The organism is Streptomyces sp. NPDC111744, from assembly GCF_055634995.1.
The window spans coordinates 1-53,859 of record NZ_JBVKCG010000023.1 but is presented as its reverse complement, the minus strand read 5'-3'; the positions used below and the strand labels follow the sequence as shown (position 1 = coordinate 53,859).

The window sequence follows — 53,859 nt, the reverse complement described above, 5'->3', positions numbered from 1 at the left end:
TGGGACGGGATACAAGCCCCTGCGCGGCCCGCTGTCAATACTTTGTTAAGACATCATTTCACACGCAGGTCCGAATGTAAGTACAAACCATTGACAGCTCCACCTGCCCCGATCTACACCTGAGAGGCATCCCGCCCCACCCTGGGAGCCTCGCGATCCCTACCCGCTCCCGCCTGGCGTACCCCTGTACACCACCCCGTCCCGAATGAGGTCCCCATGAGCCAGCCGACCACCCGCCTGACCGTCGCCCAGGCGCTGGTGCGGTTCCTCTCCGCCCAGTACACCGAGCGCGACGGCGTCCGGCACCGGCTGATCGCCGGCACCTGGGGCATCTTCGGCCACGGCAACGTGGCCGGGATCGGCCAGGCGCTGCTGGAGTACGGCGACGTCATGCCGTACCACCAGGGCCGCAACGAGCAGGCGATGGTGCACGCGGCCGTCGGTCACGCCCGCCAGCTGGACCGGCTCTCCGCGCAGGCGGTGACCACGTCCATCGGCCCGGGCGCCACCAACCTGGTGACCGGCGCCGCCCTCGCCACCATCAACCGGCTGCCGGTGCTGCTGCTCCCCGGCGACTACTTCGCGAGCCACGCGCCCGACCCGCTGCTGCAACAACTGGAGCACCCGGTCGAGTTCGACGTCTCCGTCAACGACACGCTGCGCCCGGTCTCCCGCTACTTCGACCGGATCACCCGCCCCGAGGCCCTGATCCCGTCCGCGCTGAACGCCATGCGGGTGCTCGCCGACCCGGCCGAGACCGGCGCGGTCACCCTCGCCCTTCCGCAGGACGTCCAGGCGGAGGCGTACGACTGGCCCGAGGAGTTCTTCGCCGAGCGCGTCTGGCGGGTCCGCCGGCCGGCCCCGGACCCGGTCGAGCTGGCGGACGCCGTGACCGCCGTACGGGCCGCTCGGCGCCCCCTGATCGTGGCGGGCGGCGGCATCCACCACAGCCGCGCCGAGGACGCCCTGAGGGCCCTTGTGGAGGCCACCGGCATCCCCGTCGCCTCCACCCAGGCCGGCAAGGGCTCGCTGCGCCACGACCACCCGGCCGACCTGGGCGGTATCGGCCACACCGGGACCGCCGTCGCCGACGACCTGGCCCGCACCGCGGACCTGGTCATCGGCGTCGGCACCCGGTACACGGACTTCACGACGGCCTCCGGCACCCTCTTCCAGAACCCGGACGTCCGCTTCCTCAACCTGAACATCACCGGCTTCGACGCCCACAAGCTGGCCGCCCGCACCCTCGTCTGCGACGCGCTGGCGGGCCTTGGCGCCCTCACCCATGCCCTCGCCGGGCATCGCGTGGCCGCGGCCTACGAGGCGGAGTACCGGGCCGGCAAGGAGCGTTGGGAGGCCGTCGTCGAGGCCGCCTACCGCGCGGACGACGAGGACGCCGTGCCGACCCAGACGCAGGTGCTCGGCGCCCTGGACGCCGCCGTCGGGGATGACGACGTTGTCATCAACGCGGCCGGCTCGCTCCCGGGCGACCTGCACAAGCTCTGGCGGGCCCGCTCGCCGCGCCAATACCACCTGGAGTACGGCTACTCCTGCATGGGCTACGAGATCCCGGCCGGCATCGGCGTCCAGCAGGCCGCCCCGGACAGGGTCGTCTGGTCGCTGGTCGGCGACGGCACCTATCTGATGAATCCGACCGAGATCGTCACCGCCGTCCAGGAGGGCCTGCCCGTCAACGTGGTCCTGATCCAGAACCACGGGTACGCCTCCATCGGCGGCCTCTCCGAGTCGGTCGGCGGCGAGCGGTTCGGCACCGCCTACCGCTACCGCCTGGCCGACCGCACCTTCGGCGGCGCCCCGCTCCCGGTCGACCTCGCCGCCAACGCGGCCAGCCTCGGCATGGAGGTGCTGCGCGCCAAGACGGTGCGGGAGCTGCGCGAGGCCCTCGCGGCGGCCCGGGCGAGCGACCGGCCGACGTGCGTGTACGTCGAGACGGACCCGGCGCCCACCGCTCCCCCGGCCGAGGCCTGGTGGGACGTGCCCGTCGCCGAGACCGCCGCCCGCGAGGCCGCCGTACGGGCCCGCGAGGACTACGACCGGCAGCGCGCCGAGCGCCGTCGGCACCTGTGACCCCACGAACCCCGGAAGGAGGTGTCCCGGTGGCCCGAACCGGTGATTCCGCCCGCACCGCGACCGTCTCGGCACTCGACTCCCTGGACTTCGCGCTGGACCGCGGCAGTCCGGTGCCGCTGTACTACCAGCTCGCCCAGCAGCTGGAGGGAGCCATAGAGCACGGCGCCCTCGCCCCGGGGAACCTCCTGGGCAACGAGGTCGACCTCTCGGTGCGGCTGGGCCTGTCCCGGCCCACGGTCCGGCAGGCGATCCAGTCCCTCGTCGACAAGGGGCTGTTGGTGCGCCGCCGGGGCGTGGGCACCCAGGTGGTGCACAGCCAGGTGAAGCGGCCGCTGGAGCTGAGCAGCCTCTACGACGACCTGGAGTCGGCCGGGCAGGGCCCGACCACCCGGGTGCTGCGCAACGAGCGGATCCCGGCGACCGGCGAGGTGGCCGCCGCGCTCGGCATCGCGGAGGGCGCGGAGGTGGTCGTCCTGGAGCGGCTGCGCTGTACGCACGGCCAGCCGGTGGCGTTCCTCTGCAACTACCTGCCCGCCACCCTGCTCGAACTGGCCACGGAACGCCTGGAGTCGACCGGCCTGTACCGGATGATGCGCACGGCGGGCATCACCCTGCACAGCGCTCACCAGACGGTGGGCGCCCGCAGCGCGACCGCAGAGGAGGCCGCCCGCCTCGACGAGAAGGAGGGCGCCGCCCTGCTCACCATGCGGCGCACGGCCTACGACGACACCGGGCGGCCGGTGGAGTACGGCAGCCACGTCTACCGGGCCTCCCGGTACGCCTTCGACTTCCAGCTGCTCGTACGGCCGTAGGACAGGCGTGGAACGCTGTGCGGCGGTACGGCCGCGGCCGGTTTAACCGCTGGTCCTGCCACGGGAAACCAACATGCCCGCACACGAGCCCCCACGGAGTTCGCCCCCTGGGGGCTCCGTCGTACGGCTCCGTTCAACAAACCGGCAGGCGACCATGTCGATTACGTTTCGGGCAAGAGACGGGTGAGAGAGCCGCAGGCTATTGACGCATGACGGGACAAGCGGCTGTTATTGCGCCCACGATGTTCGGCCGAGTTGGTTTCTGATCGGTTTCGGGACCTTTCGAAGATCAACTCTTCCCCTTGCCGAACCCTGTTCCTCAGGAGCCGCCATGCGCATCTCCCCGTCCGGTCTTCACGTGCCGGGTCCGAGCCGCCGTAACGTCCTGCGCGGTGCCGGTTCGGCCGCCCTCCTCGCCGGTGCCGGCATACCCCTGCTGTCCGCCTGCGGCGGCAGCGGGTCCTCCTCCGACCCGAAGACGGTCACCCTTGGCTCCAACGGCTCGGACGCCGTGCCGAAGAAGGCCTACGCGGAGATGTACGCGACCTTCAAGAAGCAGTCGGGCATCACGGTCAATGTCAACACGAAGGATCACAACACCTTCCAGGAGCAGATCAACTCCTACCTCCAGGGCACGCCGGACGACGTGTTCAACTGGTTCGCCGGGTACCGGATGCAGTTCTTCGCGAAGAAGGGCCTCGCCACCCCGCTCGACGAGGTCTGGGACAAGATCGGCGACAACTTCCCCGACGCCATGAAGAAGCTCAGCAAGGGGGAGGACGGCAAGTACTACTTCGTGCCGCTGGACACCTACCCCTGGGCGATCTTCTACCGCAAGAGCGTCTTCCAGCAGCACGGCTACAAGGTCCCCACCACCTGGGACGACTTCGTGGCGCTGTGCAAGCAGATGAAGAAGGACGGCCTGGTCCCGATCGCGTTCGGCGACAAGGACGCCTGGCCGGCGATGGGCACCTTCGACCAGCTCAACTTCCGCATCAACGGCTACGACTTCCACGTCGACCTGATGGGTGGCAAGGCCGCCTGGACCGACGCCAAGGTCAAGACCGTCTTCGACCACTGGTCCGAGATCCTCCCCTACCACCAGGACGGCTTCATGGGCCGCACCTGGCAGGACGCCGCGCAGTCCCTGGTCTCCAAGAAGGCCGGCATGTATCTCCTGGGCTCGTTCGTGGCCCAGCAGTTCACCAACAAGGCCGACCTGGACGACCTCGACTTCTTCGCCTTCCCGGAGATCAACTCCGCGTACGGCCAGGACACCGTCGAGGCGCCCACCGACGGCTACATGGTCAGCAAGGCCCCAAAGAACAAGACCGGCGCCTTCAAGCTGATGGAGTACCTCGGCACCCCCGCGGCGGAGCAGATCTACCTCAAGGCCGACTCCAGTGTGGTCGCCGCCTCCTCCAAGGCGGACACTTCGTCGTACTCCGCCCTGCAGAAGAAGGCGTACGACATGATCAGCAGCGCCAAGAGCCTCACCCAGTTCATGGACCGCGACTCCCGGCCGGACTTCACCTCCACGGTGATGCAGCCCGCCCTGCAGAAGTTCCTGCAGAATCCGAAGGGCGTCGACAGTCTGCTCTCGTCGATCGAGCGCCAGAAGAAGACCATCTTCGCGTCCGAGTGAGCCTGCTGAGTGATGACTGACACCACCACGAAGTCCCAGGAGGCGGCCGCCGTGCCGCCTCCTGGGCGCGCGTCCGAAAAGAAGCGGGTCCGGCAGGGGCACAAGCGCCTGCTGACCCGCCGCGACCGGATCACGCTCGCCTTCATGGCCGGCGTGCCGACGATCCTCCATGTCCTCCTCGTCTGGGTGACCGCACTCGCCTCGATCCTGCTGGCCTTCACCACCTGGGACGGCATCGGCTTCGACTCCATCAAATGGGTCGGGTTCGACAACTTCCAGCAACTCTTCAGCGACAACCCGCAGTTCTGGCCCGCCGTCCAGCACAACGTCATCTGGTTCGTCGTCCTCATCCTGATCCCGACGCCGTTCGGCCTGTTCCTGGCCGTGCAGTTGGACAAGAGGATCCGGTTCACCCGGGTCTACCAGACGGCGTTCTTCCTGCCGGTCGTCATCTCCATGGCGTGCATCGGGTTCGTCTGGCAGCTGATCTACAACCCGGACACGGGCCTGATCAACAGCATCATCGGCGCCAACAAGCCGGGCCACTACATCGACTGGATCGGCGACCCGAAGCTCAATCTGTGGGCGGTGCTGATCGCCGCGTCCTGGCGGCACGCCGGCTACATGATGATCCTGTACCTGGCCGGCCTGAAGAGCGTCGACCCGTCGCTGCGCGAGGCCTCGGCCCTCGACGGCGCCAACGAGTGGCAGACGTTCAAGAACGTCATCTTCCCGACCCTGCGGCCGACCAACACGGTCGTCCTGGTCGTCACCATCATCGAGGCGCTGCGCGCCTTCGACCTGGTCTTCGTCTTCAACAAGGGCGCCCAGGGCACCGAGTTGCTCTCCATCCTGGTGACCAACAACATCATCGGCGAGTCCAGCCGCATCGGTTACGGCTCGGCGATCGCGGTGGTCCTGCTGGTCATCTCGCTGATCGTGATCATCCCGTATCTGATCGCGACCTTCCGGAAGGAGCGGCGCGCATGAGCACCGTGAGCGCGCTGGCCAAGCAGCGCACCCCGATCCGTCCGGCCCGCGTCCTGCTGCACGTGTTCCTCGCCCTCACGGCGCTGGCGTGGCTCGCCCCGCTGCTGTGGGCGATCTTCTCGGCGCTGCGCCCGTACAGCGAGACCAGCGACCGCGGTTACGTGTCCTGGCCGCACACGCTGAACTTCGACAACTTCAAGAACGCGTTCACGCAGTCGGACATGACCCACTACTTCATGAACACAGTGATCATCGCGGTCCCGGCCGTGCTGATCACGCTGTTCCTGTCGTCGATGGTCGCGTTCTACGTCAGCCGCTTCGACTTCCGGCTCAACCTGGCGCTGCTGCTGGTGTTCACGGCGGGCAACCTGCTGCCGCAGCAGGTCATCATCACCCCGCTGTACCGGATGTACCTGCTGACGAACCTGCCGGGCATCACCGCGAGCGGCAAGCTGTACGACTCGGCGCTCGGCCTGGTGCTGATCCATGTGGCGTTCCAGTCCGGGTTCTGCGCGTTCGTGCTCAGCAACTACATGCGGTCGCTGCCGCACGAGCTGACCGAGGCCGCGCTGGTGGACGGCGCGTCGGTGTGGCGGCTGTACTGGCAGATCACGCTGCCGCTGTGCCGGCCGGCGATGGCGGCCCTGGCGACCCTGTTGTCGATCTGGATCTACAACGACTTCTTCTGGGCGCTGGTGCTGATCTCGACCGGAGAGAACATGCCGATCACCTCGGCGCTGAACAACCTCTCCGGCCAGTACTTCACCGACCCGAACCTGGTCGCCGCCGGTTCCCTGCTCACCGCGATCCCGACGCTGGTCGTGTACTTCGCGCTCCAGAAGCAGTTCGTCAGCGGTCTGACCCTGGGCTCCGCCAAGGGCTGATCCGGCCCCCTCTGAAAGAGAACCCCGTGCACAACCCGTTCACCCCGGTCGCCTCCTTGCCCGTGGACACGCGCACCGCCCGTGTCCACGAGGAGGGCTGGCAGTCCTGGTCACCGAGCGGCTCCTACGCTCTCGGCGCCGCCCCGCACCGCCCGAGGAACGACAACTGGGCGACCGTGTGTTACCGCCCCGGCCGCAGTGTGCCCGCCGGGGCCTTCCAGGGCGAGGGCCTGCTGGCGCTCGACCCGGGCGACGGCTCCCCGGTCCGCGTCTGGGCGGCGACGAACCCGCTGCACGAGGTGCCGTCGGTCCGGCTGACCGTCACGGGCGGCGCCGCCGAGATCGAGGCGGACGGCACGGTCAAGGAGTGGACCGGCGCGGACATCCAGTCCGCGCTGGCCGGGTGGGCGGACTCCCTGGCCCTGCCGGCCCCCCGCCCGGCACCCACCGTCTGGTGCTCCTGGTACGAGTACTTCACGGCCGTCACCGAGGACGACATCCACGAGAACCTGCGGGCGATGGACACCCTCGACCTGCCGATCGACGTGGTGCAGATCGACGACGGCTACCAGAGCGCCCTGGGCGACTGGCTGAACCTCTCCGGCCGCTTCCGCTGCCGGCGGGGCATCGCGGACGCCATCCGCGCCCGCGGCCGCCGGGCGGGCATCTGGACGGCGCCCTTCCTGGTCGACCCGGCGAGCGCCCTCGCCGAGACGTACCCGGACTGGCTGGTCCGCGACCCCGACGGCAACCCGCTGCACGCGGGCCGCAACTGGGGCCACGACCTGTACGTCCTGGACACCACCCACCCAGCCGCCGCGGCCTACCTCACCGACGTCTTCGCGACGCTGCGCGCCGAGGGATACGACTACTTCAAGGTCGACTTCCTCTACGCGGGCGCGATGGACGGCGTACGGCACTCGGGCGCGGACCCGCTCACGGCGTACCGCCTCGGGATCGCCCTGATCCGCGAGGCGATCGGCGCGGACGCCTATCTGCTGGGCTGCGGGGCGCCGATCCTGCCCTCCATCGGCCTGTTCGACGCCATGCGGGTCAGCCCCGACACGGCCCCGCACCGCCGCCCCGAGGCCGATGACTACAGCCAGCCGGGCCAGGACCCGGCCGAGTTCACCGGCGTCGGCCGCCAGTGGCAGCACGGCCGGCTCTGGATCAACGACCCCGACTGTCTGATGGCCCGCCCCGCCGTGGAGACCCGCGCCCGCTGGGCGGCCCATGTGGAGGCCGTCGGCGGCCTGGTCGCCTCCAGCGACCGGCTGCTCTCCCTCGACCCGTGGGGCGTGGACACGACCCGCCGCCTTCTCACCGGAGCAACCGGAGTCCACCGATGACCGACCGCACCCTCTCCGTCCCGGGCATCGCCTACGGCGGCGACTACAACCCCGAGCAGTGGCCCGAGGAGGTGTGGGCCGAGGACGTCCGTCTGATGCGCGAGGCAGGCGTCAACATGGTGAGCGTCGGAATCTTCTCGTGGGCGTTGATGGAGCCGTCCGAGGGTGTCCACGACTTCTCACGGATGGACAGGATCCTCGACCTCCTCCACGAGAACGGCATCGCCGCCGACCTCGCCACCCCGACGGCCGCTCCCCCGGCCTGGTTCTTCCGCGCCCACCCCGAGGCGCTCCCGGTGGACCACGACGGCCGCACCCTGTCGTACGGCAGCCGGCAGACGTTCTGCCCGAGCAGCCCCGCCTACCGCGAGGCCGCGCTCAGGATCGCGGGCGCCATCGCCGGACGGTACGCGAGCCACCCGGCCGTGAAGATGTGGCACGTCCACAACGAGTACGGCTGCCACAACGCGGCCTGCTACTGCGACACCAGCGCGGAGTCCTTCCGCCGCTGGCTGCGCGCGAAGTACGCCGACGACCTGGCCGCCCTCAACGCCGCCTGGGGCACCACCTTCTGGAGCCAGTGGTACTACGACTGGGACGAGATCCTGCCGCCCCGCGCGACCGGTGCCGTACCCAACCCGACGCACCAGCTGGACTGGCGCCGGTTCTGCTCGGACGAGCTGCTGTCGCTGTACAGGGCGGAGCGTGACGTGCTCCGGGAGGCGGCCCCGTCGATCCCCGCCACCACCAACTTCATGGTGATGCACAACTTCGACGCCCTCGACTACTGGCGCTGGGCACCGGAGCTGGACGTGGTGGCCAACGACCACTATCTGATGTCCACGGACCCGGAGTCGGAGATCGACATCGCGCTCAGCGGTGACGTGATGCGGTCGCTTGCGGGCGGCCCCTGGCTGCTGATGGAGCACTCGACGGGTGCGGTGAACTGGCAGCCCGTCAACCGGGCGAAGGCTCCTGGTGAATTGCGCCGCAACGCGCTCGCGCATGTGGCGCACGGCGCGGACGGCATCTGCTACTTCCAGTGGCGGGCGGCGAAGGCGGGCGCCGAGCAGTGGCACTCGGCGATGCTGCCCCATGCCGGGACCGACAGCCAGATCTGGCGGGACGTGGTCCGACTGGGCGCGGATCTGCGGGCGTTGGCGGAGGTGCGGGGCAGCACCGGCACCGCCGAGGTGGCCGTGGTCTGGGACTGGGACGCCCGCTGGGCGGTGGAGTTCCCCTCCCAGCCGAGCGGCGAACTGCGCTACCTGGACGTCGTCCGCGCCTGGTACGAGCCGCTGTGGCGGGCGGGGGTGGCCGTGGACTTCGTCCGCCCGGACGCCGATCTGTCGGCCTACCGGGTGGTCCTGGCGCCGAGCCTGTACCTGGTGGACGACGCGGGCGCGGCCAGCCTGACGTCCTTCGCCGAGGCAGGCGGCACCCTCGCCGTCGGCTTCCACAGCGGCATGGTGGACGAGAACAGCCATGTCCGGCTGGGTGGTTACCCGGGCGCGTTCCGCGACGTGCTGGGCGTCCGCACGGACGAGCTGTTCCCGCTGCTGCCGGATGAGCGGGTGCGGCTGAGCGGGGGCGGCACGGGCTCGCTCTGGTCGGAGCGGGTGCGGCCGGAGGGCGCCGAGGTGGTCATGTCGTACGCCGACGGCCCGCTGTCGGGTGTCCCCGCGGTGACACGGCACGCGTACGGCACGGGCAGCGCCTGGTACCTGGCGACCCTGCCCGACGCGGAGACCCTCGCGGGGCTGCTCGACCGGATCGGTACGGAAGCGGGCGTGGCCGCGGGCCGCACCGCACCGGCGGGCGTGGAGGTCACCCTGCGGCGCGGTACGGACGCGGACTACGTGTTCGTGATCGACCACGCCGGACAGGGCGCCGAGGTCGCGGTGGCGGCGGGATCGGTGGAGCTGCTGTCCGGGAAGCCGGCCGACGGCACGGTCACCGTGGCCCCGGGCGAGATCGCCGTCGTACGGGAGCCGCGCGGTCAGTGAGCCGCGTCCAGGCGGGCCCGCTGGTCGGGGGTCAGCTCCAGGTCCACGGCGGCGAGGTTCTCCTCCAGCTGGGCCACCGACGACACCCTGGCCAGCGGGACGACCGGCAGCGGCCCGGCCAGCAGCCAGGCGTGGGGGAGTCTTCAGCTTGAAGTGCGCTTCAGGTCAAGGGCCTCGAGCGCATCAGCGCTGTGCCGCGAACGGGCCGTCCAGTGCCGCCCACTGGAGCAGCATGATCGTCTTGGCGTCGGCGATCTCGCCGGTGCGGATCATCTGCAGGGCCTGGCGGAAGGGGAGTTCGAGGATCTCGATGTCCTCGCCCTCCTCGTCCAGGCCGCCGCCCTCGTGGGTGCGGGTGGAGGGGGTGTAGGCGGCCGCGTAGAAGGAGATCCGTTCGGTGACCGAGCCGGGGCTCATGTAGACGTCGAAGACGTGCTGGACGTCGCCGACCGTGTGGCCGGTCTCCTCGACGACCTCGCGGCGGACCGCGTGTTCCGGGTGCTCGTCCTCGGCGTCCAGGAGGCCCGCCGGGGTCTCGATCAGCATGCCGTCGGGGTGGCCGTTGACGTACACCGGGAAGCGGAACTGGCGGGTGAGCAGGACGGTTTCGCGCTCGGCGTCGTAGAGGAGGAGCGTGGCGCCGTTGCCGCGGTCGTGGGTCTCGCGTTCCTCGGTGCGCCAGGTGCCGTCGGCGTGCTGGTAGTCGAAGGTGGTGGCCCGCTCGACGTACCAGTGGCTGGACAGCAGTTTCACCTCCCGGACCCTCACGCGCGGGTTGCCGGTCACGTCCAGGCCGGTACGGTCGAGTCCGGTGCGGCCCCGGCGGTCGGGGGTGTCGACTCCGGCGGTCATCGGGCACCGGCCGGGCGGACGGGGGCGTTCAGGTCACTCATGATCACCTGTCTACCACCCGCCCGTGTCCGGCAGGCGTCCCGCTAGTGCACTTCGGCCCGCGCCGGGCCCTCGTCGAGGAAGCCGCCCGACTGGTGCTGCCACAGCTTGGCGTAGGCGCCCTCGGCGGCCAGCAGTTCGTGGTGCGTGCCCTGCTCGACGATCCGGCCGCGGTCCAGGACCACGAGCCGGTCCATGGAGGCGACCGTGCTCAGCCGGTGCGCCACCACCAGTGCCGTACGCCCCTCCATGAGCCGCCACAGCGCCTCCTGGACCAGCATCTCGCTCTCGGAGTCCAGCGCGCTGGTCGCCTCGTCCAGGAGCAGGATCGGGGCGTCCCGCAGAATCGCCCGGGCCAGGGCGACCCGCTGGCGCTGGCCGCCGGAGAGCTTGACGCCACGCTCGCCGACCATCGTGTCGAAGCCGTCCGGCAGCGCGTCGGCGAACTCCGTGACGTGGGCCGCCTCGGCGGCGAGCCTGATCTCGGCGTCGGTGGCGTCGGGCCGGGCGAAGGCGATGTTGTCCCTCAGGGTGCGGTGGAACATCGCCGGGTCCTGCGGTACGTAGGCGATCTGGCTGCGCAGGTCGGCCTGGCGCAGCCGGCTGATGTCCTGGCCGCCGATCGTGATCCGTCCGGCGTCGATGTCGGTCATCCGCAGCAGCAGCCGGGTGAGCGTGGTCTTGCCGCCGCCCGACCGGCCGACGAAACCGAACTTCGAGCCGCTGGGGACGTCCAGCTCAAGCCCTTCGAAAAGCGGTTTGGCACCCGCGTGGGTGAAGGAGACCTTCTCGAAGCGGACGTCGGCGGCCCGGGGCGCGAGCGGTTCCGGGGTCACCGGATCGAGCACGGTCGGCGGCTCCAGGAGCAGTTCGGTGAACTGGGCCGCCTCCGTCATGGAGCTCTCCATGCGCCGGTAGATCTGGTTGAACTCGAACATGATCCGGGTGGCGTTGGTGTAGTAGGTGAAGGCGACCACGACGGCCTCCACGCTGTGCCCGCCGCCGGCCAGCGCCACCGCGAGCAGCAGACCCAGCGCGTTGGTCGCGACGGACATCGGCGCGACGAAGGTGTCGATGCGCAGGTTGCCGTAGTCCCAGGAGCGCAGGGTGCGCCGCCGCGATTCGGCGACCCGGGACCGGTGTTCGGCGGCCTCCCGCTCCTCGGCGGCGAACGCCCGGACCGTGTCCATGTTCATCAGGCTGTCGGCGACATGCCCCGACACCCGGGCGATCGCCTCCTCCCGCTGGTCGACCAGCCGCTGCCGGCGGCGGATCAGCGGCAGCACGCACACCGCCGTCACCGCGATCATCGCAAGGAGCGCGACGACGAGAAGCGGCTGGTAGCGCCACAGCACCACCGACCCGAACGCCAGCGGCACGAAGCTGCCCACGATGTTGAAGGTGAGCGTGTCGCCGAACTCCTCGAAGCGGGTGGCGAAGCTCAGCACCCGCTTGGTGAGCGAGCCCGCGAAGTTGTCGTGGAAGAACGCTGCGTCCTTCGCGAACAGTTCGTTCATGCCGATGACGTACAGCTGCTCGATACCGAGGGCGTCCAGGCGGTTCAGGGCGTGCAGACCGATCCGCCAGAGCGTCTCCGCCAGCAGCAGGACACCGGCGAAAGCGAGGACGTACGGCAGTGTGGTGCCGAGGCTCAGGCCGTGGCCGTCGGCGATCCGGCCGACCAGCTTGGCCACGACCAGCGGTGCCAGGTAGTTGATTCCGATGTTGCCGAGCGCCGGCAGCAGCATCGCGGGCAGCGTGAGCCACTTGAGTCGGGCCAGTTCCCGTCCGTAGAAGCGGAGTGCGAGCAGGACGGCGCCCTTGCGCGGACCGTTCGCAGGTAAATCGACAGAGGATGTCATCTCAACCCTGTGTAGTCGTCGCACGGCGTGCCGAGTCGGCCGCCGCATCTCCGCGGCGGCCTGGAATCGGCAGGTCAGGAAAGGGAAGTGTGCCGTGACGACGGTCACTGAGTCCACGTGTTTTCCGGACGGCGGCTACTGTGCGAACACGCGGTCGATCCGGTCCTCGCACCGCTCCCGGTCCGCGTCCGGCAGGCCGAGGAGTCGCTCGGTCTCCGCCGTGTCGGGCAGGGGCCCGTGATCCCCCGTCACCTTGAGCGCGGAGACCGCGGTGATGTGGCCGAGCCGCAGGGCACGGACCGTCGTCTCGCCGCGCAGCAGCCCGGCCAGGAAGCCCGCCGCGAACGCATCGCCCGCTCGCACGGGTTCCACCACCGTCGTACGCAGCGCGGGCACCGTGCGGACGCTGTTCGCGGTGACGGCCGTGACGGCCCGGGCGCCGCCGACGCCGACGGCGGTCGCCCCGGCGGCCAGGTGGGCCCGGGCGGCGGGGACGTCGACGCCACCCACCGGGACGAGCACGGCGTCGGGGAACGGGCCGCGCAACGCCTTCAGGTAGGCCGCTCCCCCGGCCTCGGCGGCGGGGAAGAGCTTCAGCGCGGCCGCGCCCCGGGCTTGCGCGGCGATGACGTCGGTGGGGGTCAGCACGCCCGCCAGGACCGGCATGCCGAGTTGCAGCGCGGTGTCGGCGCCGGCGCCCAGGCCGGGGGTGACCACGAAGGCGGCGCCCGCGCGGTGGGCGGCCCGGGCGTCGGCGGCGGTCAGCACGGTGCCGGCTCCCAGCGGCCGGTCGGGTCCCAGCTCCTTGCGGGCCCGGGCGAGGACGGTGGGCGCGTCACCCTCGTCGCCGCGCTCGGCACCGACCGTCTGGACGGGGCCCCGCTGCTGCCCGGCCGCCCCGACCGGCTTCGGCTGCGGGGACTGGACCCGGCGGCGCGCTACCGGGACAGGGCGACGGGAACGACGTACAGCGGAGCCCATCTGCTCCACTACGGCCTGCCGTTCGCCGGGAGCGCCGATCAGAAACCACTGCGCAGGCGGCAACGCCGTAGCCGCCGCGGCCAACCACTTGCACCGCTCCACCCGCTCGGCCGCCGGCAGACTCAGCGCCGCGCTGCGTCCGGTACACGATCGCCCAGCTCACCGAGGACTCCGTCCGCGCCGGGAGGAGTCGCGGGGCGCCGCACGCTGACGGCCGGAACCGGGAGCCGCCGGTCGTGCGGCGCTCAGATCGCCGCGCGAACGGCCCGCTCGAAGCCCTCGACGTGGCTGCGGGCGAGCCGTGCCGCCCGGTCGGGGTCACCGGCGACGATCGCCTCGATCAACGGTCCGTGCTCGTCGACATGGCCCGCCATGTCGGACAGCCGGTCCACGAACAGGCACCAGATACGGGTGGCCAGGTTGTCGTGGCGGACAAGGGTGTCCTCCAGGTACGGGTTGCGCGTGGCCGCGTAGACGGCGCGGTGGACCTGGAGGTCCAGGCGCATCAACTCGGCGGCGTCGCGCCCGCCGGAGTCCACGCTCTCCAGCTCCCGCCGCAGAGCGGTCAGCCTCGCCCGGTCCGTGGCCGTGGCGCGCCGCGCGGCCTGGGCGGCGGCCAGCGGCTCCAGCTCCAGGCGCACCTCGGAGATATGGGCCAGGTCGGTGATGTTGACGTCGGTGGCGAAGGTGCCGCGCCGGGGATAGGTCGTGATCAGGCGCTCGTACTGGAGTCGCTTGAGCGCCTCGCGCACCGGGGTCCGTCCGACGCCGAGGGACTGCGCCAGCTGCTCCTCGTTGATCGGCGCGCCCGGGCGGATGTCGAGCATGACGAGCTGGTCGCGGATGGCGCGATAGGCGCGCTCGGCGAGGGACAGCTCCTCGTCCCCGGGCTCCCCGCCCCTGGACTCCCGGCCTCCGGGATCGGCCGCCGCCTGCTGCATGGATGCCCCCTTGACCTGTCCGGCGAGCTCCCATACCTTACCGCACAGGCTGATATATCAGTTGCTCATTAGTCGCTCATTAACTGGCTCCCAGGATGGTGCACAGATGGCAACGACCCCGTCGACCACCACGCTCGCCTCCTCCCTCTCCCTCCCGCTCGGCGAACTCGACCCCGACGTCGCCGCCGCGATCGCCGCCGAGCTGCACCGTCAGCAGTCCACCCTCGAGATGATCGCCTCGGAGAACTTCGCCCCGGCCGCCGTCATGGAGGCCCAGGGCTCGGTGCTGACCAACAAGTACGCCGAGGGCTACCCGGGCCGCCGCTACTACGGCGGCTGCGAACACGTCGACGTCATCGAGCGGTTGGCCATCGCCCGGGTGAAGGAACTGTTCGGCGCCGAGGCCGCGAACGTGCAGCCCCACTCGGGCGCCCAGGCCAACGCGGCCGCGATGTTCGCGCTGCTCGACCCCGGGGACACGATCCTCGGCCTCGATCTGGCGCACGGCGGTCACCTGACCCACGGCATGCGCCTCAACTACTCCGGCAAGCTGTACGACGTCGTGCCGTACCACGTGCGCGGGTCCGACCTGCGCATCGACATGGACGAGGTCGAACAACTCGCCCTCACGCACCGGCCAAGGATGATCGTCGCCGGCTGGTCGGCGTACCCGAGGCAGCTGGACTTCGCGGCCTTCCGGCGGATCGCCGACGCCGTGGGCGCGTATCTGATGGTGGACATGGCGCACTTCGCCGGGCTGGTCGCCGCGGGCCTGCACCCGAACCCCGTGCCGTACGCCGACGTCGTCACGACCACCACCCACAAGACCCTGGGCGGCCCGCGCGGCGGTGTGATCCTCAGCCGTGCCGACCTGGCCAAGAAGATCAACTCCGCGGTGTTCCCGGGCCAGCAGGGCGGCCCGCTGGAGCATGTCATCGCGGCGAAGGCGGTGGCCTTCAAGGTGGCTGCGGGCGAGGAGTTCAGGGAGCGCCAGCGGCGCACCCTGGAGGGCGCGCGCGTCCTCGCCGGACGGCTGCTGGCCGACGACGTCGCCGAGGCCGGGATCACCGTGCTGACCGGCGGCACCGAAGTCCACCTGGTCCTCGTCGACCTGCGCGACTCCGCGCTCGACGGGCGCCAGGCCGAGGACCGGCTGCACCGCATCGGCATCACCGTCAACCGCAACGCGGTGCCCTTCGACCCACGTCCGCCGATGGTGTCCTCGGGGCTGCGGATCGGCACCCCGGCCCTGGCCACCCGGGGCTTCGGGGCGACGGAGTTCCGGGAGGTCGCCGACATCATCGCCGAGGCCCTCAAGGGCGAACAGCCCGACGCCGAACTGCGCGCCCGGGTCCAGAAGCTCGCCGACGCCTTCCCCCTCTACGTCCAGGGGGCTGCGGCATGACCGCCGAACCGCTGCCCGAACACCCGGACTTCCTGTGGCGCACGCCCGAGCCGAAGCGCTCGTACGACGTCGTCATCGTCGGCGCGGGCGGCCATGGCCTGGCCACCGCCTACTACCTCGCCAAGAACCACGGCATCACCGATGTGGCCGTCCTGGAGAAGGGCTGGCTGGCCGGCGGCAACATGGCGCGCAACACCACGATCATCCGCTCCAACTACCTGTGGGACGAGAGCGCGGCGATCTACGAGTACGCACTCAAGCTGTGGGAGGGGCTCCCCGAGGAACTGGACTACGACTTCCTGTTCAGCCAGCGCGGCGTCCTCAACCTCGCGCACACCCTCCAGGACGTCCGCGAGGGCGTGCGCCGCGTCAACGCCAACCGCCTCAACGGGGTCGACGCCCAGTGGCTCGAACCGGACGAGATCGCCGAGGTCTGCCCCATCCTCAACGTCTCGCCGCACACCCGTTATCCGGTCCTCGGCGGCACCTTCCAGCCCCGGGCCGGCATCGCCAAGCACGACCACGTCGCCTGGGCGCTGGCCCGCCGCGCCGACGAGCTGGGCGTCGACCTGATCCAGGGTTGCGAGGTCACCGGTTTCCTCCAGGACGGCGACCGGGTCGTGGGCGTCGAGACCAGCCGCGGCCGCATCCTCGCCGGGCGGGTCGGCCTCGCGTCCGCCGGGCACAGCAGTGTGCTGGCCGAGCGGGCCGGCTTCCGGTTGCCCGTGCAGTCCCACCCGCTCCAGGCCCTCGTCTCCGAACTGCACGAGCCGGTGCACCCGACCGTCGTCATGTCGAACCACGTGCACGTCTATGTCTCCCAGGCCCACAAGGGCGAGCTGGTGATGGGTGCCGGCGTCGACTCGTACAACGGGTACGGGCAGCGCGGCTCCTTCCACGTGATCGAGCAGCAGATGGCCGCCGCCGTCGAGCTGTTCCCGATCTTCGCCCGTGCGCATGTGCTGCGGACCTGGGGCGGCATCGTCGACGTCACCCCGGACGCCTCCCCGATCATCGGCACCACCCCCGTCGGGAACCTCTACGTCAACTGCGGCTGGGGCACCGGCGGGTTCAAGGCCACCCCGGCCGCCGGCTGGACCTTCGCGCACACCATCGCCACCGGCGAACCGCACCCGCTGAACGCCCCCTTCGCCCTCGAACGCTTCACGACGGGCGCGTTGATCGACGAACACGGCGCAGCAGCCGTGGCCCACTGAGGAGGACGTCGTGCTGCTGATCAGCTGCCCGTGGTGCGGTCCCCGTGACGAGACCGAGTACCGCTACGGCGGACAGGCCCATGTCCCCTACCCCGGTTCCCCCGCCGACCTCACCGACCAGCAGTGGGCCGAGTACGTCTTCTACCGCGCCAACCCCAAGGGGCCCTTCGCCGAACGGTGGATGCACAGCACCGGCTGCCGCCGCTGGTTCAACGTCCTGCGCGACACCGTCACTTACGAGGTGCTCGCCGCCTACCGGCTCGACGAGCCCCGACCCGAACTGCCCCAGGCCGGAGGGAACGACCGATGACCGACCAGCGATTCCGGCTGCCGCAAGGGGGCCGTATCGACCGTGGCCGCGTGCTGCGGTTCACCGTCGACGGAAGGGAGTTGACCGGGCATCCCGGAGACACCGTCGCCTCGGCGATGCTGGCCAACGGTCTCGTCGAGGTGGCCCCGTCGATCTACCGAGGTCGCCCGCGCGGCATCGTCTCCGCGGGGGTCGAGGAGCCCAACGCCCTTTTGCAGGTGGACGGTTCATGCTCGGAGGGCATGCTGCCGGCCACGACGGTCGAGCTGTACGACGGCCTGTCCGCCACCACGCTGTCCGGGATGGGCCGGCTCGACCCGACGCCCGACTCGGCCGTCTACGACAAGAAGTACGTGCACACGGACGTGCTGGTCGTCGGTGCCGGCCCTGCCGGGCTCGCGGCCGCCGCCGCTGCGGCCGGCTCCGGCGCCCGGGTGATCCTCGTCGACGACCAGCCCGAGCCGGGCGGTTCGCTGTTCTCAGGGGGTGCTGAGGTGCGCGCGGCACTCGGCGCCTCCCCCGAGGCCGTCGTACTCCGGCGCACCACGGTGTTCGGCTCCTACGACGACAACTACCTGCTCGCCCTCCAGCGCCGCACCGACCACCTCGGACCCGATGCCCCCGAAGGTGTCTCCCGCCAGCGGCTGTGGCACATCCGGGCCCGCCAGGTGGTCCTGGCGACCGGTGCCCATGAGCGTCCGCTGGTCTTCGCCGGCAACGACCGGCCCGGGGTGATGCTCGCCGGGGCCGTACGCACGTACCTCACCCGGTATGCGGTGGTGCCGGGTTCACGGGTCGTCGTGAGCACCACCAACGACAGCGCCTATGACACGGTCGCCGATCTGTACGCGGCCGGGACCGACATCGCCGCCGTCGTGGACGCACGCCCCGAGCTGTCCCCGCGGGCCGCCGAGGTCGCCGTGGCCACTGGTGTGCGGGTGCTCACGGGCAGCGCGGTGGTCTCCACCGCGGGCGAGCGACGGCTCACCGGCGTCACCGTCCAGGCCCTCGACGCGAACGGTCGGCTCAGCGGCGCCGCCGAGTCGTTCGACTGTGAGCTGCTCGCCGTCTCGGGCGGCTGGAGCCCGGTGGTGCATCTGCACAGCCAACGCCAGGGCCGGCTGCGCTGGGACGAGGACCTGGTCGCCTTCGTACCCGACGGCACGGTACGGGACCAGCAGGTCGTCGGTGCGGCCCGGGGGACGTACGACCTCGACGGCTGTGTGGCCGAAGGGACACGGGCCGGTGCGCGGGCCGCGACGGACGCCGGATTCCCGGTGCCCGTTCCCCCGTTGCCCCCTGCCCAGGACCCGGGCCCCACGCGCGCACTGTGGGTGGTCCCCGCGTCCGACGGCGAACCCGGCAGCTGGGACAGCCACTTCGTCGACCTCCAGCGCGATGTCACCGTCGCCGACGTCTGGCGCTCCACCGGCGCCGGCATGCGCGGAGTCGAGCACGTCAAGCGCTACACCTCGCTCGGCACGGCGAACGACCAGGGCAAGACCTCCGGCGTCAACGCCATCGGTGTGATCGCGGAGGCGCTGGACGGTTCCCTGGGGGAGATCGGCACCACGGCCTACCGGGCGCCGTACACACCAGTGGCGTTCGCCGCCCTGGCCGGACGGGAGCGCGGCGAGCTGTTCGACCCGGAGCGCACGACGTCCGTCCACGGCTGGCACGTGGCGAACGGGGCGGTGTTCGAGGACGTGGGGCAGTGGAAGCGTCCCCGGTACTACCCGCGGCCCGGCGAGGACATGGACACGGCCGTGGCCCGCGAGTGCCGTGCCGCGCGTGAGGGGGTGGCGTTCATGGACGCCTCCACCCTCGGCAAGATCGAGATCCGGGGCGCGGACGCGGGTGAGTTCCTCGACCGCGTCTATACGAACGCCTTCAAGAAGCTGAAGCCCGGCACGGCCCGCTACGGCGTGATGTGCAAGCCCGACGGCATGATCTTCGACGACGGTGTGACGCTGCGCCTCGACGAGAACCGTTACTTCATGACCACCACGACCGGCGGTGCGGCCGGTGTCCTGGACTGGCTGGAGGAGTGGCTGCAGACCGAGTGGCCCGAACTCGACGTCCACTGCACCTCGGTGACCGAGCAGTGGGCGACGATCGCGGTCGTCGGCCCCCGGTCCCGCGAGGTCGTCGCCCATCTCGCCCCCGACGTCGACCTGTCGAACGAGGCCTTCCCGTTCATGGCCTTCCGCGAGACCACCCTGGCGTCCGGCGTTCCGGCCCGTATCTGCCGGATCTCCTTCTCCGGCGAACTCGCCTACGAGATCAACGTCTCCGCCTGGTACGGGCTCGCGGTCTGGGAGGAGGTGTACGCGGTGGGCCGGCCGTACGGCATCACCCCGTACGGCACCGAGACCATGCACGTGCTGCGCGCCGAGAAGGGCTACGTCATCGTCGGCCAGGACACGGACGGCACGGTCACCCCGCAGGACGCCGGCATGTCCTGGGTGGTCTCGAAGCAGAAGGACTTCATCGGCAAGCGGTCCTATTCCCGCACCGACACCTCCCGTACCGACCGCAAGCAACTGGTCGGCCTGCTGCCGAGCGACCGCACGACCCGGCTGCCCGAGGGCACCCAGCTCGTCGCGGCGGACACCTCTCTGGAGACGGTGCCCGTCCCGATGCTCGGCCATGTCACCTCCAGCTACCACAGCCCGGCCCTCGGCCGCCCCTTCGCCCTCGCTCTCGTCGCCGACGGGCGGGCGAGGATCGGCGAGACCCTGCTCGCCCCGGTGGGCGAGGACCTGGTGCCCGTCGAGGTGACCGACTTCGTCCTCTACGACCCCGAAGGGACCAAGCGAGATGGCTGAGTGGACCGGCTCCGGCCCGGTGGCGCTGCGCACCAGCCCCCTGGCGCACCTGGAGGAACGGATGCGCGCCGCCACCGTCACCGGCGCTCGGGGCGTCGCGCTGACCGAGTGGCCCTTCCTCACCATGGTGAACCTGCGCGTCGACCCCGCTTCCGAAGCGGCCGACCGCATCGCGAAGACCCTGGGGGCACCCCTTCCGCGGCAGTGCGGCCACACCACCGCGTCCGGCCCTCACACGGTCGTCTGGCTCGGCCCCGACGAATGGCTCGTGCTGTCCCGGGCCGATTCCACCACTGTGGCCGCTGAGTTGCGGGAGGCACTCGGAGCGGACCCGGGCTCGGTCGTGGACGTCTCGGCGAACCGCACCACCCTGGAGCTGACCGGACCGTCCGCCCGACAGGTGCTGGAGAAGGGCTGCCCGCTCGATCTGCACCCCCGGGCCTTCGGCCCCGGCCGGGCGGCGTCGACCACGGTGGGCCCGGTCGCGGTCCTGCTCTGGCAGGTCGACGACGAGCCGACGTACCGGCTCTTCCCACGGTCCTCGTTCGCCGACTACCTGGCGCGCTGGCTGATCGACGCGATGAGCGAGTACCGCGGCCGGGAGGTGCCGTGAGGATGAGCGGCATGCTGCACGGCGAACCCGGAGGCGATCCACACAGACGAAGGGCCCCCACAGGCTCTCGCCTGCGAAGACCCTTCGCACCGTCGGGACGACAGGATTTGAACCTGCGACCCCTTGACCCCCAGTCAAGTGCGCTACCAAGCTGCGCCACGTCCCGGTGCGCTCACTCGCGGTGACCCGCGTGATCACGCGGACGTTACTTTACCCCACGTCCCCGGGCGCGCCGAAAGAGGGCGTGGGGAGGGCGTGGGGCGGGGGGACAATCGATCGTATGGGCCGTATGGGAAACGCCGGGGCAGGGGCACGGGACCGGGACACCGAGGGGCGGGCGCGCAGCGCACGGCCGCGGGACGGGCTGGGGCGGCCGCTGCCGTACGGCGCGCCGGGCGTCGAGCGGCAGGCCGAGGGGGTCGTACGGACTCCGGACGAGACCGTCGCCGAGGCGCAGGCGCTGCTGGACGCCGGTAAGCCCTTCCATGCGCACGAGGTGTTCGAGGACGCCTGGAAGTCCGGGCCCGAGGAGGAGCGGACGCTGTGGCGGGGGCTGGCCCAGCTGGCCGTGGGGCTCACGCACGCGGCTCGCGGGAACGTGGCCGGCGGGGCGCGGCTGCTGCGGCGCGGCGCGGGCGCGGTCGGGGAGTGGGCGGCCGGCAGCGGGGTCCGGCGGCCGTACGGGATGGAGCTCGACGGGCTCGCCGAGTGGGCGCGGGAGCTGGCCGGGCGGGTGGAGAGCGGTGCCGGGAGCGTCGAGGCGGGGGACGAAGCACCCCGGCTGCGCGGCACCCGGTAGCACCGGGGTGACCCGCGCTGTCAGTGGCATGCGGCAGACTCGGGGGCGTGCGAAAGATTCATGTCATCGGTATCGGCGCGGGCGACCCCGACCAGCTCACCCTCCAGGCGGTCCGGGCGCTGAAGAGCACGGACGTGTTCTTCCTTCTCGACAAGGGCGAGGTCAAGAGCGACCTCACCCAGCTGCGCCGGGACATGCTCGACACGCACATACCGGACGGCGGCTACCGCCTGGTCGAGGCGCGGGACCCGGACCGGGACCGGGCCGCGAGCGGCGGGGCGTACTCACCGGCCGTCGGGGACTGGCGCAGCGCCCGCGCGGACATCTACGAGCGGCTGATCCGCGAGGAACTCGGCGCGGAGCAGACCGGCGCCTTCCTGGTGTGGGGCGATCCCTCCTTGTACGACAGCACGCTGGCGATCCTGGAGGAGGTGCTGGTCCGCGGCGCGGTGGCGTTCGAGTACGACGTGGTGCCCGGGATCAGCAGTGTGTCGGCGCTGGTGGCCCGGCATCGCACGGGGCTGAACCGGGTGGCCCGGCCGGTGCAGATCACCACCGGACGGCGGCTCACCGAAGGTCTTCCGGACGGTGTGGACGACGTGGTGGTGATGCTGGACGCGCACCAGGCCTTCCGCCAGTACGCGGACCAGGACATCGACATCTACTGGGGCGCCTATATCGGCACCCCCGACGAGATCCTGGTCTCCGGCCCGATCGCCGAGGCCGGCCCGCGAATCGAGCGGCTGCGGGCCGAGGCACGGGAGCGCAAGGGCTGGATCATGGACACATATCTGCTGCGCCGCCACCCGGAGGTTCCGAAGGAGGGCTGAGCGGTACCGGGTGGGCCACTCCGGCATGCGACGGCAGCCCACCAGTGTGAAGGTGACATCGTCGGTGACCGGTGAGCCCGCACTGCCCGACGCCTCCCGGCCGCCCGTGCCGGACGCCCTCCGGCCAAGCGGACACGCGCCTCGGCGCCCGCAGCCGGGCAACGTGCCGTCGGCCGACCCCAGGCCCCGACCGCCGCGGTCAGGCTCGGTGCGGCTTCGGCCCGCGGGGCTCGGTCGTCACGCGGGGCCGAGCCCCAGCCGCTCCAGTACACCCGCCACGTCGGGTACCGCCGTCACCCCGGCCGGCAGCGGTGGGCGGCGTACGACGACCACGGGCAGGCCCAGTTCGTGTGCGGCCGTGAGCTTGGCGGCCGTGGCCGCTCCCCCGCTGTCCTTCGTGACCAGTACGTCGATCAGGTTCTCGCGGAGCAGCGCGGTCTCGTCGGCCACCGTGAACGGTCCGCGGGCCAGCAGCACTTCGGTGTGCGGGGGCATGGGGGCCTCGGGCGGCTCCACCGAGCGGACGACGAAGTGCCGGTCGGTCAGGTGGGCGAAGGCGGACAGGCCCAGGCGTCCAGTGGTCAGGAGGACGCGGGGGCCGAAGCGCGGCAGCAGGTCCGCCGCGGCGGCCAGGGACGCGACCAGGTGCCAGCGGTCCCCGGGGCCGGGGCGCCAGCCCGGGCGGCGCAGCACCAGGGCCGGGACGCCGGCCCGCGCCGCGGCCAGGGCCGCGTTCGCGGTGATCGTCGAGGCGAAGGGGTGGGTGGCGTCGACGAGGACGTCCACACGCTGTTCGCGCAGCCAGTCGGCGAGGCCTTCCGCCCCTCCGAAGCCCCCGACGCGCACCTCCCCGGCCAGCGCACCCGGCCGGGCGACGCGCCCCGCCAGGGAGGTGACGACGAGGACACCGGGGTGCACGGCGAGCGCGGCGGCCAGTTCGCGGGCCTCGGTGGTGCCGCCGAGGATCAGGACGTGCGGGGACATGGGGCGAGCGTACGGGGCCCTGCGGTGGGGCCGGGACGCGGGACGGCCGCCCGGCGGAGGGGCCGGGCGGCCGTCGTGGGAAGTGACTCCCGTCAGCCCTGGCGGGCCTTGAAACGGGGGTCCTTCTTGTTGATCACGTAGACCACGCCGCGTCGGCGGACCACCTGGGCGCCGGGCTTGGCCTTGAGTGAGCGCAGGGACTTGCGCACCTTCATGGTTCTGTTCTCCTCGTGTCGGCCGCCGGGCCGGGTCAGCCGCGGGCGGCGGCGGTACGGCCGTAGCGGCGCTCGAAACGCTCCACCCGGCCGGCGCTGTCCAGGACCCGCGCCCTGCCGGTGTAGAAGGGGTGCGACGCGGACGAGATCTCGACGTCGACCACCGGGTACGTGTTGCCGTCCTCCCACTCGATCGTCCGGGACGAGTCGGTGGTGGAGCGGGTCAGGAAAGCGATGTCCGCGGCGCGGTCGCGGAAGACGACGAGCCGGGAGTCGGGATGGATGCGGGGCTTCATGGGGTTTCCTTCCTGGGGCCTTGGTCCGGTGGTGTTTCCGGTGGGTTCGGGCCCGGTCGTACTCGGCGGTTCAGCGCTCTTCGCGGAAGTCCACGTGCGCGCCGGCCACCGGGTCGTACTTGCGCAGGAGCAGCCGGTCGGGGTTGTTCCGGCGGTTCTTGCGGGTCACATAGGTGACTCCGGTCCCGGCCGTCGACTTCAGCCTGACGACGGGGCGCGCTGTACTGCGTGCCATGAGGTTCTCCCTTCGCCCACACCCGGGATCACTGATCCGAGCATGTCAATCACGATGGCTGTAACAACGCCTCCCGCGGTCGCATTCCCGGGCCGCCGGACCGGCTAGCGAAGGAGCAGCTGGAGACCGCCGACGACCGTCGCCGCGATGACCAGCTGCTCGAACAGCCGCTGATTGATCCGGTCCACCGCCCACTTGCCGAGGAGCGCGCCGGGGACGACGAACACCACGAGCGCGGCGTCGAGCAGCAGCGAGTTGCCGGCGATCAGACCGAGGCCGGCACTGAAGGGGACCTTGGAGACGTTCACGATCAGGAAGAAGAACGCCGACGTGCCCAGGAAGCCGAGCTTCCGGAAGCCCGCCGACAGCAGGTACATCGACATCACCGGGCCGCCCGCGTTGGCGACCATCGTGGTGAAGCCGCCGAGGACGCCGTACGAACGGGCCTTCACCCGGCCCGCCCGGGTGGTGACCGCGTCCGGGTCGTCGGGGCTGTCGGCCTTGCGCCGCCGCCACAGGGTGACAGCGGCCATCAGCAGCAGGATCGCGCCGATCGAGGTCCGTACCACCTTGTCGTCGGCCCACACCAGGAACAGCGTGCCGATCACCACGCCGGCCGCGACCGCGGGGAACAGCCGCCACAGCGTGGGCCAGTGGGCGTGTCTGCGGTAGGTGGCGACGGCCAGTACGTCGCCCGCGATCAGGATCGGGAGCAGGACGCCGGTGGAGGCGCGGGCCGGGAGGATCGCGGCGAAGACGGCGAGGCTGACGGTGTTGGCCCCGCTGACGGCGGTCTTGGAGAAGCCGACGAGCAGCGCGGCGAGGGCCAGGGCGGCGAACTCCCAGCCGGATATGTGCCAGAGGGTCATGGTGTTCATGCGGTGACCGATGCTATGTCCGGACAAGCCGATGCGGTAAGTACCGTCTCGCTGATCGGCCCCTGCGTCTGTCCGTTTGTGCCTGTTCAGCGGGGGCACCCGAGCTGCGACCACAGCACAGAAGGGAAATGCGCGCATGACCGTGGTGAAGAGCACGCTGCCCGAGGGAGCGCTCCAGGTCACCGGGACCGCTCTCCAGGAGACCTTGGTGGATCTGCTCGGGCTGTCCCTGATCGGGAAGCAGGCGCACTGGAACATCGTGGGGCCCCGGTTCCGTTCGATCCATCTCCAGCTCGACGAGGTGGTCGCCACCGCACGCTCCTACTCGGACACCGTCGCGGAGCGTGCCGCCGCGCTGGGCGTGGCTCCGGACGGCCGCCCGGAGACGATCGCCGCGGCCTTCTCACTGCCCGGCACCAAGGACGGCTGGCTGCGGGACGACGAGGTCGTCGACCTGATGGTGCGGACGCTTGAGTCGGCGATCGGACGGCTGCGCGAGCGCATCGCCGCGACCGACGAACCCGACCCGGTCACCCAGGACCTGCTGATATCCATCACGGCCGACCTGGAGAAGCAGCGCTGGATGTTCGCGGCCGAGAACAACTGAGCCTCCGGGAGGTTCACTTGGGCCCGTCCGGCAGGTCCGTGTCGAGCGCCGCCGCGCGCAGGGCCGCCGCCACGCGGGAGACCGCCTGCGTCGGCGGATGGGGCAGCCGCGCCAGCAGCTGGCGCCGCTGTTCCTGAGGCCCGCCGCGTACCGGGAGGATCCGGACGCCCGGTGGCGCGACGGCGGCAAGCGCGGCCGGCACGGTGGTCAACCCGCAGCAGGCCGCGACGAGATGCAGCTTGGCGAGCCAGTCACGGGCGGTGTGGACGATGTCGGGCCGCTCGTCCAGCCCGGGCCACACCCCCATGAGCCGGTCCTCGCCGGACGCGGGGCCGGAGATCCAGCGCTGTCCGCGCAGGTCGGCCACGTCGACGAAGTCGCCGCGAGCCAAGGGGTGGGCGGACGGCAGCGCGAGGCACAGGGCGCGTTCGGTGAGGGTCTGGAGCACCAGCGGGGGCGACTCGGCGTCCGGCGGCCGAAACGGCGGCGCCGACGCGAGCAAGGCAAGGTCCAGGCTCCCGGCGCGCAGGGCGCGGACGAGCGCCGGGGTGGTGCCCTCGCGCCCGATGACCTGCAGTCCGGGGTCGGTACGGCGGAGTGTGGTCAGGGCCTGGGGCACCAGCACGGCGCCCGCGGTGGGGTACCAGCCCAGCCGGACCGTCCCGGCCGCTTCGGGCAACCCGGACAGGTCTCGCGCCGTCGCCTCGATCTCGTCGAGGACGACGGTCGCGCGCCGCATGACGACCCGGCCGGCCGATGTGAGCCGTACTCCGTCGCGCCGACGCTCCAGGAGTTCCGCGCCCGCCGCCCGCTCGATCGCGGCGATCTGACGGGAGACCGCCGACTGGGTGTAGCCCAGTGTGGCGGCGGCCGCGGTGAAGGTGCCCTGTTCGGCCACCGCGCGGAAGACCCGCAGCGCGGTCAGCGACACGTCGTTGAAGTCCATGACGTCTACGCATACCAGCTGTGCGTGACTTTCGTTGGACGCATGGAGCCGGTGTTCCTAGCGTTGGGGCCATGAAGACTTCCCGTATCGCCCTGGTGACCGGCGCCAACCAAGGACTCGGCCGCGCCCTCGTCGAAGGACTCGCCGCCCGTCTGGCCCCGGACGACCTGGTCCTGCTCACGGGCCGCGACCAGCAGCGTGTGACGGACGCGGCCGCCGGAGTCACCGGGCTGCCCGGTACCCGCGCCCGGATCGAGAGCCGGGTTCTGGACGTCACCGACACCGACGCCATCGCCCGGCTCGCCGACGAACTCCGCGCCCGGCACGGCGGAGTGGACATCGTCGTCTCCAACGCGGTCGCCCGCGTACTGCCCGACGAGCCGCAGTCGGAGCGGGCCGACGAGTTCATCGACGTCTCCAACACCGCCACCCATGCGATCCTGCGCTCCTTCGGTCCCGTCCTGCGTCCGGGTGGCAGACTGCTGGTCGTGGCCAGCTCGCTCGGCACGCTCGGCCATCTCGACCCCCGGCTGCACCACCTGTTCGACGGCGCGAGCCTCGACCAGGTCGAGTACGCCGTGGAGTCCTGGCGCAGCGCCGTCCACCAGCACACCGCCACCGAGGCGGGCTGGCCGGTCTGGCTGAACGTCCCCTCGAAGGTGGCCCAGGTCGCCGCCGTCCGCGCCCTCGCCGCCGAACGCCGGGAACAGGACCTGGCATCCGGCACCCTGATCGCCTCCGTCTGCCCCGGCATGGTGGACACGGCGACGTCCCGCCCCTGGTTCAGTGACTACAGCCACGCCCAGTCCCCCGCCGACGCCGTCCGCGCCGTCCTCGACCTGGTCTTCGCCGAGCACGTCGACCCCGCCCTCTACGGCGAGCTGGTCCGCTTCGGGAAGCCCCTGCCCTGGCACGACGGCACGCCCCCGGTCGAGCAGGACCGGCTGGTCAAGCCCTGATTGCCCCTACCGTCCAGGCGCCAGGCCGAAGCCGCCGCCGTGCGCCGCGTCCGGGAGCCGGGCGGTGCCGTGGCCGTCGTCGATCACCGTGACCTCCAGCAGGTCCCCCGCCCGCCGCAGCGCTACGGCGATCTCGGCGGCGTCGCCCGCGTGCCGCCTGCGGCTGCGCCCGGACATTTGCCTGCTGGACATCCGGATGCCCAGGCTGGACGGTCTGGCGGCGACCCGGCTGCCGGCCGGGCCGGATGTGCCCGACCCGCTGCGGGTGGTCGTGGTCATCACCTTCGATCTCGACGAGTACGTCTACGGCGCGTTGCGCGGCGGCGCCTGCGGGTTTCTCCTCAAGGACTCCGGACCCACCCTCCTCGCGGAGGCCGTCCGCCCCGCAGCGGCCGGTGACTCGCTGGTCTCGCCTTGGGTGACGGTCCGCCTGCTCAAGCACCTCACCGAGCAACGCGGCCCGGCCCCGGAACCGGCCGGGGTGTCCCCCGCCGAGACACCGGCCGAGCCGCTCACCGACCGTGAGCTGGACGTGGTGCGGCTGGTGGCGGTCGGCCGCACCAACGCGGAGATCGCCGCCGAGCTGTACGTCTCGCTGTCCACGGTCAAGACGCATCTGTCCAGCGTCCAGCTGAAGCTGCCGGCCCGGAACCGGGTCGAGATCGCCGCCTGGGCCTGGCGCAACGGCCACACCTGAGCGGGCTCAGAGGCCCAGCATCCGGGCGACGGTGCGCAGTACCCCGTTGTCGTTGTTCGAGGGGGCGAGGTGGCGGGCCCGGCGGATGACGTCCGGGTGGGCGTTGGCCATCGCGAAGGACCAGTCGGCGGCGTCGAGCATCTCCAGGTCGTTGAGGTAGTCGCCGAAGACCATCGTCTGGGCGGGGGTGATGCCCAGCTCGCGCTGGAGGCCGCGCAGGGCGGTGCCCTTGTTGGCGGTGCGGTTCATCACGTCGACCCAGTGCTCACCGGAGACCACGACCTGGTGTGTGCCGGCGAAGCCGGCCAGTGCCGGGGCGGTGGTGCGCTCGGCCGGGCCGAAGTCGAAGAGCGCGACCTTGATCACGTCGTCGTCGACGGCGGTGAGGTCGTCCACGATCCGGTGCTCGACGTAGTAGCGGCGGACCTCGGCGAGGAACGCCTCGTCCGTGCGCTCCACGTAAGCGGACCGCTTTCCGCAGACCACGGCGCCCACGTCGACACCGTCCGCGATCAGCCGCCGTACGGTCCGGGCGAGGCCGTCGGCGACGGACGGGTCCAGGACGTCCGAGCTGAGCTCGACGCCGTCGCGCACCACGTAGGTGCCGTTCTCCGCGATGAACACCATGCCGTCGGCGACCTCGGCGAACTGCCGGGCCAGGGTGGCGTACTGGCGGCCGCTCGCCGGGCTGAACAGCACACCGCGGCGGCGCAGTTCGGCCAGCATCGGCCAGAGTCCCTCGGGGATGCGCTTCTCGTCGTCGAGGAGGGTGCCGTCCATGTCGGTGACGACGAGGCGGATGTCGGCGGAGCCGACGGGGAGGCCGGGCGTGGTGAGGAGGGACGCGGGCGAGGCGGGCATGTCCTGCTTCCGGTCGGGGACGGTATTCGCACACCAGTGTCCCTCATGCGGCTGACGGACCCGGAAACGGCCAGGGAGACGCCACATCGCGGCGGTCCGGTCGTGGAACGACCACGCCACCCCGCCTGGTGCCGTGCTCGCAGTGGCGCGCCGGTGCCGCAGTTCGGCGCGGTCGCCGTGAAAGCCTGACCCGGACGTGTGCATCCGAGCCCGTCGAGGAGGACGTCGTATGCCACCCCTTGTCGACCCCGTGCCCGGCGGGCGCCCCGGTGATCTCGCCCGGGCGCATGCCCTCGCCCATGAGCTGTCCGCGCAGGGCGTGCGCGCGATCGTGCTGGCCTACGTGGACACCGCCGGGATCTGCCGGGTGAAGACGGTCCCCTGGCAGCGGCTCCAGCAGGCGGTGGCGTGGGGCGTCGGCATGTCCCCGGTGTTCGACACCTTCCTCGCGAACGACGCGATCGTCCGCACCGACGTCCTCGGCTCGCCCGACGGCGATCTGCGGCTCTACCCGGATCTGGACCGGCTGGTGGTGCTGGCCGGGCAGCCCGGCTGGGCCTGGGCCCCCGTCGACCGGATCACCCAGGAGGGCGACCGGCACCCGGGGTGCAGCCGTACCTTCCTGCGCCGGACCGTCGCCGACGCCGAGGCCCGGCATGGCCTCACCTTCAAGGCGGGCGTCGAGATCGAGTGGACGCTCGGCCGGGCCGCCGCCCCGGCCGACGAGTTCGCCCCGGCGACCCAGGGTCCGGCGTACGGCGCCACCCGGCAGATCGAGCTGAGCGACTACGCCGCCGACCTGCTCGCGGCCCTGGACGCGCAGGAGGTGCCGGTCGCCCAGTTCCACCCCGAGTACGCCCCCGGCCAGTTCGAGCTGTCCACCGGCGCCCTGGATCCGGTGGCGGCGGCCGACCAGAGCGTGCTGGTACGGCAGACCATCCGCGCGATCTCACAGAAGCACGGGCTGCGGGCCTCGTTCTCGCCGGCCGTCACCGAGCGGGGCGTCGGCAACGGCGGCCACCTCCATCTCTCCGTCTGGCGCCACGGGGACAGTCTGCACGCCGGGGGCAGCGGCCGGTACGGCATGACGGGCGAGGCCGAGTCCTTCGTGGCCGGGCTGCTGACGCATCTGCCCGGGCTGACGGCGGTCATCGCGCCGAGCCCGGCCAGCTATCTGCGGCTCAAACCCTCCCAGTGGGCCGGGGTGTTCACGGCCTGGGGCCGGGAGACCCGCGAGACCGGCGTCCGGGTCATCACCGGCACGGCAGGCCACCAGAGCCAGGACGCCAATCTGGAGATCAAGCCGGCCGACCTGGCCGCCAACCCGTATCTGGCTCTCGGCTGCGCCATCGTCGCGGGCCTCGACGGCATCATCTCGGGCGCGGCCCTCCCCGAGGAGGTCGTCGACGACCCGGCCCGGCTGATCCCGGACGAGGCGGTGGCCCGGGGGGTACGACGGCTGCCGACCTCGCTGGCGCAGGCCGTCGACGCGTTCCGCGAGGACGAGGTGGTGTGCACGGCCCTCGGCCCGGTCCTCGCGGACGCGGTGGTCGCCGTACGCGAAGGCGAGACGGCGGCCGTGGCCGGGCTCGACGAGGCCGGGGTGGCGGCTGCCTACCGCTGGAAGTACTGATGGCGGGAGCGATCCGGGAAGCCCTCGACGCGCTCCCCCTGGTCGACCACCACTGCCACGGCGCGGTCACCGCCGACCTCGACCCGACGGAGTTCGAGTCGCTGCTGACGGAGGGCGCGGTCTGGCCGGGCGTGTCGCCGTTCGACAGTCCGGTCGGCGTGGCCGTACGACGCCACTGCGCGCCCCTGCTCGACCTGGACCGGCACGCGCCCGCCGCCGACTACCTGGCCCGCCGCGCCGAACTGGGGTGGCAGGAGGTCAACCGCCGTTTCCTCACGGCCGCGCACGCGGAGACCTTCTGCGTGGACACCGGTTACGCCCCGCACCCGGTCACCTCGCCCGCCGACCTCGCGGAGACGTCCGGCGCCGCCGCCTACGAGGTGGTACGGCTGGAGAGCATCGCCGAGGAGGTGGCCGCGCGGGGCATCGACGCCGCCGAGTACGCCGCCGCCTTCCGCGCGGCGGCCGAGGAGGCGGTACGGGGGCCGGGAGTGATCGCGGTCAAGTCGGTCGCCGCCTACCGCACCGGCTTCGACCTGGATCCGGCGCGGCCGACGTTCTCCGAGGTGACCCGGGCGGCCGCGCTCTGGTTCGCGCGGGGCGGCAAGCTCACGGACCCCGTGCTGATGCGCCATCTGCTGTGGACCGCCGTCGCCCTCGGGCTGCCGCTCCAACTGCACGCCGGTTTCGGGGACTCGGACCTGCGGCTGCACCTGGCGGACCCGGCCCTGCTCACCGACTGGCTGCGGCTGACCGCGGGCACCATCCCGGTGCTCCTGCTGCACTGCTGGCCGTACCAGCGCCAAGCCGCCTATCTGGCCACGGTGTTCGAGCATGTGCACCTCGACGTGGGGCTCACGCTGCACTATGTGGGGCCGGCCCGGGCGGGCGCGGTCCTGGCGGAGGCGATGGAGATCACCCCGTTCCGCAAACTGCTGTACAGCTCGGACGCCTATGGTGTGGCGGAGTTCCACCATCTCGGCGCTTTGTCCTTCCGGCACGGGCTGGCCGGACTGCTCCAGGAACGGGTGGACGCCGACGAACTGAGCCCGGCCGACGCAGTGAGGATCGCCGCCTGGACAGGACGCGACAACGCCCGTCGCCTCTACGGACTTCCCGTATCGGACCCCGGCCGCGACTGAGCGCGTGCCCCACCCGGAAAGTATGATCAAGCAATGTCTGACATGACCGAAACCACGCCCGGTTGGCTGTCCTCCGACGAGCTGGAGATGGCTCGCGCCCGTATGCCGATCCTGTACGTGGAGGCCGTGCCCGTACGCGTCGACGACAGCGGCGAAGTCACCAGCATCGGACTGCTGCTCCGCATCGGCCCGGACGGAACGGTCAGCCGGGCCCTCGTCTCCGGCCGTGTCCTGCACCACGAGCGGGTCCGCGACGCCCTGTTGCGCCACCTGGAGAAGGATCTCGGCCCGGTCGCGCTGCCCCGGGTGCCGGCCTCCCTGCAGCCGTTCACGGTGGCCGAGTACTTCCCGACGCTGGGTGTCACGCCGTACCACGACCCGCGTCAGCACGCGGTGTCGCTGGCCTACGTCGTGCCGGTGACCGGTGACTGCCGGCCCCGCCAGGACGCCCTGGACCTGGTGTGGTTCAGCCCGCAGGACGCGGTGTCCGAGGCCGTGCAGAGCGAGATGCCCGGCGGTCACGGGGTGCTGCTGAAGCAGGCCCTGGCGCATGTGGGGTGCGTGGGCTGAGTACGGCCGAGGTGCCGCCGGCGGTGTTCGGCCGAGCTGTTCGGCGGCCCAGCGGGCCCGCTCGCGTTCCATCTCGGCCCGGCGCAGGCCGTATTCGAGGGCGATCCGGCCGTTGACGGTCAGCGGCCCGTCCTCGTGCTCAAGCCCGGATCTCAGCTCCGTGAGCCGCTTGTAGAACTCCTTGAGCAGCGGTTCGCTGCGGCGCGGCCCCTCCCTCGAGACGCCGACCAGCCCGGCCTCCGCCAGCCGGTTCGGCTCCCCCTGCAGCAGCCGCTAGCGGGCCGGTCGGCCAGGAGACCGTGGAGTGCATGGCGAAGGCTCATGTCTTCACGGGAGAGATCCGGGCCCGGGCGGGGTCCCGGTCGCGGCGGACGGTGATGAGTACCTGGTCTGGTTCGCCGTGGAGGTGCCGTCCGGAACGAGCCCCGAGGCCCTGGCGGGGTTGACCGCCAAGGAGGCCGAGTGCCTGCGGGAAGCGGCCGCCGAGGGCCGTCTGATCCGCCGGTGGACGCTGCCGGGCCGGGGCCACGGCATCGGCCCGTGGCAGGCGCCCGCGGCCGGCCGGCCATCGGGAGATCCTGCGATCCCTCGATGGCCGACTGGCGCACCGTCGCGGCCCCCGTCGGAGACGGGAGCCGCAAGGGGGCCCTGGCCGCCGCCGCAGCCTTCCGGCAAACTTCGGTCAAACCGCTGGCCAGGCAGAAGATCTGGGCCGTGGTGTCGGAGTGCGACGAGACGGCGTGCCCCGGAATGACCGGCATCATGGACACCATCGAGAAGGAAGGCGCGAGGATCACCCGTGCCGTCTGGAACGGGCAGCTCACACCCGCGGAATTCGCCCCCTGCGCCGCCGCGATGAAGGCCGAGAACACCCCGGTCAATTTCGTGGCACTGAAGAAGGGCACGGTGGTGTGGCCCGGTCTGGCGGAGAACAGCGTCGCCAACCACGTCTGCGCCTGGCGGGCCGCCTGCACCATCGAGGGAATCCGGGACCGGCTCTTCGAACAGCGGAAGTGAGCCGATCACGCCGACGGCCGGAAGCCGGGAGCGGCCCACGCGGAAAAGGGCCCTCCCAGGCTTCCGCCTGCGAAGACCCTTCGCACCGTCGGGACGACAGGATTTGAACCTGCGACCCCTTGACCCCCAGTCAAGTGCGCTACCAAGCTGCGCCACGTCCCGGTGCTGTTTGACCTGGGATTTCTCCGGTCGAAACGCGCAAGGAAACAATACCGCACTCGGACAGGTGGTCGCGCACGGCTTTTGTCCGGGCGGGGTGACGGCTCGGCCCGGAGGCCGGGGCGGTACGGGCCGGTGCGGCGCGGTGGATCTCAGTCCGGGCCGGGCAGCCCCACCTCCGGGTAGGAGTCCAGGAGCCGGGGCGGGGCCGCCTGTCTCCAGGAGTCGGCGAGGATGTCGCGCAGCTCGGCCTCGTCCTCCAGGGCGGCGAGCCGCACCCGGACCCAGGCGAACTGGGCCTCGTGATCGGCGATCCAGAACTTGTCCGGCTCGGCGAGCACCAGCTCGTCGCGCTCCTCCTTGGGACAGCGCACGGCGATGGAGGTCTCGTTCTCGGGCAGCGTGGCGAACATCTTCCCGCCGACCCGGAACGTGGGCATGCTCCAGGCGATCTTCTCGCTGGTGTCCGGCAGGGACAGCGCGACACGGCGTACGTCTTCGGCTTCCGGCATGCCCAGAACCGTAGCCCCTGCCACTGACAGTCAGCTGGTCAGAGCACCGACGTGCTTGTAGTAGAGGGTCGTCGGCCGTAGCACCCCGCCCGGGTCGGCCGCGTAGTCGGGGATGACTCCGGCGCGGGTCCAGCCGGCCGAGCGGTAGAGGTGTTCGGCGGGGCTGTCCGTCTCGGTGTCGAGATGGAGCAGCGTGATGCCGGCGGCGATCGCTGCCTCTTCGGCGACGGCCAGCAGCCGCCTCCCTATGCCCTGGCCGCGGGCCTCGCGGTGGACCATCAGCTTCACCAGCTCGGCGCGGTGCCGGCTGTTCGGCTTGCCGGGGAAGGGGAAGACCAGGCTGACCGTGCCGACGACCCGGTCGGCGCCGTCCAGCGCCGCCCAGACGGCGAGCCGCCCGGCGGCCACGGCGTCCACCCGTCCCTGCCACCAGGCGAGGGCCCGCTCCCGCTCGAAGGGCGCGAGGAAGCCGACGGACGCCCCGCCGTTCACGGTGTCGGCCAGCAGCTCGGCCAACTCGCCTATATATGCAGTCAGTTGGCCCGCCGTGAGGCGCAGCGCCGTCATGGCCGCACCACCGCCAGGACGTACCGCGTCTTCCCCGGCCCGGCGCACCGGAACCGCGTCGGCCCCCACACCCGCAGGCGCAGACAGTCGCCGGTGTCCAGGAGATGTTCGACCTCCTGCGCGGTCACCGCGAGTCTCCCGTCGAGCACCCAGAGGTGCTGTTCCAGGCCGGGCACCGGCGGCCGGTCGTAGGCGATGTCCGCGCCCGGGTCGAGCCGGCCCTCGACGAGTTCGCCGCGCAGTCCCCCGTGCGGCGGCGACACGGACCGCCGTACGAAACCGGAGGCGCGGTCCTCCCAGACCTGCTGTTCCGCCGCGCGCAGCACCGGCGCGGGGGCCGCCTCGACCTCGCTGAGCAGCTGGGACATGGTCCGCCCGTAGACGTTGCAGAGCCGGTTGAGGAGTGCTGCCGTGGGGCTGGTCTCGGCCCGCTCGGCCCGGGACAGAGTGGACTTGCTCACTCCGCTACGCTCCGCCAAGTCACCCAGGGACCAGCCGTGTTCGGCCCGCAGTTCGGCGAGACGGCTGCCCAGACGGGCGTCGACGGGGTCAGGGGCGGGATCCAGGCCGGGAATGGAGGGATCGGGGGCGGAATCGAGGGCGACCCTTTCGTTTCGCTTCGCGTCCGGCGCGTCTCGTTTCATATACGGGACGATATCCCTGATGTGAAACGACGGTGTTAAGGAAGGCTCACAGTCGTGCCGCCTTGCCCAGCGCCTCCAGCACCGGGCGGATCAGCGGGTGACCCTCGGCTCCGCGTCGTACGGCCGCGAAGACGCGGCGGGTCGGGGCGGTGCCGTCGACGGGGCGTACGACGACGCCGGTCAGGTCCATGCCGCGCAGGGCCGAGCGGGGGACAAGGGCCACGCCCGCGTCGGCCGAGGCCAGGGCCACCACCGCCCGGAAGTCGTCGGAGGAGTGTTCGAGGCGGGGCTGGAAGCCGGCGCTCTCGCAGGCCAGCACGACCACGTCATGGCAGGGGTTGCCGGGGTACGGACCGATCCAGGGGTCCTTGGCCAGTTCGGCGAGGGGGACCTCGCTCGCCCCGGCAAGGCGGTGGTGGAGCGGGACGACCGCGTCGAAGGGCTCGGCGTACAGGGACACATGGCTGAGCCGGGGGTCGTCGGCGGGCGGGGCCCCGCGGTACTCGACGGCGACCGCGACATCGACCTGCCGGTCCAGCACCATCGGCAGGCTGGCGTCGCCCTCGGCGTCCTGGACCCGGATCCGTATGCCGGGGGCGGTGCGGGCGAGGTGGGCCACGGCCGGGGCGACCACCTGTGCGATGCCGGTGGCGAAGGCGGCGACGGTGACCGTGCCGGCCTCGCCGGAGCCGTACGCGGCCAGTTCGGCCTCGGCTCGCTCCAGCTGGGCGAGGACCGCGTTGGTGTGGCCGAGCAGGATCTCGCCGGCCGGGGTCAGTCGTACCCCTTTGGCGCTGCGCTCGACCAGGCGGTGGCCGGTCTCCTGCTCCAGGGCCGCCAGCTGCTGCGAGACGGCCGACGGGGTCAGATACAGCGCGGCGGCAGCCGCCGTCACCGTGCGGTGGTCGGCCACCGCACGGAGGATGTGGAGCCGCCGCGCCTCGATCATGGCTCGATTATCGCAATAGGCCCGGGGCGCTCAGGCCGCTCAGGCCGCCAGCTCGGCCCGGGCCGCGACGAAGGCGTCCACCGCGCGGTTGACGTCGTCCGTCGAGTGGGCCGCGGACAGCTGCACCCGGATCCGGGCCTGGCCCTGCGGCACGACCGGGTACGAGAAGCCGATCACGTACACGCCCCGCTCCAGCAGCAGCTCGGCCATCCGGGCGGCCCGCCCCGCGTCGCCGATCATCACAGGGGCGATGGCGTGGTCGCCGGGGAGGATGTCGAAGCCCTCCTCGGTCATCCGGTGGCGGAACAGCGCGGTGTTCTCGGCGAGCCGGACCCGCAGGTCGTCCGCGGACTCCAGCAGGTCGAGGACCTTCAGCGAGGCCGCCGCGATCACCGGGGCGAGGGTGTTGGAGAAGAGGTAGGGGCGGGAGCGCTGGCGGAGCAGGGCGACGATCTCGGCGCGCGCCGCGACATAGCCACCGGAGGCGCCGCCGAGGGCCTTTCCGAGGGTGCCGGTGATGATGTCGACGCGGTCCAGCACGCCGTGCAGTTCGGGGGTGCCGCGGCCGGACGGCCCGACGAAGCCGACGGCGTGCGAGTCGTCGACCATGACCATCGCGTCGTAGCGGTCGGCGAGGTCGCAGATCTCGCGCAGCGGTGCCACGTAGCCGTCCATGGAGAAGACGCCGTCGGTGACGACCAGCCGGCGCCGGGCGCTCTGCGCCTCCTTCAACTGGCTTTCCAGATCGGCCAGATCGCGGTTGGCGTAGCGGAGACGGCGGGCCTTGGAGAGGCGGATGCCGTCGATGATCGAGGCGTGGTTGAGGACGTCGGAGATCACCGCGTCCTCCGGGCCGAGGAGGGTCTCGAAGACACCGCCGTTGGCGTCGAAGCAGGAGGAGTAGAGGATCGTGTCCTCCTGGCCGAGGAACGCGGCGAGGCGCGCCTCCAGCTCCTTGTGGATCTCCTGGGTGCCGCAGATGAAGCGGACGGAGGCCATGCCGTAACCCCAGCGGTCCAGGGCCTCGTGGGCGGCGGCGATCACCTCGGGGTGGTCGGCGAGACCGAGGTAGTTGTTGGCGCAGAAGTTGAGGACCTCGCCGGGGCGGCCGCCCGCGGTCACGTTGACGGTCGCGGACTGCGGGGTGCCGATGACGCGCTCGGGCTTGTGCAGACCGGCGGCGCGGATCTCGTCGAGGGTGGCGCGCAGGTCGTCGCGCACGGAGTCGAACATCATCAATCCTTGATTGTCGTCAGAGACTGTCGTCAGAGGGTCCAGTCGAGGATGACCTTGCCGCCGCGGCCGCTCGCGGCGTCGGCGAAGGCCGCCTCGAAGTCCCGGTACCCGTAGCGGCCGGTGATCACGGGGGCGAGGTCGAGTCCGCCCTCCAGGAGGACCGACATCGCGTACCAGGTCTCGAACATCTCGCGGCCGTAGATGCCCTTGATCGTGATCATCGAGGTGACGATCCGGGCCCAGTCGACGGGGAACTCCTGGGCGGGCAGGCCTAGCATGGCGATACGGCCGCCGTGCGTCATGTTCGCGATCATGTCCCGGAGCGCTTCGGGCCGCCCGGACATCTCCAGACCGATGTCGAAGCCCTCACGCAGCCCCAACTCCCGCTGTCCGTCGGCGATCCGGGACTGCGACACGTTCAGGGCGAGGCTCACGCCGATCTTGCGGGCGAGGTCGAGGCGCCCCTCGCTGACATCGGTGATCACGACGTTGCGGGCGCCCGCGTGCCGGGCCACCGCGGCGGCCATCAGGCCGATCGGGCCGGCGCCGGTGATCAGGACGTCCTCGCCGACGAGCGGGAAGGAGAGCGCGGTGTGCACGGCGTTGCCGAACGGGTCGAAGATCGCGGCGACGTCGAGGTCGACGGGGACCCTGTGCACCCAGACGTTGCCGGCGGGCAGCGCGACGTACTCGGCGAACGCGCCGTCGCGGCCGACACCGAGGCCGACCGTGGCCCGGCACAGATGGCGCCGCCCGGCCAGGCAGTTGCGGCACTTGCCGCAGACCAGGTGGCCCTCGCCGCTGACGCGGTCACCGACCTTGATGTCCGCGACATCGCGGCCGGTCCCGACCACCTCGCCGACGAACTCGTGTCCGACCACCAGGGGGGTGGTGATCGTCTGCTGGGCCCAGCCGTCCCAGGACCGGATGTGCAGGTCGGTGCCGCAGATACCGGTCCGCAGCACCTTGATCAGTACATCACCGGGTCCGACCGCGGGCTCCGGCACGTCGGCGAGCCACAGCCCCGGCTCGGCTTTCTCCTTGACCAGCGCCTTCAACGCTACGGCTCCTGTGCGTGAGGTCCCGGTCGCGGGCACGCCGAAGCGGCCCGCAGCCGGGGAGGGGGGTGGAATCGCACAGAAATCTGCCGTACTCGGGCGCCTGAGGTCCATCGAGGATTTCTTAACCGCCGCCACAGCTCCGCTTCACGCCCGTAGGACGCCCGGCGGCAGCGCTGGGTGTGCGGCGGCGTTGTCGTCACTCGCCGACGTCCCCCAGCCTTCGGCCGGGGGTGCCCCCACAGCGTCGCGCCGCTCACCGGCGTCGATGAGTCACCGCCGATTTTCTGCGGCTTTGGTCCGCCGGACAGGCCCTAGTCGAGACGGGAGACCTGGTAGTGGCTGATGTACCAGTCTTCCCCCGCGCGGGTCACGAGGACCGAGAGCTTGACGTCCAGCGGGGGCCGGTCCGTGAACGAGAACTCGACGGCCAGGTAGCCGAGGACGACGCCGTCGGCGGGCCGCCGGGTCTCCAGGACGCGGTACGCGGCCTTCATGCCGAGGGGCTGGGAGTCGTAGTACGCGGCGACACCCTCCCGTCCGACGCTGTAGGGGTGCAGTCCCTGGAAGACGACGTCCTCGGTGAACTGGGCGGCGGCACGCTCGGGTTGGTGAGCGTCGACGGCCGCCTTCCACCGGTCGAGCACCCCGCTCAGGATCGCCGTGTCAGCCGTCGTCGTGGTCATGTCCACTCCTTGGTCGATGATGTGACTACGGTCAATGTCCGGCGCTCATCCCGCCGTCGACATGCAGGATCTCGCCGGTGACGAACGGCGCGGTCTCCAGGAAGAGCACCGCGTCGACGATGTCGCGCACTTCACCCATCCGGCCGACGGGGTGCAGGGCGGCGAGGAACTCGTGGGTCTCCGCCGGATGCATGGGGGTCCTGATGGTGCCGGGCGACACCGCGTTGACCCGGATGCCACGGGTGGCGTACTCGATCGCCAGGGACTTGGTCGCGGACTGCAGACCGCCCTTGGTCAGCGAGGCCAGGACGGACGGGACCCGGGCGTCCGCGCTGTCGACCAGGCTGGTGGTGACGCTGACGATGTGTCCGCCGCCCTGGGCGAGCAGCTGCGGCAGGGCCCGCTGGGTGAGGTGGAAGAAGCCGTCCATGTTGATGCCGGTCACGGTGGCGTAGTCGGCGGCCGTGTAGTCGGTGAAGGGCTTCGCGACGAAGACGCCCGCGTTGTTGACCACGGTGTCGATACGGCCGAACCGCTCGACGGCGGCGGTGACGACCCGCTCGGCGGTCGCCGGGTCGGCGATGTCGCCCTGCACGGTCAGGATGTCGGCGTCGTCGGCGGGGGCGATGGTGCGCGAGGTGGCGACGAGAGCGTAGCCGAGCTTGCGGTAGCCCTCGACCAGGGCGGCGCCGATGCCCTGCGAGGCGCCGGTGACGATCGCGACCTTCTGGGTCTGGATGCTCTTCTGGGGCTGCGTGGTCATGGTGGCCTTCTCCGTAGTGGCTGACCGGTAGCTAGCCGACCGGTCGACTATCCGGAGGGTAGGGCGGGCGGGTCAGGGGCGCCAGGATCGGTTTCCTTCCGGCTGGGAGGCGCAGCCTCCCAGCGCGGCTCAGCGCGGCTCAGCGCGGCTCAGCCCGGGAGCGCGTACGGGTCGTCGGCCGGCAGCCAGGCGTCCGCGGCGTGGATGCCGAGGTCGCCGACGCCGGCGCACAGGGCGTCGACGGCCGCCAGGACTCCGGCCCGGTCCTCGCTCTCACGCCGGACCAGGGACCAGGTCCAGTACACCTTCGGCGCGACGATCTCCCGGCGGACCAGGTCGGGCGGGAGCGGAACGGTCTGGCCCTTGGGCGAGTTGAGGACCGGGCGGGTGCAGCGGCGGACGTGGTCGAAGAAGGCGGGCCCGGTGACAGCGCCGTCGGAGATGCGCACGGCACGAGCACCGACGGCCTGTGTCAGCTCCTCGGCGTACACGTTCCAGGAGGCCCACGAGGTGACGTCGTCGCCGATGAGGACGTCGGTGTCCCGAGCCGGCAGATCGCTGGCGTCGGTGCCCTTGGCTACGGCGTACAGCCGGTCGGCGCCGAGCAGCCGGGCCCGCAGCCCGAGCCGCTTGAGGTCCTCGGTGCGCACCCAGCACACGGCGAGGTCCAGACTGCCGTCGGCGACGCGGGCGGCCTGGGTGTGGGAGGGGGCGACCCAGGCGTCCACATGCACCCGGGCCACCGCGGCCGTCCGCGAAGCCAGATCCGGGGGAAGCCAGTTGACGTAACCGAGCCGTACCGACTGCGAACCCGAAAGGCGGCCGGCCCGGCGCCTGAGGTCGTCGGCCCGCTCCAGCAGGTCTCGGATGTGCGGCAGCAGGGCGGTGCCGGCCGGGGTGAGCGAGACCGAGCGGCGGTCCCGGTCGAACAGGCGGACGCCCAGGTCCCGTTCGAGTGCCTTGATCTGCTGGGAGAGCGAGGGGCCCGCGATGAGCAGTCGCTCGGCGGCCCGGCCGAAGTTCAGTTCCTCGGCTACCGCGACGAAGTACCGCAGCTGACGCAATTCCACGCGCGCCATGCTACGCGCGCTGGGAGGCTACGCCTCTCAGCAGCGAGAAAACCGGTCGTGGCATCGATGCTGGTGACAGGCGCAGGATGAACTCACCAGCACCGGAGGGAGCACATCATGCGAGAGTTCCTCGTCCAGATCACCACTACCGTCCCCGAAGGCACGGCCCAGGAGGAGGTCGACCGGCGGCGGGCCGCGGAGGCGGTCCGTGCGAGGGAACTGGCCGCGACCGGCCATCTGGCCCGACTGTGGCGCCCCGTCGGCGAGTTGCGCAGCATCGGCGTCTGGCGCGCCACCGACGAGGAGGAGCTCCACGAGAAGGTGCTCGGCACCCTGCCGCTGCGCCCGTGGATGACGGTCACCGTCACCCCGCTGGAGTCCCACCCCAACGACCCCGGCCGGGTCGACGGGACGCGATGACCACCGCGTCTCCCTGGACCCATGTCGCCAGGGCCGGCGCCGCGCTCGCCGCGGGGATGGGCGTCGGCCGTTTCGTCTACACCCCGATCCTCCCGCTGATGCACGCGCGGGCGGGCCTGTCCGCCGGTGCCGGGGCGAACCTGGCCACCGCGAACTACGTCGGCTATCTCGTCGGCGCGCTCGCCGGCACCCTGGCTCCTGCGCTGGTCCGGTCCCGCACCGTGCTGCGCGGCTCCCTGCTCCTGCTGACCGCCACGCTCGCCGCCATGCCCCTCACCCACAGCACGGCGATGTGGGGCGTGCTGCGGCTGCTGGCCGGGGCGGCGAGTGCCCTGGTCTTCGTCGTCGCCGTCACCTCCCTGCTGCACCATCTGCGGGAACATCCGGCGCACCTGCCCGGCTGGGCCTTCGGCGGCGTGGGCGCCGGTATCGCCCTGTCCGGTCTGCTGATCCTGACCCTGCGGTCCGTCGCCGACTGGCGGGCTGCCTGGTGGGCCGCCGCCGCGCTCGCCGGGGTGCTGGCCGCGGCCTCGTGGAATCTGCGGCCAGAGGACGCGCCCGCCGCCCCGGTCTCCGGGAGTCGGGTGACGGCCCGGACCCGTCGCTGGTTCGGCGCCCTGTTCGTCAGCTACTTCCTGGAGGGCGTCGGCTACATCGTCGCCGGCACCTTCCTGGTCGCGGCGATCGGCCAGGGCTCCCCCGGCTGGGTCGGCAACGGCGCCTGGGTGCTGGTGGGGCTGGCCGCCGTACCGTCCTCGGCACTGTGGTCCAGGCTGGGGCGCCGGTGGTCCCGCCCCGGCCTGCTGCTCACCGCCCTGACGGTCCAGGCGGTCGGTATCGCCCTGCCCGCCGTGACCGGGAGTACGGCCGCCGCCCTCGGCTCGGCGGTGCTGTTCGGCGCCACGTTCCTGGGCGTGAGCACCCTGGCCCTGGCCACGGGAGCACATCTGCGCTTCCCGCGCTCCGTCGCCCTGCTGACCGCCGGATACTCCGTCGGCCAGATACTCGGCCCCCTGGTCGTCGCCCCGCTGCTGCGTCACGGCTACCACCAGGCCCTGCTCCTGGCCGCCCTTGTGGTCCTCGCCGCGGCCGCGGCCGCCGCCGTGCTGCGGATCGGCTTCCCGCACCACATGGGCGGCGACCACACAGTGCCAGTACGAATGCGACAGCGGGCGGAGGCCACACCTCCCTAGGCCCTGCCTGTCACGCCCCTGTCAGGCCGCTGCCGCGCCGAGCAGGGCCCGGCAGTTCTGCCACAGCGGGCCCAGCCGCTGGGTGTTGTTGTACAGCTTGGCGAACATCACCTGGCCCTCCAGCTGGGCCACCACCGCCCGCGCCGCCTCCCGGGTGTCGGTCACGCCGACCTCACCGCGGTCGCGGGCCTCGGCGATGACGGACTCCACCATGCCGACCTGTGCGTCGAAGATCTCCTGGAGCCGCCCACGGACCGCCTCGGTCTGGTTGCTCAGCTCCAGGGTGAGGTTCCCGAACAGACAGCCCGCCACCGTGCCGCAGCCCTGCTGCACGGCGCGCTGGCCGGCCTCCGTCTCCTCGAACAGCCGCCACAGCCGCTGGAGCGGCTCCCCCTCACCGGTCAGGGCATGCGTCCACTCGCGCTTCTGGGCCGCCCAGTGCTCGTCGACGACGGCGAGCGCGAGGGCCTCCTTGGACTCGAAGAAGTAGTAGAAACTGCCCTTCGGCACCCCGGCCGCCTTGCAGATCTCGGCCACCCCGAGCGCCGAGTAGCCGCGCCCCTCGATCAACGAGCGGGCGGCGTCGAGGATCTTGCGCCTGGCGTCACTGGTGCGTCCCATGCCACCAGCGTACGGAGGTACTAGACCGGTCGCCTAGTGATGGAGCCGTTCCCGTGGTCACAGCAGCGGGAGTCCGTCCGCCCCGCGTCGCTCGATGCGGGCCACCAGCTCCGCCGCCGACGCCTTGATGGTCTCCAGACCGGGCCGACCCCAGGGCCGCGGCTCCACGTCGACCACACACACCGTGCCGAGCGCCGTCCCCGTGCTGTCGATGAGCGGGGCGCCGAGATAGGAACGGATGCCGAACTCGTCGACGACCGGGTTGCCCGCGAACCGCGGGTAGTCGCCGACGTCTTCCAGAACCAACGCCTTGCGCCGGACCACCACATGGGGGCAGAACCCATGGTCGCGGGCCAGCTCACGGCCCAGCACCGGCGTGCTGCCGTCGGGCTTCACCACCGGCGGCGGCACGGCCGGCAGATGCAGGCCCGCGAAGAACTGCCGGTTCGCACCGATGAAGTTGACCATGGCGTACGGCGTCCCGGTGACCTCTGCGAGCCGGTCCGCGTAGGCGTCGAGCTCGGGGTCGGGACGTTCGCCGAGTCCCAGTTGGCCGAGGCGCCGGGTGCGTACGGGCACCTCCTTGTCCTCCGGCGTGAGCAGCAGACGACCGGCCGGGCGCGACGGGTCGTACCTCATGGGCGGGCTCCGTCGCTGTGGACGTGGGTCATATATGGGCTCCGTGAGGGGTGTATGGGGTTCACATGTGGGCGCCGTGGCTCGGCGCGGAGACCGGGGCATGGGCGATGAGATGGCGGACGAGGGTGAGCAGGGTCTGGACACCGGAGCTGGAGATACGGGCGTCGCAGCGGACGACCGGGACCTCCGGGTCGAGGTCGATGGCGGCGCGCACCTCCTCGGGGTCGTAACGGTAGGAGCCGTCGAACTCGTTGATGGCGACGATGAAACCCAGACCGCGCTCCTCGAAGAAGTCGACGGCCGCGAAGCAGTCCTCCAGACGGCGGGTGTCGGCGAGGATGACCGCGCCGAGCGCGCCCTCGGACAGCTCGTCCCACATGAACCAGAACCGCTCCTGCCCGGGCGTACCGAACAGGTAGAGCACGTGCTCGGGGTCCAGGGTGATACGGCCGAAGTCCATGGCCACGGTCGTCTCGACCTTGTTCTCTACACCGTCGAGATTGTCGGTCGCGGCGCTCACCGTGGTGAGGAGTTCCTCCGTGGACAGCGGCGCGATCTCGCTGACCGCGCCCACGAAGGTGGTCTTGCCGGCCCCGAACCCACCGGCCACCAGGATTTTCAGCGCGGTGGGGAAGGGGTCACAGCTGTCGTCGTAGTCCATCGAGCACTGCCTCCAGAAGAGACCGGTCAGTGGGGTTGTGGTGGAACACGGGGGGCTTGGCGGTGAGCGCCCCGCAGTCGACGAGGTCGGAGAGCAGCACCTTGGTGACCACGGCGGGCAGCTTGAGGTGCGCGGCGATCTCGGCGACCGAGACGGGTGCTCGGCACAGGTCGAGCGCCTGCGCGTGCTCGGGACCCAGGTAACCGAGGGGGGTGGCCCCGGTGGCCATCACCTGCGACAGCAGGTCGAAGGCGATGCTGGGCTCGGTGCGGCCGTTGCTGATCGTGAACGGGCGCACCAGGCGTCCGGCCGCATCGTCCAGCCATGGCCCGTCGCCGGCTGCCGCCACCCTCAAGGCCTCATCGCCGTGGGTTCGACGGCGTGCTGCCGGGGCGCGGTGACGAGGTACGGGCGGACGCTCTTGACCAGCATCGCCATCTCGTAGCCGAGTACGGCGGCGTCGGCCTCGCGGCCGGCCAGCACGGCGAGGCAGGTGCCGGAGCCGGCGGTGGTGACGAACAGCAGCGTCGAGTCGAGTTCTACGACGACCTGGCGGACGTCCCCGCCGTCGCCGAAGCGGACGCCCGCGCTGCGGCCTAGCGAGTACAGACCGGAGGCGAGCGCCGCCATGTGGTCGGCACTGTCCGGGTCGAGACCGTGGACGGACTTCACCAGTCCGTCGCAGGACAGGAGCACCGCGCTGGTGGTGTGGGGTACGCGCTGGACGAGGCCGCTCATCAGCCAGTCGAGGTCGGATACCTGGGCGGTCGGCGCATCGCTCGCCATGGTGGATCGACTCCTTGGGGTACGAAGGTCTACGGGAGCAGTGGCGGTGGGGGTGGGCGTGAAAACGGTGCTGGTCATCCGGCCGGTGCGCTCCCGTCGGGCCGGGTGGTGAATTCGGAGGTGTGCACGGGGCGCAGGGCCGGGGGGTGCGACGGGGGGCGTGACGCGGACTGGGGATCGGCCGGGTCCCCGTGCGCCCGGGTCGTGTGTGCCGAGGCCGTGTGTGCCGAGGCCGTGTGTGCCGAGGCCGTGTGCGCAGCGCCCATGTGGTCCGGGGCCGTGTGGGCCGCGCCCATGTGGTCCGGAGCCGTGTGGTCCGGGGCCGTGTGGTCCGGAGCCGTGTGGTCCGGGGCCGTGTGTGCCGCGCCCATGTGGTCCGGGGCCGTGTGGGCCGCGCCCATGTGGTCCGAGGGCGACATGGGGCTCGACGCCATGGGTTCCGACCCCATGGGATCCGACGCCCTTCGGTCCAGGGCCGATTGGTCCGGGGCTGTGTGGTCCGGAGCCATGTGCCTGGACTCCATGTGCACGGCGTCCGCACGTGTGGCGTGGGATGTGCTGCTCGCCGCGTTCCCGGACCCCTCGCCGGACCCGGATCCGTCGTCGACGCCCATGTCTGCGAGGTCCACACTGGTCAGCCCGGTATAGAAGGTCTCTCCATGCGTCCCGCCCGTCGGCTCGGTGGCTGTCGGCTCCGTCTGAGTGGCCTCCAGATGCTGCTGGGCCTCGGCGAGGCCGATGCCGCGCTGGAAGGCGGCCATCAGACCGGGGTCGTGTCCGGCCGGGACCTCGTTGTCCTGGCGAGGTGCCGGGCCGCCGCGGAGCTGGGGGACGATGTGCTCCTGGGCGCGTCGGCGCGGCAGTTGGGGTTTGCCCATGGTGCCGCGCACGGCGCCGACACGCGGGACGGGCGGGGCGCCGATGTGCTCGGCGACCGAGGGCCGGTCCTCGGGTCGGATGCCGGGCAACGCCTCGGCGGGGTTGGGCCGGGTCTCCTGGGCGCCGCGTACCGGCAGCGGCGCGGGTGCGCCCCCGTGCTGTGCGTGCCTGCGCCGCCCACCGGCGGCGGCCGCGGCCGGTCCCTGCTGCGGCCCGGGCCGTCGGTCCGCCGGCGAACCGCTCGGGGCGGCCGCCCGGTCCCCGGCTCCCGCGTCGGGTCCGGCGGCGGCGCCGGGAATCTCCTCCAGTGTCCCGGTGATGCGGGACGGGCGCGCGGCCCCGGCTCCCGGCGCACCACCCGGTGCCCCCGGTGCGCCGCCCCCGGCGCCGGCGTCGCGCGGCTGCGGTACGGCACCGGGTACGCCCGGTGCCGTACCCAGCAGGCCTTGCGGGACGACGAGGACGGCCTGGACGCCGCCGTAGATGTTGTTCTGGAGGCGGACGTTGATGCCGTGGCGGCGGGCGAGCTGGGAGACGACGAAGAGGCCGATGCGGCCGTCGGCCAGCAGGCTGGCGACGTTGACCTGGTCGGGGTCGGCGAGCAGGGCGTTCATCTTGGACTGTTCGCCGACCGGCATGCCGAGTCCGCGGTCCTCGACCTCGACCGCGAGGCCGGAGGTGACGAGGTTGGCGCGGAGCAACACCTGGGTGTGGGGGGCGGAGAACACCGTGGCGTTCTCGACGAGTTCGGCGAGGAGGTGGATGACGTCGGCGACGGCGTGCCCGCGCAGTTCGCCGTCGATCGGCGGGACGAGTTTGACCCGGGAGTACTGCTCGACCTCGGCGATGGCGGAACGCAGCACCTCGGTCATGGAGACGGGGTTGCTCCACTGCCGGCGGGACACTGCGCCGCCGAGCACGGCGAGGTTCTCGGCGTGCCGTCGGATGCGGGTGGCCAGGTGGTCGACGTGGAAGAGACCCTTGAGGAGGTCCGGGTCCTCGATCTCGTTCTCCAGTTCGTCGAGAATCGAGATTTCTCGGTGCACGAGGGACTGAAGCCGCCGCGCCAGGTTGACGAAGACCTCCAGCTTCTGTTCGCTGCCGGCCTGGCTGGAGAGCTGGGCCGCCTGCACGACGGCGGTGACGGCGCCGTCGTGCGCGCGGGACAGGTCGGCGGCGAGCAGTTCGAAGTCGTCGGCGTCCTCGGGCGGTCCACCGCGCGACTTGCGCGGGGGCGGGGTCTGGCCGCGGCGCAGCGCGTCGACGAGGGCCAGCAGTTCGGCCTCGCCGCGGGCGGTGTTGCGGCGCAGGATGCCGACGCGGTCGCTGACCGAGCGGACGGCGCGGCCCGCGGCCACGGCGGCGATCACGATGGCCGCGACCGTCACCGAGACCGCTCCGGCGAGTACGGCCAGCAGGGTGAGGCTGGGCCGGGCTCCGGTGGAGCGGACGGTGAACAGGACGGCCGCGCAGCCGCTGAGCGCCACCGCGACCGGCGGCAGCACGGCGAGGCGCATGAGCTGAGGCCGTATGTGGGTCTCGGGCAGCGCGGGAACGGGTCGGGCGACCGGACGTCCGTGCCGGCCGCCCTCACGGCGGTCGGCACGGGCGGCCGGTGCACGGAGGTGAGACATCTGCGTCCTCGTACTGGTCCGTCGGGCCTGGAATGCTCGCGCGTCTCGCGCGAGTTGGGTATGCGCCATCGCGGTGCCGGCCGAGGGGACCGCAAAGGAATTCGGCCCCGTGTCGCCCGACGGACACTCACAGTAGTCGCCAACGCATCATGTGCGGTGGGCAGTTGACAAAGTCACCCGGAGATGGTCCCGCCCTGGTATGAGCTGTCGCACGAAGGGCCGATATCCCCCTGGGCACCTCACTCCCGACCGGCCACCAACCGATCCGACCTGCTCAAAAACGGTCACAAGGAGAAGTTGGGGCCGAGACGACCGACACACCACACCTCTCCTCCATCATCGGTCCGCACACCCTCGGCCGCCCCGGCAGGACGACCGTGCGACCTGCCGCACCCCTGTCACCACCCCGCAGAACATCACTCACGGTGACGCTCCCCCCTCGGCTCGCACTGGATGAGCGGCCTGCTGCAGGGCCCGGACAGCGACATGCCGGGATTCTTGATGCGGGCGGCGAGGCAGGCGTGAAGCGGTCGGCGTGCAGCACCCGTTAGGGCCGGGAATGGGAGGGGCGGGGCCGGGTCGACGCGGGCGGTGAGCCCAAGTTCGTTGTGCGGATGGGCGACGATCTCGTACACGTGCAACAGACGCCGCTCGCGCGCATGCCAGCCCCTGGCGGCGAGAGCGGGGGCGAGCCGAGCGGCCCCGGGGGGCCTGGGCGAGCGCACTGCCGAGCCACTTGCCGTACGGCGGGTGGCGCCGGTCCATATCAGCAGGCAGAGCCGCATGAGTTCGCGGACCAGGCGGGCGGCCCGGGCCGGGGAGAGCCGGGCCGGGCCGGGGAGATCGTGGACGCCGTCGTGGAAAATGGCGCTGGCGGTGACCCCGGCGAGGAGCTGGGTGGGGATGGCGACCCGGTCCGCCGGCGTGACACCGAAACCTGGGCCGATACGGGCCGCCGAGCGCGGAGTTCCGGCGCGGCCTCCTCCGGCAGTGAGCGTACGGCCTCGGTGCAGAAGCGCCGGGACGGCTCAAGGCCCGTTGACGAAGCGGGAGTTGACAGGCGGACATGGTCAGTCCGCGTGCCCCTGCCGGGGTCGCGCAGGGGCACGCACGGCTCTTTCATGTCACCGCGACAACGGCGGCGCCCTCACTTCACCAGATCGTCCGCGTCCGGCGTCACCGCTTCGCCGACCAGGTCGAGGTCCTCCTGCCCGGCCTCACTCCGCGGCTGGACGGCAAGGCGCCACGGCCGGGCGATCGGCGCCGACACCTCGCGCCACCACGGGTCGGCGGGCACCTTCACGGACGGCTCGAAGGCCTCGCCGGGACGCGGTAGCGCCACCGCCTGGGCCGCCACGTCGCCGGCGTCCTTCGTCCACTCCCCCGGCTCGGCCCAGGCGTGCGGGGCGAGGTTGAAGGTGGCCCAGTGGATCGGCAGCAGCACTCCGTGCGGGCCGCCGCCCTGCAGGTCGAGGTGGGCCCGCATGCCCTCCTCCGGCGTCATGTGTATGTCGGGCCACTAGCCGTTCTGCATTCTCGAAGTCCACGGCGGCGCAACCGCGACTCATCCGTCAGTCACGGGTCGGCACGACGGTCAAGCCCCTTGCGGTCGTTTCGTAGCCGAGCGGGGCAGGTTCAGCCTGGGCGAGCGACTGCCCTCACCGGCTCACGAAGACCTCGACACCATCGACGACGAGGACGACGAACTGGACGCACCGCAACCTACCCAGCACGCCTGACCTGCGCGCCGGCAAACGCGTCCCAGTTTCCGGGTCGGGCAACCCTCGCGTCCCAGCCTGAGCGGGCCACACCCCGTGAGTCCCGGAGGCCATGGCCACTCCGGGGACTCATGATGCTTCAGGAAGCTCGCCTCAGCCGGTGTCGCGGGCCTGGCTGTCGTTCGCTCCTGGCGTTCGACGCGCTCTTCCAGTTCTTCGATCCGCTCCAGGGCGCGTTCGAGCCTGTACGACAGATCCGCAAGCCCAGCTTCCGCAGGGAGCTCCCGCTCGGCCACATCGGGCGACTCATTCGCCGGTTGCACTGGAACGGGCACCTGCCTTCCACTCGCGGAAGGACGGGACCTACGCGATCTCTGTTACATCGCGATCGGACGATACTCCAGCGCCTTGAGCATAACTTCCTCGTCACTCAGCTCCGCGCTCTCCCAGAACAGCAGATCAAGCCACCTAGAATAGTACGGGTATAGCTCGCGAAGCTCTGCGATCTTCGCGTCGCATTCCTCCGTCTTGAGCTCCCCGACCTGATCGCCGCAATGAGGGGAACGGCCCGCCGAAGCAGCTCAGTCCGACCCTTCTCCCGGTCGTTATCCATTGCCATAGTGGTAACCCCCATCAAGGATATTGGCATGGAACAGCGGAGTGACTACTAGAAGGTTATCCATGTCGTAGACACCGCCACCATGCTGGATAGGTGTTGCGTGATGCAGGATGAGAGTGTTGTTCCCGCCGAAAGTTTGAGTATCGCCAACATGCGGAGCATTTCCGTTCCGCATTGCCGCAGCATTCTGAGGCGTGAAGCGAGAAGACAGATCCGGGCCGTTTCCGACTGCCTCCCAGAACTCTTCTCGGAAAGCGTTGAAGCTCTTGAACTCCCTACCACGCAGCTGATCGGCAATCTTAGCCCGGAATGCGGGCAGTATTACCGGGCGTACCCCGCAGCCAGGTACCCGTAACCGTCGGCAGCGAATAGCCACCGGTCGCCGGACCAGGAGAGTTCCGAAGCTGCGTCGCGCTTCGAGAGGCCGCGATGGCAAGCGGGCAAGCCTCGCCATCGTCGTTGTGCACAAGCACAGGCAGGGTGCCTGCCTCCACATAGTACGTGTGCTACGCGACCCCTCCCCACCTGCGTTTTCGCAGGTCATGCGGTATTCAGCGGTCCGCTGGGGTGCGGGTTCGGCCGGGGTTGTTCGCGGTTGTTGCCGTCACTACTGCCGTCAGACACGGCAGCTGTAGTTCCGGTCATAGCTGGTCCTGGAGAACGTGTCGGCGCTGGTGGCAGGCTTGCGCGACGGCTTGATGGTGGCGGCGCCAGGCCATCCAGTGCAGGATGTGTTCCGTCTCCCGGACGGGTGGTTTGAGGACGAACGCCCGGAGGAGTCGGACGAGTTCGGGGCAGGTCAGCGGGACGAGTCGGGCCGGTCCTGCAGGGCCGACGGTGGTCGTGGCAGCAGCTGTGAGTGCGAGGACGGCGGCGGCGATCAGGGAGAACAGCGACCAGCGCATCCAGGAGTTCCAGCAGGTCACCTGGCCCTCGTCCAGGCCGGTGAAGGTCTTGCCGAGCTGGAAGGTCTCCTCGATCCGCCATCTGCGGCAGATCACGTCCACGAGCTGGGCGAGGGTGATGGTCCCGGGCGTCCAGCAGCGGAAGAAGGAGAGCTCGCCGGTGTACCGGTGTCGGCGGGCGACCAGGACGCTGGTGCCGTTCTCCCGGTGTCCGTCGGGGGTGTCGTCGGCCCGGACGTCGAGCCAGGCCCAGTCGTACTCGCGGGTGCCCTTCATGCCGTGTCCGGCCTGCATGCGCATCCACTGGCGGGGCAGCACCTTGTTGATCACCTGGCGGGCCTGCCACCTGCGGCCCGCTCCGTCGGTCACCACGTGCGTGTGGGACACGCCGACCGCGTAGCCGAGCCCGAACCCCCGGATTTCCGTGCGCAGTTCGCGGCCGGAGTAGACCTCGTCCCCCGCAAACCAGCGTGCCCGCACCCCCAGCTCGAGCGCGTGGGCAACCATGGCCGCGGTCTGCTGCGGCTTGGTCGCGAACATGATCTCCTCCGGGACACCGGCCGCGTCGCGGCGTTCCTCGTCCGCGGCCCAGTCCCTCGGGAGATACAGGGTCCGGTCGATCACCACCCTCGCTGTCTCGGTGACGGCGGCAAGGTGGACGGCGACCTGGCACAGGCCGACACCCTTGAGCGCGCCGGAGTACTGGCGGCCGGCTCCCACGCAGCCGGTGGAGGACTTGGCGTCACCGGTCTCGTCCGCGACCAGCACCACGTCCTGACCTGCGAGTTCCCGCACGACCAGGCGGGCGACCTCTTCCCTGGCCCGGTCGTGGTCGAACCTCGCCCTCGACAGCAGGTGCTGCAGCCGGTGCGGACCGGGATGCCCCAGCGCCTGGGCCAGCGTCAAGCAATTCCGGGTGTCCACCTCCCTCAGCAGCCCGCTGATCATCTCCGCCGCCGTCGCGCGTGTCTCAGGCCGCGCGAAGCAGTCCGCGATCACGTCCATCGCCGCCCCGAACACCCGGTCCCAGACGGCCTGGGCTATCGTGACCTCCGCGGCCACCGCTTCTTGAAACGTCGTCACAAACGTTCATGATCACGGTGGCCGTACCCATATCCTCATCCAGCCCCTGCAGGCAGCTGACCAGCGCAGACACCAGAACTACAGCTGCCGTGTCAGAGGTCCCGACCCGGCCTGGGCCTCTGGGCTACTTGAGGTGCTCGGTGAGGTCGTCCACGGTCCAGTCGGCCTGGCGGAGGATGGAGCGGAGGGTGCCGGGTGCGAGGGAGCGGTGCAGGGGCACGATGACGGTGCGGTCGTCCTTGCGATACTTGGCATGGCTGCCCCGGGTCGCGATGTGGCCGAAGCCGGCGCGTTCGAGTGCCTTGGCGATCTCGGTGCCGGACAGGCCGTGGGGGACGGCGGGGCTCATGCGACGCGGACCTCGACCGGTGCGGTGATCACGTCGGCGACGACCTCGGGGGCGGGGGCGTCCTCGAAGTACAGCTCCAGGGCCTCGCGGAGGTTGGTCAGGGCCTCTTCGATGCTCTCGCCCTGGCTGGTGACCTCGACCTGGAGACAGCGGGCCACGTACCACTCGTCCTCACGGGTGACCGCAGCGGTCAGGTGCAGTGCGCGCGTCATAGATGAAAGTGTGGCATGCCGGGCGACGCCGTCAGAAGCTTTCCGGACGCGGACCACCGCATGCGGTAAGTCTCCGGCGACGTGCGGTCGGGCGCGACTCCCCGCCGGAGGCGACGCAGGCCGCCGCCCTCGGTGAGCCCGGCGACGGACGTGAAGGGTCGGCCCCCTGGCTGGCCCGTGCCTGCGATCCGGCCGTAGGACGGTCGTAGGCGACAACTTGCTGTGCGACGTGAGGTCGCATTTTCCGAAGTGAGGTGGATTTCGTGGAGAGGTTCTGACAAAGGAATTGCCTCCGAATCAGTGTCTGGATTCGTCCCCGCACTCACATGCGTCGCTGGAAACGGCGGGGTGTGAAGCTGAGCGTTCACGCCCAAGGGGCCTCGGCCATCGAGGGCCACAGGCAAGGGGAAGGCTGGACGGGCGAACACGCGTGAACTCCTGGTTGATGCCTCGTGATATTGAACCCTGGGATGGCTGGTCTTCGCGGGGAAAGGGCCCGGTGCTGCAAGGCGCCAGCGGCTTCCGGTGCAAGCAACACCGGAAGTAGGACACCGTTGGCCCCGGGGTATAGGGAGCGCCCACCCCAGCCGCATCTTCGAAATGCGGAACACGGAAACCCTGACGGGGTCCGGATGCATCCGGTAAGCCGACCGTAAGGAAGGCCCAACTCCCCGGCAGGAACAGGATGGTCCAAGAAGCGAACGCCGGTCGGCCGAAAGGTCGGGGAATCCGGGTGGCGGCTCTCTCCGCCCACCGCCCGCCATAACTCGCCGGATACGAGCCCTGGTGGCTCGACCCGAAAGGGCGCCCACGTGGACCAGGTGAGCCTTTGAAACCCTATGCAAAGGTGCCGGAACCGAGGGATAAGTTAGATACCGGAGGCGCGCATGAGTAACACAGTGGCGTCGGGTTGCGTCCTGAGAAGTGGTGTACCGGTTCCCACCTGATCCGGGCGTTTGCCCCGGCGTCGGAGTGAGTGTCCGGATACAAGAACGGCCACCG

The 53,859-nt window shown here is 71.2% G+C and carries 54 protein-coding genes, 2 tRNA genes and 4 pseudogenes; 25 read left to right on the top strand and 35 right to left on the bottom strand.

The features are described from left to right. The first annotated feature begins 216 nt into the window (after nt 1-216). The 7 genes from iolD (at nt 217) to ACZ7OO_RS35580 (ending at nt 9,777) form a co-directional block, all read left to right on the top strand. On the top strand, nt 217-2,088 hold the full coding sequence (gene iolD, locus ACZ7OO_RS35610) for a 3D-(3,5/4)-trihydroxycyclohexane-1,2-dione acylhydrolase (decyclizing) (RefSeq protein WP_471511359.1): 1,872 nt from the start codon (nt 217-219) through the stop codon (nt 2,086-2,088). A 29-nt stretch (nt 2,089-2,117) separates the two neighbouring features. Further along, nucleotides 2,118-2,903 (top strand): GntR family transcriptional regulator, encoded by a 786-nt coding sequence (locus ACZ7OO_RS35605; protein ID WP_471511357.1) that lies wholly within the window; start codon nt 2,118-2,120, stop codon nt 2,901-2,903. A 331-nt stretch (nt 2,904-3,234) separates the two neighbouring features. Further along, nucleotides 3,235-4,548, top strand: a complete 1,314-nt coding sequence (locus tag ACZ7OO_RS35600) for an ABC transporter substrate-binding protein (protein ID WP_471511355.1) — start codon at nt 3,235-3,237, stop codon at nt 4,546-4,548. Nucleotides 4,549-4,557: 9 nt separating this feature from the next. Continuing rightward, a complete protein-coding gene (locus tag ACZ7OO_RS35595; protein ID WP_471511353.1) occupies nt 4,558-5,538 on the top strand; it encodes a carbohydrate ABC transporter permease in 981 nt (326 codons plus the stop codon). After that, nucleotides 5,535-6,422, top strand: coding sequence for a carbohydrate ABC transporter permease (locus ACZ7OO_RS35590; protein ID WP_471511351.1), 888 nt, complete (start codon nt 5,535-5,537; stop codon nt 6,420-6,422). The genes ACZ7OO_RS35595 and ACZ7OO_RS35590 overlap by 4 nt, the downstream gene beginning before the upstream one ends. Before the next feature lie 26 nt (nt 6,423-6,448). Next, entirely contained in the window at nt 6,449-7,771 is a 1,323-nt protein-coding gene (locus ACZ7OO_RS35585) for a glycoside hydrolase family 36 protein (protein ID WP_471511349.1), read from the top strand. Then, nucleotides 7,768-9,777, top strand: a complete 2,010-nt coding sequence (locus ACZ7OO_RS35580) for a beta-galactosidase (RefSeq protein ID WP_471511347.1) — start codon at nt 7,768-7,770, stop codon at nt 9,775-9,777. Before ACZ7OO_RS35585 ends, ACZ7OO_RS35580 begins: the two co-directional genes overlap by 4 nt. On the opposite strand, the pseudogene ACZ7OO_RS35575 reads toward ACZ7OO_RS35580, so the two are convergent. The 4 genes and pseudogenes from ACZ7OO_RS35575 to ACZ7OO_RS35560 form a co-directional block, all read right to left on the bottom strand. Beyond that, a pseudogene (locus ACZ7OO_RS35575) lies at nt 9,771-9,908 on the bottom strand (aldo/keto reductase); the annotation flags it as partial. The gene ACZ7OO_RS35580 and the pseudogene ACZ7OO_RS35575 overlap by 7 nt on opposite strands. 52 nt (nt 9,909-9,960) lie before the next feature. Next, on the bottom strand, nt 9,961-10,629 hold the full coding sequence (locus ACZ7OO_RS35570; RefSeq protein WP_471511345.1) for an NUDIX domain-containing protein: 669 nt from the start codon (nt 10,627-10,629) through the stop codon (nt 9,961-9,963). Nucleotides 10,630-10,712: 83 nt separating this feature from the next. Then, a complete protein-coding gene (locus ACZ7OO_RS35565; RefSeq protein ID WP_471511344.1) occupies nt 10,713-12,530 on the bottom strand; it encodes an ABC transporter ATP-binding protein in 1,818 nt (605 codons plus the stop codon). Between the two features lie 135 nt (nt 12,531-12,665). Next, a complete protein-coding gene (locus ACZ7OO_RS35560; protein ID WP_471511342.1) occupies nt 12,666-13,298 on the bottom strand; it encodes a PfkB family carbohydrate kinase in 633 nt (210 codons plus the stop codon). On the opposite strand from ACZ7OO_RS35560, the pseudogene ACZ7OO_RS35555 reads away from it, so the two are divergent. Continuing rightward, a pseudogene (locus ACZ7OO_RS35555) lies at nt 13,266-13,487 on the top strand (hypothetical protein); the annotation flags it as partial. The gene ACZ7OO_RS35560 and the pseudogene ACZ7OO_RS35555 sit on opposite strands and share 33 nt — an antisense overlap. Nucleotides 13,488-13,756: 269 nt before the next feature. Here the strand turns inward: ACZ7OO_RS35555 and ACZ7OO_RS35550 are convergent. Then, nucleotides 13,757-14,452, bottom strand: a complete 696-nt coding sequence (locus ACZ7OO_RS35550) for a GntR family transcriptional regulator (RefSeq protein ID WP_471511340.1) — start codon at nt 14,450-14,452, stop codon at nt 13,757-13,759. Between the two features lie 106 nt (nt 14,453-14,558). Between ACZ7OO_RS35550 and glyA the strand changes: the two genes are divergently transcribed. The 5 genes from glyA to ACZ7OO_RS35525 are packed head-to-tail and all read left to right on the top strand — an operon-like array spanning nt 14,559 to nt 20,825. Beyond that, nucleotides 14,559-15,857 (top strand): serine hydroxymethyltransferase, encoded by a 1,299-nt coding sequence (glyA, locus tag ACZ7OO_RS35545; RefSeq protein WP_471511338.1) that lies wholly within the window; start codon nt 14,559-14,561, stop codon nt 15,855-15,857. Next, on the top strand, nt 15,854-17,074 hold the full coding sequence (locus ACZ7OO_RS35540; protein WP_471511336.1) for a sarcosine oxidase subunit beta family protein: 1,221 nt from the start codon (nt 15,854-15,856) through the stop codon (nt 17,072-17,074). Before glyA ends, ACZ7OO_RS35540 begins: the two co-directional genes overlap by 4 nt. 10 nt (nt 17,075-17,084) lie before the next feature. After that, nucleotides 17,085-17,384 carry a sarcosine oxidase subunit delta gene (locus ACZ7OO_RS35535; protein WP_471511334.1) on the top strand — a complete coding sequence of 100 codons (300 nt, stop codon included), beginning with the start codon at nt 17,085-17,087 and terminating at the stop codon, nt 17,382-17,384. Further along, nucleotides 17,381-20,212 carry a sarcosine oxidase subunit alpha family protein gene (locus tag ACZ7OO_RS35530; protein ID WP_471511332.1) on the top strand — a complete coding sequence of 944 codons (2,832 nt, stop codon included), beginning with the start codon at nt 17,381-17,383 and terminating at the stop codon, nt 20,210-20,212. The genes ACZ7OO_RS35535 and ACZ7OO_RS35530 overlap by 4 nt, the downstream gene beginning before the upstream one ends. After that, nucleotides 20,205-20,825 carry a sarcosine oxidase subunit gamma gene (locus tag ACZ7OO_RS35525; RefSeq protein ID WP_471511330.1) on the top strand — a complete coding sequence of 207 codons (621 nt, stop codon included), beginning with the start codon at nt 20,205-20,207 and terminating at the stop codon, nt 20,823-20,825. Before ACZ7OO_RS35530 ends, ACZ7OO_RS35525 begins: the two co-directional genes overlap by 8 nt. Nucleotides 20,826-20,917: 92 nt before the next feature. Here ACZ7OO_RS35525 and ACZ7OO_RS35520 read toward each other — a convergent pair. Then, nucleotides 20,918-20,991: transfer RNA gene (locus ACZ7OO_RS35520), tRNA-Pro, on the bottom strand. Nucleotides 20,992-21,114: 123 nt separating this feature from the next. Between ACZ7OO_RS35520 and ACZ7OO_RS35515 the strand changes: the two genes are divergently transcribed. Further along, nucleotides 21,115-21,624: a DUF309 domain-containing protein gene (locus tag ACZ7OO_RS35515; RefSeq protein WP_471511483.1), complete on the top strand. Its 510-nt coding sequence runs from the start codon at nt 21,115-21,117 to the stop codon at nt 21,622-21,624. A 47-nt stretch (nt 21,625-21,671) separates the two neighbouring features. Beyond that, the gene (gene cobF / locus ACZ7OO_RS35510) at nt 21,672-22,454 is read left to right on the top strand and encodes a precorrin-6A synthase (deacetylating) (RefSeq protein ID WP_471511328.1); all 783 of its coding nucleotides are present in this window, start codon (nt 21,672-21,674) and stop codon (nt 22,452-22,454) included. Between the two features lie 237 nt (nt 22,455-22,691). Here the strand turns inward: cobF and ACZ7OO_RS35505 are convergent, their stop codons facing one another. The 5 genes from ACZ7OO_RS35505 to ACZ7OO_RS35485 form a co-directional block, all read right to left on the bottom strand. Beyond that, on the bottom strand, nt 22,692-23,438 hold the full coding sequence (locus ACZ7OO_RS35505; RefSeq protein ID WP_471511326.1) for a cobalt-precorrin-6A reductase: 747 nt from the start codon (nt 23,436-23,438) through the stop codon (nt 22,692-22,694). A gap of 92 nt (nt 23,439-23,530) precedes the next feature. Then, a complete protein-coding gene (ykgO, locus tag ACZ7OO_RS35500; RefSeq protein ID WP_046728129.1) occupies nt 23,531-23,653 on the bottom strand; it encodes a type B 50S ribosomal protein L36 in 123 nt (40 codons plus the stop codon). A gap of 35 nt (nt 23,654-23,688) precedes the next feature. Continuing rightward, the gene (locus tag ACZ7OO_RS35495) at nt 23,689-23,949 is read right to left on the bottom strand and encodes a type B 50S ribosomal protein L31 (RefSeq protein WP_352221148.1); all 261 of its coding nucleotides are present in this window, start codon (nt 23,947-23,949) and stop codon (nt 23,689-23,691) included. 70 nt (nt 23,950-24,019) lie between these two features. After that, entirely contained in the window at nt 24,020-24,184 is a 165-nt protein-coding gene (gene rpmG, locus ACZ7OO_RS35490; RefSeq protein WP_471511323.1) for a 50S ribosomal protein L33, read from the bottom strand. Between the two features lie 104 nt (nt 24,185-24,288). Beyond that, nucleotides 24,289-25,062, bottom strand: a complete 774-nt coding sequence (locus ACZ7OO_RS35485) for a sulfite exporter TauE/SafE family protein (protein ID WP_471511321.1) — start codon at nt 25,060-25,062, stop codon at nt 24,289-24,291. A 136-nt stretch (nt 25,063-25,198) separates the two neighbouring features. Here ACZ7OO_RS35485 and ACZ7OO_RS35480 point away from each other — a divergent pair, with 136 nt between their 5' ends. Then, on the top strand, nt 25,199-25,669 hold the full coding sequence (locus ACZ7OO_RS35480) for a Dps family protein (protein WP_471511319.1): 471 nt from the start codon (nt 25,199-25,201) through the stop codon (nt 25,667-25,669). A 13-nt stretch (nt 25,670-25,682) separates the two neighbouring features. Here ACZ7OO_RS35480 and ACZ7OO_RS35475 read toward each other — a convergent pair whose 3' ends face one another. Next, complete coding sequence (locus tag ACZ7OO_RS35475) at nt 25,683-26,615, bottom strand: LysR family transcriptional regulator (RefSeq protein WP_471511317.1); 933 nt, start codon at nt 26,613-26,615, stop codon at nt 25,683-25,685. 71 nt (nt 26,616-26,686) lie between these two features. Here ACZ7OO_RS35475 and ACZ7OO_RS35470 point away from each other — a divergent pair, with 71 nt between their 5' ends. Both ACZ7OO_RS35470 and ACZ7OO_RS35465 read left to right on the top strand, forming a co-directional pair. Next, nucleotides 26,687-27,574 carry an SDR family NAD(P)-dependent oxidoreductase gene (locus tag ACZ7OO_RS35470; RefSeq protein ID WP_471511315.1) on the top strand — a complete coding sequence of 296 codons (888 nt, stop codon included), beginning with the start codon at nt 26,687-26,689 and terminating at the stop codon, nt 27,572-27,574. A gap of 82 nt (nt 27,575-27,656) precedes the next feature. Next, nucleotides 27,657-28,271, top strand: coding sequence for a LuxR C-terminal-related transcriptional regulator (locus ACZ7OO_RS35465; protein WP_471511481.1), 615 nt, complete (start codon nt 27,657-27,659; stop codon nt 28,269-28,271). Between the two features lie 6 nt (nt 28,272-28,277). On the opposite strand, the gene ACZ7OO_RS35460 is transcribed toward ACZ7OO_RS35465, so the two are convergent. Then, on the bottom strand, nt 28,278-29,132 hold the full coding sequence (locus tag ACZ7OO_RS35460; protein ID WP_471511313.1) for a Cof-type HAD-IIB family hydrolase: 855 nt from the start codon (nt 29,130-29,132) through the stop codon (nt 28,278-28,280). 229 nt (nt 29,133-29,361) lie between these two features. Here ACZ7OO_RS35460 and ACZ7OO_RS35455 point away from each other — a divergent pair, with 229 nt between their 5' ends. From ACZ7OO_RS35455 to ACZ7OO_RS35435, 5 genes and pseudogenes are all read left to right on the top strand, one after another. Next, nucleotides 29,362-30,765, top strand: coding sequence for a type I glutamate--ammonia ligase (locus ACZ7OO_RS35455; protein ID WP_471511311.1), 1,404 nt, complete (start codon nt 29,362-29,364; stop codon nt 30,763-30,765). Further along, a complete protein-coding gene (locus ACZ7OO_RS35450; protein WP_471511309.1) occupies nt 30,765-31,907 on the top strand; it encodes an amidohydrolase family protein in 1,143 nt (380 codons plus the stop codon). Before ACZ7OO_RS35455 ends, ACZ7OO_RS35450 begins: the two co-directional genes overlap by 1 nt. A 42-nt stretch (nt 31,908-31,949) precedes the next feature. Further along, on the top strand, nt 31,950-32,477 hold the full coding sequence (locus ACZ7OO_RS35445; RefSeq protein WP_471511479.1) for an NUDIX hydrolase family protein: 528 nt from the start codon (nt 31,950-31,952) through the stop codon (nt 32,475-32,477). A 304-nt stretch (nt 32,478-32,781) separates the two neighbouring features. Next, nucleotides 32,782-33,018, top strand: a pseudogene (locus ACZ7OO_RS35440) (muconolactone Delta-isomerase family protein); the annotation flags it as partial. 50 nt (nt 33,019-33,068) lie between these two features. Further along, nucleotides 33,069-33,494, top strand: a complete 426-nt coding sequence (locus ACZ7OO_RS35435; protein ID WP_471511493.1) for a hypothetical protein — start codon at nt 33,069-33,071, stop codon at nt 33,492-33,494. Nucleotides 33,495-33,582: 88 nt separating this feature from the next. Here the strand turns inward: ACZ7OO_RS35435 and ACZ7OO_RS35430 are convergent. The 10 genes from ACZ7OO_RS35430 to ACZ7OO_RS35385 all read right to left on the bottom strand — a co-directional run bounded on the left by ACZ7OO_RS35430 (nt 33,583) and on the right by ACZ7OO_RS35385 (nt 41,147). Continuing rightward, nucleotides 33,583-33,656 (bottom strand) — tRNA-Pro (locus tag ACZ7OO_RS35430). Nucleotides 33,657-33,805: 149 nt separating this feature from the next. After that, nucleotides 33,806-34,165 (bottom strand): MmcQ/YjbR family DNA-binding protein, encoded by a 360-nt coding sequence (locus tag ACZ7OO_RS35425; RefSeq protein ID WP_471511307.1) that lies wholly within the window; start codon nt 34,163-34,165, stop codon nt 33,806-33,808. Between the two features lie 30 nt (nt 34,166-34,195). After that, nucleotides 34,196-34,732, bottom strand: a complete 537-nt coding sequence (locus ACZ7OO_RS35420) for a GNAT family N-acetyltransferase (RefSeq protein WP_471511305.1) — start codon at nt 34,730-34,732, stop codon at nt 34,196-34,198. Further along, entirely contained in the window at nt 34,729-35,376 is a 648-nt protein-coding gene (locus ACZ7OO_RS35415; protein WP_471511303.1) for a helix-turn-helix domain-containing protein, read from the bottom strand. Before ACZ7OO_RS35415 ends, ACZ7OO_RS35420 begins: the two co-directional genes overlap by 4 nt. 46 nt (nt 35,377-35,422) lie before the next feature. Continuing rightward, on the bottom strand, nt 35,423-36,325 hold the full coding sequence (locus ACZ7OO_RS35410; protein WP_352221136.1) for a LysR family transcriptional regulator: 903 nt from the start codon (nt 36,323-36,325) through the stop codon (nt 35,423-35,425). A 39-nt stretch (nt 36,326-36,364) separates the two neighbouring features. Then, nucleotides 36,365-37,558, bottom strand: a complete 1,194-nt coding sequence (locus ACZ7OO_RS35405; protein ID WP_471511301.1) for a glycine C-acetyltransferase — start codon at nt 37,556-37,558, stop codon at nt 36,365-36,367. A 32-nt stretch (nt 37,559-37,590) separates the two neighbouring features. After that, nucleotides 37,591-38,619 (bottom strand): L-threonine 3-dehydrogenase, encoded by a 1,029-nt coding sequence (tdh, locus tag ACZ7OO_RS35400; RefSeq protein ID WP_471511299.1) that lies wholly within the window; start codon nt 38,617-38,619, stop codon nt 37,591-37,593. Nucleotides 38,620-38,933: 314 nt separating this feature from the next. Continuing rightward, nucleotides 38,934-39,305, bottom strand: a complete 372-nt coding sequence (locus ACZ7OO_RS35395; protein ID WP_471511297.1) for a YybH family protein — start codon at nt 39,303-39,305, stop codon at nt 38,934-38,936. Between the two features lie 31 nt (nt 39,306-39,336). Next, on the bottom strand, nt 39,337-40,068 hold the full coding sequence (locus ACZ7OO_RS35390) for an SDR family NAD(P)-dependent oxidoreductase (RefSeq protein ID WP_471511296.1): 732 nt from the start codon (nt 40,066-40,068) through the stop codon (nt 39,337-39,339). A gap of 149 nt (nt 40,069-40,217) precedes the next feature. Beyond that, the gene (locus tag ACZ7OO_RS35385; RefSeq protein WP_471511294.1) at nt 40,218-41,147 is read right to left on the bottom strand and encodes a LysR family transcriptional regulator; all 930 of its coding nucleotides are present in this window, start codon (nt 41,145-41,147) and stop codon (nt 40,218-40,220) included. Between the two features lie 108 nt (nt 41,148-41,255). Here ACZ7OO_RS35385 and ACZ7OO_RS35380 point away from each other — a divergent pair, with 108 nt between their 5' ends. Together ACZ7OO_RS35380 and ACZ7OO_RS35375 are read left to right on the top strand one after the other, a co-directional pair. Next, nucleotides 41,256-41,558: a muconolactone Delta-isomerase family protein gene (locus tag ACZ7OO_RS35380; RefSeq protein WP_471511292.1), complete on the top strand. Its 303-nt coding sequence runs from the start codon at nt 41,256-41,258 to the stop codon at nt 41,556-41,558. Further along, nucleotides 41,555-42,751, top strand: coding sequence for a YbfB/YjiJ family MFS transporter (locus tag ACZ7OO_RS35375; protein ID WP_471511290.1), 1,197 nt, complete (start codon nt 41,555-41,557; stop codon nt 42,749-42,751). The genes ACZ7OO_RS35380 and ACZ7OO_RS35375 overlap by 4 nt, the downstream gene beginning before the upstream one ends. 21 nt (nt 42,752-42,772) lie before the next feature. Here the strand turns inward: ACZ7OO_RS35375 and ACZ7OO_RS35370 are convergent, their stop codons facing one another. From ACZ7OO_RS35370 to ACZ7OO_RS35315, 12 genes and pseudogenes are all read right to left on the bottom strand, one after another. Next, nucleotides 42,773-43,372 carry a TetR/AcrR family transcriptional regulator gene (locus ACZ7OO_RS35370; protein ID WP_471511288.1) on the bottom strand — a complete coding sequence of 200 codons (600 nt, stop codon included), beginning with the start codon at nt 43,370-43,372 and terminating at the stop codon, nt 42,773-42,775. A 57-nt stretch (nt 43,373-43,429) separates the two neighbouring features. Next, entirely contained in the window at nt 43,430-44,011 is a 582-nt protein-coding gene (locus ACZ7OO_RS35365) for a GAF domain-containing protein (protein WP_471511286.1), read from the bottom strand. A 61-nt stretch (nt 44,012-44,072) separates the two neighbouring features. Then, nucleotides 44,073-44,672 (bottom strand): GTP-binding protein, encoded by a 600-nt coding sequence (locus tag ACZ7OO_RS35360; protein ID WP_471511285.1) that lies wholly within the window; start codon nt 44,670-44,672, stop codon nt 44,073-44,075. Next, nucleotides 44,650-45,021 carry a DUF742 domain-containing protein gene (locus ACZ7OO_RS35355; protein ID WP_471511283.1) on the bottom strand — a complete coding sequence of 124 codons (372 nt, stop codon included), beginning with the start codon at nt 45,019-45,021 and terminating at the stop codon, nt 44,650-44,652. Before ACZ7OO_RS35355 ends, ACZ7OO_RS35360 begins: the two co-directional genes overlap by 23 nt. Before the next feature lie 2 nt (nt 45,022-45,023). Next, the gene (locus tag ACZ7OO_RS35350) at nt 45,024-45,458 is read right to left on the bottom strand and encodes a roadblock/LC7 domain-containing protein (RefSeq protein ID WP_046728213.1); all 435 of its coding nucleotides are present in this window, start codon (nt 45,456-45,458) and stop codon (nt 45,024-45,026) included. A 74-nt stretch (nt 45,459-45,532) separates the two neighbouring features. Then, on the bottom strand, nt 45,533-47,971 hold the full coding sequence (locus ACZ7OO_RS35345; protein ID WP_471511281.1) for a sensor histidine kinase: 2,439 nt from the start codon (nt 47,969-47,971) through the stop codon (nt 45,533-45,535). Nucleotides 47,972-49,118: 1,147 nt separating this feature from the next. Continuing rightward, a pseudogene (locus tag ACZ7OO_RS35340) lies at nt 49,119-49,490 on the bottom strand (MBL fold metallo-hydrolase); the annotation flags it as partial. Between the two features lie 629 nt (nt 49,491-50,119). Then, nucleotides 50,120-50,302, bottom strand: a complete 183-nt coding sequence (locus ACZ7OO_RS35335) for a hypothetical protein (protein ID WP_471511279.1) — start codon at nt 50,300-50,302, stop codon at nt 50,120-50,122. Further along, nucleotides 50,295-50,762: a hypothetical protein gene (locus tag ACZ7OO_RS35330; protein ID WP_471511277.1), complete on the bottom strand. Its 468-nt coding sequence runs from the start codon at nt 50,760-50,762 to the stop codon at nt 50,295-50,297. The genes ACZ7OO_RS35335 and ACZ7OO_RS35330 overlap by 8 nt, the downstream gene beginning before the upstream one ends. 187 nt (nt 50,763-50,949) lie before the next feature. Then, nucleotides 50,950-52,296, bottom strand: coding sequence for an IS701 family transposase (locus tag ACZ7OO_RS35325; RefSeq protein WP_471511275.1), 1,347 nt, complete (start codon nt 52,294-52,296; stop codon nt 50,950-50,952). Nucleotides 52,297-52,420: 124 nt separating this feature from the next. Further along, nucleotides 52,421-52,645 carry a type II toxin-antitoxin system HicA family toxin gene (locus ACZ7OO_RS35320; protein ID WP_030735403.1) on the bottom strand — a complete coding sequence of 75 codons (225 nt, stop codon included), beginning with the start codon at nt 52,643-52,645 and terminating at the stop codon, nt 52,421-52,423. After that, nucleotides 52,642-52,857: a type II toxin-antitoxin system HicB family antitoxin gene (locus tag ACZ7OO_RS35315; RefSeq protein ID WP_471511273.1), complete on the bottom strand. Its 216-nt coding sequence runs from the start codon at nt 52,855-52,857 to the stop codon at nt 52,642-52,644. The genes ACZ7OO_RS35320 and ACZ7OO_RS35315 overlap by 4 nt, the downstream gene beginning before the upstream one ends. Nucleotides 52,858-53,859 lie beyond the last annotated feature (1,002 nt).

What these genes read in the sequence shown, in the direction of transcription:
- iolD (WP_471511359.1), top strand. Translation starts at nt 217, where the DNA reads ATGAGCCAGCCGACCACCCGCCTGACCGTCGCCCAGGCGCTGGTGCGG.
- ACZ7OO_RS35600 (WP_471511355.1), top strand. Translation starts at nt 3,235, where the DNA reads ATGCGCATCTCCCCGTCCGGTCTTCACGTGCCGGGTCCGAGCCGCCGT.
- ACZ7OO_RS35590 (WP_471511351.1), top strand. Translation starts at nt 5,535, where the DNA reads ATGAGCACCGTGAGCGCGCTGGCCAAGCAGCGCACCCCGATCCGTCCG.
- ACZ7OO_RS35580 (WP_471511347.1), top strand. Translation starts at nt 7,768, where the DNA reads ATGACCGACCGCACCCTCTCCGTCCCGGGCATCGCCTACGGCGGCGAC.
- ACZ7OO_RS35570 (WP_471511345.1), bottom strand. Translation starts at nt 10,629, where the DNA reads ATGACCGCCGGAGTCGACACCCCCGACCGCCGGGGCCGCACCGGACTC.
- ACZ7OO_RS35565 (WP_471511344.1), bottom strand. Translation starts at nt 12,530, where the DNA reads ATGACATCCTCTGTCGATTTACCTGCGAACGGTCCGCGCAAGGGCGCC.
- ACZ7OO_RS35550 (WP_471511340.1), bottom strand. Translation starts at nt 14,452, where the DNA reads ATGCAGCAGGCGGCGGCCGATCCCGGAGGCCGGGAGTCCAGGGGCGGG.
- glyA (WP_471511338.1), top strand. Translation starts at nt 14,559, where the DNA reads ATGGCAACGACCCCGTCGACCACCACGCTCGCCTCCTCCCTCTCCCTC.
- ACZ7OO_RS35540 (WP_471511336.1), top strand. Translation starts at nt 15,854, where the DNA reads ATGACCGCCGAACCGCTGCCCGAACACCCGGACTTCCTGTGGCGCACG.
- ACZ7OO_RS35530 (WP_471511332.1), top strand. Translation starts at nt 17,381, where the DNA reads ATGACCGACCAGCGATTCCGGCTGCCGCAAGGGGGCCGTATCGACCGT.
- ACZ7OO_RS35525 (WP_471511330.1), top strand. Translation starts at nt 20,205, where the DNA reads ATGGCTGAGTGGACCGGCTCCGGCCCGGTGGCGCTGCGCACCAGCCCC.
- ACZ7OO_RS35515 (WP_471511483.1), top strand. Translation starts at nt 21,115, where the DNA reads ATGGGAAACGCCGGGGCAGGGGCACGGGACCGGGACACCGAGGGGCGG.
- ACZ7OO_RS35505 (WP_471511326.1), bottom strand. Translation starts at nt 23,438, where the DNA reads ATGTCCCCGCACGTCCTGATCCTCGGCGGCACCACCGAGGCCCGCGAA.
- ykgO (WP_046728129.1), bottom strand. Translation starts at nt 23,653, where the DNA reads ATGAAGGTGCGCAAGTCCCTGCGCTCACTCAAGGCCAAGCCCGGCGCC.
- ACZ7OO_RS35495 (WP_352221148.1), bottom strand. Translation starts at nt 23,949, where the DNA reads ATGAAGCCCCGCATCCATCCCGACTCCCGGCTCGTCGTCTTCCGCGAC.
- rpmG (WP_471511323.1), bottom strand. Translation starts at nt 24,184, where the DNA reads ATGGCACGCAGTACAGCGCGCCCCGTCGTCAGGCTGAAGTCGACGGCC.
- ACZ7OO_RS35485 (WP_471511321.1), bottom strand. Translation starts at nt 25,062, where the DNA reads ATGAACACCATGACCCTCTGGCACATATCCGGCTGGGAGTTCGCCGCC.
- ACZ7OO_RS35480 (WP_471511319.1), top strand. Translation starts at nt 25,199, where the DNA reads ATGACCGTGGTGAAGAGCACGCTGCCCGAGGGAGCGCTCCAGGTCACC.
- ACZ7OO_RS35475 (WP_471511317.1), bottom strand. Translation starts at nt 26,615, where the DNA reads ATGGACTTCAACGACGTGTCGCTGACCGCGCTGCGGGTCTTCCGCGCG.
- ACZ7OO_RS35470 (WP_471511315.1), top strand. Translation starts at nt 26,687, where the DNA reads ATGAAGACTTCCCGTATCGCCCTGGTGACCGGCGCCAACCAAGGACTC.
- ACZ7OO_RS35460 (WP_471511313.1), bottom strand. Translation starts at nt 29,132, where the DNA reads ATGCCCGCCTCGCCCGCGTCCCTCCTCACCACGCCCGGCCTCCCCGTC.
- ACZ7OO_RS35455 (WP_471511311.1), top strand. Translation starts at nt 29,362, where the DNA reads ATGCCACCCCTTGTCGACCCCGTGCCCGGCGGGCGCCCCGGTGATCTC.
- ACZ7OO_RS35450 (WP_471511309.1), top strand. Translation starts at nt 30,765, where the DNA reads ATGGCGGGAGCGATCCGGGAAGCCCTCGACGCGCTCCCCCTGGTCGAC.
- ACZ7OO_RS35445 (WP_471511479.1), top strand. Translation starts at nt 31,950, where the DNA reads ATGACCGAAACCACGCCCGGTTGGCTGTCCTCCGACGAGCTGGAGATG.
- ACZ7OO_RS35435 (WP_471511493.1), top strand. Translation starts at nt 33,069, where the DNA reads ATGGCCGACTGGCGCACCGTCGCGGCCCCCGTCGGAGACGGGAGCCGC.
- ACZ7OO_RS35425 (WP_471511307.1), bottom strand. Translation starts at nt 34,165, where the DNA reads ATGCCGGAAGCCGAAGACGTACGCCGTGTCGCGCTGTCCCTGCCGGAC.
- ACZ7OO_RS35420 (WP_471511305.1), bottom strand. Translation starts at nt 34,732, where the DNA reads ATGACGGCGCTGCGCCTCACGGCGGGCCAACTGACTGCATATATAGGC.
- ACZ7OO_RS35415 (WP_471511303.1), bottom strand. Translation starts at nt 35,376, where the DNA reads ATGAAACGAGACGCGCCGGACGCGAAGCGAAACGAAAGGGTCGCCCTC.
- ACZ7OO_RS35410 (WP_352221136.1), bottom strand. Translation starts at nt 36,325, where the DNA reads ATGATCGAGGCGCGGCGGCTCCACATCCTCCGTGCGGTGGCCGACCAC.
- ACZ7OO_RS35405 (WP_471511301.1), bottom strand. Translation starts at nt 37,558, where the DNA reads ATGTTCGACTCCGTGCGCGACGACCTGCGCGCCACCCTCGACGAGATC.
- ACZ7OO_RS35395 (WP_471511297.1), bottom strand. Translation starts at nt 39,305, where the DNA reads ATGACCACGACGACGGCTGACACGGCGATCCTGAGCGGGGTGCTCGAC.
- ACZ7OO_RS35390 (WP_471511296.1), bottom strand. Translation starts at nt 40,068, where the DNA reads ATGACCACGCAGCCCCAGAAGAGCATCCAGACCCAGAAGGTCGCGATC.
- ACZ7OO_RS35385 (WP_471511294.1), bottom strand. Translation starts at nt 41,147, where the DNA reads ATGGCGCGCGTGGAATTGCGTCAGCTGCGGTACTTCGTCGCGGTAGCC.
- ACZ7OO_RS35380 (WP_471511292.1), top strand. Translation starts at nt 41,256, where the DNA reads ATGCGAGAGTTCCTCGTCCAGATCACCACTACCGTCCCCGAAGGCACG.
- ACZ7OO_RS35375 (WP_471511290.1), top strand. Translation starts at nt 41,555, where the DNA reads ATGACCACCGCGTCTCCCTGGACCCATGTCGCCAGGGCCGGCGCCGCG.
- ACZ7OO_RS35370 (WP_471511288.1), bottom strand. Translation starts at nt 43,372, where the DNA reads ATGGGACGCACCAGTGACGCCAGGCGCAAGATCCTCGACGCCGCCCGC.
- ACZ7OO_RS35365 (WP_471511286.1), bottom strand. Translation starts at nt 44,011, where the DNA reads ATGAGGTACGACCCGTCGCGCCCGGCCGGTCGTCTGCTGCTCACGCCG.
- ACZ7OO_RS35360 (WP_471511285.1), bottom strand. Translation starts at nt 44,672, where the DNA reads ATGGACTACGACGACAGCTGTGACCCCTTCCCCACCGCGCTGAAAATC.
- ACZ7OO_RS35350 (WP_046728213.1), bottom strand. Translation starts at nt 45,458, where the DNA reads ATGGCGAGCGATGCGCCGACCGCCCAGGTATCCGACCTCGACTGGCTG.
- ACZ7OO_RS35345 (WP_471511281.1), bottom strand. Translation starts at nt 47,971, where the DNA reads ATGTCTCACCTCCGTGCACCGGCCGCCCGTGCCGACCGCCGTGAGGGC.
- ACZ7OO_RS35335 (WP_471511279.1), bottom strand. Translation starts at nt 50,302, where the DNA reads ATGGATAACGACCGGGAGAAGGGTCGGACTGAGCTGCTTCGGCGGGCC.
- ACZ7OO_RS35330 (WP_471511277.1), bottom strand. Translation starts at nt 50,762, where the DNA reads ATGGCGAGGCTTGCCCGCTTGCCATCGCGGCCTCTCGAAGCGCGACGC.
- ACZ7OO_RS35320 (WP_030735403.1), bottom strand. Translation starts at nt 52,645, where the DNA reads ATGAGCCCCGCCGTCCCCCACGGCCTGTCCGGCACCGAGATCGCCAAG.
- ACZ7OO_RS35315 (WP_471511273.1), bottom strand. Translation starts at nt 52,857, where the DNA reads ATGACGCGCGCACTGCACCTGACCGCTGCGGTCACCCGTGAGGACGAG.